Source organism: Pseudomonas tructae, from assembly GCF_004214895.1.
Taxonomy (GTDB): Bacteria; Pseudomonadota; Gammaproteobacteria; order Pseudomonadales; family Pseudomonadaceae; genus Aquipseudomonas; species Aquipseudomonas tructae.
Genome location: NZ_CP035952.1, coordinates 5,544,500 through 5,601,961, shown reverse-complemented (window position 1 = coordinate 5,601,961; position 57,462 = coordinate 5,544,500). Strand labels below are relative to the sequence as shown.

Here is a 57,462-nt window from a genome sequence, read left to right as displayed (position 1 = left end):
AGCCACTGCGGGTGGCCAACCGCTTTCGCGGTGAGCTGTACCGCTGGCAGGTGCTGAGTATGGATGGCGGTGCGGTGCAAGCCAGCAATGGCATGTCGGTCAATGCCGACGCTGCGCTACAGCCCCTGGGCAAGGGCGTGACGTTATTGGTGGTTGCGGGTTTCGAGCCGCTGCGCAGCTTCGGCCCGGCCCTGCAGCACTGGCTGCGCAAGCTCGATCATGAGGGGGTGGTGTTGGGCGGTATCGATACCGGCACTGTGGTGCTGGCCGAAGCCGGCCTGCTCGAGGGTCACCGGGTGACACTGCACTGGGAGGCGCTGGAAGCCTTCAAGGAAAATTACCCGCACTTGCAGGCGACTCAGGAACTGTTCGAAGTCGATCGCCGACGTATCACTTCGGCGGGCGGCACCGCCTCGATTGACCTGATGCTCGACCTGATTGCCCAGGCCCATGGCCCGGACCTGGCTATCCAGGTGTCGGAGCAGTTCGTGCTCGGGCGCATCCGCCCGCGCCAGGATCACCAGCGCATGCAGATCGCCTCACGCTACGGGATCAGCAACAAGAAACTGGTGCAGGTAATCGGCGAAATGGAGCGCAACACCGAACAGCCGCTCAACACCCTGGTGCTGGCGCAGGCGGTGCAGGTGACCCGACGCCAGCTGGAGCGGCTGTTCCGCCTGTACCTGCACGACACCCCCAGCGGCTTCTACCTGCGCCTGCGCCTGGACAAGGCCCGGCAACTGTTGCGCCAGACCGACCTGAGCGTATTGGAGGTGAGCATCGCCTGCGGTTTCGAGTCCTCGTCCTATTTCACCCGCTGCTACCGCGCGCGCTTTGCACGTTGCCCGCGAGAAGACCGCAAGGTCGCTGTCAGCGGCGGCTGAGCAGTAGGGCGCAGGCGGTTTTGTAGGCTTCGTGCTGGTACTTGTTCAACGAAGCAGGCAGCTCAAGGTTGTGCTTTTTGGCCTGGGCGCTGACGGTCTGTGGTGAAACCAGCTCCACCGTGCAATTGTCCAGCAACTGCAATACACCTTCGATCTTGAAGGTGGTCGGGCCGCCAGCGAAGTCGCCTTTCTTGCTGCGTTTCTTGATTGCCAGGTGGCTGATGCCATGCTCAGCGACAAATTGTCGGGCCTGGTTGGCAAAGGCTTTGACGTTGTCCGCCTGCTCGTCATCGTCCAGACCGAGTTTTTTCAGGGGCAGGGCCAGATGCACAGAGCTGGCACCGTCAAGCGTGGCAACGGCGAGCAGCGCTTCGCTGCCTTTGATTTCAATTCCGCAGATTTTCATGGGGGCAGTTGCTCTCCAGAAGTGGGTCTAGGCGGACCTGGCATTTTTGCCAGTATCGGCGCTAAACAATTGCGATCTATGGTGAGGCTCCTGTTCGAATAGGGCAAATTTCAAGGGAGCAATTTTCATGGCTACGCGGATCAGAAAGGAAATTCGGCAGCTTACCCCTGTTGAAGTAACCGGTTTAACCAGCGCTTTTCTTGAGCTGAAACGTCGAGGGGCATACGACAAGTATGTGCAGTGGCACCTTGATGCTATGGAGGCGACTTCACTGCCTGGAGAGCCCCCGTACAGCAGTTTTCGTAACCATGCCCACAGAGGGCCGGCCTTCCTGCCATGGCACCGCTGGTTTGTAAAAATGCTGGAAGATGAGCTGCGCACGGTAGGGTCGTTTAGTGACGGCACGCTACCGTATTGGGACTGGACGCTGGATAGCGCAAACCCGGAGGAGTCACCAATATGGGCTTCGAACTGGATGGGAGGTAATGGAGACCCGGAGAAGAACGACTTCATCCAGGACGGACCATTTTCCAATCCAGAAACTTGGCCGGTTGTTTTCCCACTTACTGAAGGTGCTAAGGAGCCACTGCGACGCAATTTTGGCAGACTCGCAAGCACGCTGCCCAATGCACAGGCCTTGGCAAGGGCCATGTCGCGCCCGCATTACTCTGAGCCTGGGCATTTTGGCGAGCAGTTCCAGATGGGTTTTTGCAATTACCTGGAAGGATGGGTTACCCCCAATGCCGACAGTGCCTTGACCGAGCCTGGCACCCAGTTGCACAACCGTGTGCACAACTGGATTGGCGGCAACATGGCGACGATGATGTCACCGGATGACCCGGTGTTCTTTCTTCATCACTGTTTTGTCGACAAAATCTGGGCGGACTGGCAAGCGGTCAGGGGACGGGACAACTATCAGCCCGAAGAAGGGGGCGCGTGGGGGCATAACCTCAATGACGATATGATTTATGGTCCGGGTGAGGGCGACACACGCAAGCGCTTGAGTGATGTGTTGGATATTGCGGCCTTGGGCTACGAATACTCGTCATCGGTAACCCCGCAGCCGCCAGTATCTGGATGGGAGCGTAGATTGAAGTACAACCCATATATGTAGGGTTACTGCAGGCCCAGCGATTGCAGGTATTCCGAGCGATCGTCGCTACGTTGGGCCAGGCAGGTGTTTTGCGCGGTGTCGAACGCCTTGCCGGGCTTGGCGTCGAAGGTCTCGACCTTGCAATCGGCGTCGCGCAACTGCTTCCAGATGGCCTCGGCGTCACGCAGGCGTTTGCTCAACTCGGCAACCTTGGCAGGCTGGCCGTCGTACTGCTCGCCAATGCGTTGCAGCAGGTCATCGAAAGCGGCACTGAGTTCACGTTCAGCGGTGGTGCGGCTGTACTTGGCGCATTCAAAGGTCTGCTGGTCGGTTTCGACGTTATCGCACGGGGTGCTTTCGTCGTCCTGGGCATGGGCGCCGAATGCCAGCAATACCAGGGCCAGCCCTACCATCGTTCTCATCTGCGACATCCTCCCAAAGCTTGCGCGAACATAGGCGCCGATTCTCGCTCAGCGCCGCAGCAAAGAACAGGGTAGCCGCTGCTGCGGTGCCCCTTTGTCGGCCTTTGACGCTTTCGGCAATTCCCCTGTCGTTTTTGCATCTGGGCGACATTGTCCCTAGGCATATGCTGGCCCCAAAGCGCCGGCAGACGATTCGGCGCAGGTTTCACCAATAAAGGGGACAGCCTGATGAGCCCAGCCGAATTACACGCCGACAGCATCGTTATCGACGGGCTGATCATTGCCAAATGGAACCGCGAACTGTTCGAGGACATGCGCAAGGGCGGCCTGACTGCGGCCAACTGCACGGTGTCGGTCTGGGAAGGCTTCCAGGCTACGGTCAACAACATTGCAGCCAGCCAGAAGCTGATCCGCGAGAACAGCGACCTGGTGATGCCGGTGCGCACCACTGCCGACATTCGCAAGGCCAAGGAGCTGGGCAAGACCGGCATCCTCTTCGGCTTCCAGAATGCCCATGCATATGAAGACCAGATCGGTTACGTCGAGGTGTTCAAGCAGCTGGGCGTGGGCATCGTGCAGATGTGCTACAACACCCAGAACCTGGTCGGCACCGGCTGTTACGAGCGTGATGGCGGTCTGTCGGGCTTCGGCAGGGAAATCGTCGCGGAAATGAACCGCGTCGGGGTCATGTGCGACCTGTCCCATGTCGGTTCGAAAACCAGCGAAGAAGTCATCCTCGAATCGAAAAAGCCGGTGTGCTACTCCCACTGCCTGCCCTCCGGGCTCAAAGAGCACCCGCGCAACAAATCCGACGAAGAGCTCAAGTTCATTGCCGATCACGGCGGTTTCGTCGGCGTGACCATGTTCGCGCCATTTCTGGCCAAGGGCATCGACTCGACCATCGATGACTATGCCGAGGCCATCGAATACACCATGAACATCGTTGGTGAAGACGCCATCGGTATCGGTACCGACTTCACCCAGGGCCATGGCCAGGACTTCTTCGAATACCTGACCCATGACAAGGGCTACGCCCGGCGCCTGACCAGCTTCGGCAAGATCATCAACCCGCTGGGCATCCGCACTGTGGGCGAGTTCCCCAACCTCACCCAGACCCTGCTAAAGCGCGGCCACAGCGAACGCGTGGTGCGCAAGATCATGGGTGAAAACTGGGTGAACGTCCTTAAAGACGTTTGGGGCGAGTAAGCCGCCAGCCACCGTCTTCCGACCCCTGCCAGCGGCGCAGGGGCAGCCAACCAAATTTTCTGGAGTTGAGTTTCCATGGCCAAGATCGCCCCGCAATTGCCTATCGAAGTCGACAGCGAAACCGGTGTCTGGACCAGCGATGCCCTGCCGATGCTGTACGTACCGCGGCATTTCTTCGTCAACAACCACATGGGTATCGAGGAAGTGCTGGGCGCCGACGCCTATGCCGAAATCCTCTACAAGGCTGGCTACAAGTCTGCCTGGCACTGGTGCGAGAAAGAAGCCGAATGCCACGGCCTGGAAGGCGTGGCGGTGTTCGAACATTACATGAAGCGCCTGTCCCAGCGCGGCTGGGGGCTGTTCAAGATCCAGGACATTGACCTCGACCAAGGCACCGCCAGCGTCAAGCTCGAGCATTCGGCATTCGTGTATGTGTACGGCAAGGTCGGGCGCAAGGTTGACTACATGTTCACCGGCTGGTTCGCCGGGGCCATGGACCAGATCCTGGAAGCCCGTGGCAGCAGCATTCGTACGGTCGCCGAGCAGGTCTACGGCGGTTCGCAAGAAGGCCACGACGACGGCCTGTTCATCGTCAAGCCGTTGTAAGTCGAGGAGCGCGCCATGGCTTTCGAAGCAATGTTCCAGCCGATCCAGATCGGCAAACTGACCATCCGCAACCGGGTGCTGAGCACTGCGCACGCCGAGGTCTATGCCACCGACGGCGGCATGACCACCGAGCGCTATGTGAAGTATTACGAAGAGAAAGCCAAGGGCGGCATCGGCCTGGCCATCTGCGGTGGCTCCTCAGTGGTGGCCATCGACAGCCCGCAGGAATGGTGGGCTTCGGTGAACCTGTCGACCGACCGCATCATTCCACACTTTCAGAACCTGGCCGATGCCATGCACAAGCATGGCGCCAAGATCATGATCCAGATTACCCACATGGGCCGCCGCTCGCGCTGGGACGGCTTCAACTGGCCGACCCTGATGTCGCCGTCCGGGGTACGTGAGCCGGTGCACCGTGCCACCTGCAAGACCATCGAGCCGGAAGAAATCTGGCGGGTGATCGGCAACTACGCGCAAGCCGCGCGCCGGGCCAAGGAGGGTGGTCTGGATGGTGTCGAACTGTCGGCCGTGCACCAGCACATGATCGACCAGTTCTGGAGCCCGCGGGTCAACAAGCGTACCGACGAATGGGGCGGCACCTTTGAGGGCCGCATGAAGTTCGGCCTGGAAGTGCTCAAGGCCGTGCGTGCCGAGGTGGGGCCGGACTTCTGCGTGGGCATGCGTATCTGCGGTGATGAGTTCCATCCCGATGGCCTCAGCCACGAAGACATGAAGGAAATCGCCAAGTACTACGATGCCACCGGCATGCTGGATTTCTTTGGTGTGATCGGTTCGGGTTGCGACACCCACAACACCCTGGCCAACGTTATCCCCAACATGAGCTTCCCGCCGGAGCCGTTCCTGCACCTGGCGGCCGGGATCAAGGAAGTGGTCAAGGTTCCGGTGCTGCACGCGCAGAACATCAAGGATCCCAACCAGGCCACGCGTATTCTTGAAGGTGGCTATGTCGACATGGTCGGCATGACTCGCGCGCACATCGCCGACCCGCACCTGATCGCCAAGATCAAGATGGGCCAGATCGATCAGATCAAGCAGTGCGTCGGCGCCAACTACTGCATCGACCGCCAGTACCAGGGCCTGGATGTGCTGTGCATCCAGAACGCGGCAACCTCCCGTGAATACATGGGCGTGCCGCACATCATCGAGAAAAGCACCGGGCTCAAGCGCAAGGTGGTGGTGGTCGGTGCCGGGCCTGCTGGGATGGAAGCGGCTCGGGTGGCGGCCGAACGTGGACATGACGTCACCCTGTTCGAGAAGAAGGACGCCATCGGCGGGCAGATCAGCATTGCCGCCAAGGCGCCGCAACGCGACCAGATCGCCGGTATTACCCGCTGGTACCAATTGGAGCTGGCACGCCTGAAGGTCGACCTGCGACTGGGCACTGCGGCTGACATCGACACCATCCAGGACCTGCGCCCGGATGTGATCGTGCTGGCGGTGGGCGGCCATCCGTTTATCGAGCAGAACGAACACTGGGGCGCCGCCGAAGGGCTGGTGGTCAGCAGTTGGGATGTGCTCGATGGCAAGGTGGCGCCAGGCAAGAACGTGCTGGTGTACGACACCATTTGTGAATTCACCGGCATGTCGGTGGCCGACTACATCGCCGACAAAGGCAGCCAGGTCGAGATCGTCACTGATGACATCAAGCCGGGCGTGGCCATTGGCGGTACGTCGTTCCCAACCTACTACCGCAGCATGTACCCCAAGGAAGTGATCATGACCGGCGACCTGATGCTGGAAAAGGTCTACCGCGAGGGCGACAAGCTGGTGGCGGTGCTGGAGAACGAATACACCGGTGCCAAAGAGGAACGGGTGGTCGACCAGGTGGTGATCGAGAACGGCGTGCGACCGGATGAGGCGCTGTACTACGGGCTCAAGGAAGGTTCGCGCAACAAGGGCCAGATCGATATCGAAGCGCTGTTCGCGATCAAGCCGCAGCCGATCCTCAGCCAGCCGGGCGAAGGCTACCTGCTGTATCGCATCGGTGACTGCGTGGCGCAGCGCAATACCCATGCTGCCATCTATGACGCCTTGCGCCTGTGCAAGGATTTCTGATCAGACTGCGGACTGCTGTGGGAGCGGGCTTGCCCCGCGATAGGATGTGACAGACACAACGCTATCGCGGGGCAAGCCCGCTCCCACAGGTTCACTCCGTGCCGATTGCAATTCGTGTGGGAGTTTCCCATGTTGAACACCCTTATCCCCATCCTCCTGTTCGCCGCCCTGGGCCTTGCCGCCTTTGGCGCGCTGCGGCGCGTGCGGATGTGGCGCCAGGGCCGGCCGTCGAAGGTCGACCTGCTCGGCGGTCTGCTGGCCATGCCACGGCGCTACATGGTCGACCTGCACCACGTGGTCGCCCGCGACAAGTACATGGCCAATACCCACGTGGCCACGGCTGGCGGATTCGTGCTGGCGGCGGTGCTGGCGATCCTGGTGCATGGTTTTGGCCTGCATAACAGGATCCTTGGGTTTGCCTTGCTGTTCGCCACCGTGCTGATGTTTGCCGGTGCACTGTTCGTCTATAAACGCCGCCTCAATCCGCCGTCGCGGCTGTCAAAAGGCCCGTGGATGCGCCTGCCGAAAAGCCTGCTGGTGTTTGCCGCAAGTTTCTTCATTGCCACCTTGCCGGTGGCCGGGATTCTGCCCGAGGGCTTCGGTGGCTGGCTGCTGGTCGCGTTGCTGGGGGTTGGTGTGCTGTGGGGCGTGTCCGAGCTGTTCTTCGGCATGACCTGGGGCGGGCCGATGAAGCACGCCTTCGCCGGTGCCCTGCACCTGGCCTGGCACCGGCGTGCCGAGCGCTTCGGCGGTGGCCGTTCGACCGGGCTCAAACCGATCGATCTGGAAGACCCGCAAGCGCTGCTGGGCGTGGAAAAACCGAAGGATTTTACCTGGAACCAGTTGCTCGGTTTTGATGCCTGCGTGCAGTGCGGCAAGTGCGAGGCTGCCTGTCCGGCCTTTGCCGCCGGCCAGCCGCTGAACCCGAAAAAACTCATCCAGGACATGGTCGTCGGCCTGGCCGGCGGCACCGATGCCAAGTTTGCCGGTAGCCCGTACCCTGGTAAGCCGATTGGTGAACACGGCGGCAACCCGCACCAGCCGATCGTCAACGGCCTGGTGGATGCCGAGACGCTGTGGTCGTGCACCACTTGCCGTGCTTGTGTCGAGGAATGCCCGATGATGATCGAGCACGTCGATGCCATCGTCGACATGCGCAGGCACCTGACCCTGGAAAAAGGCGCGACGCCGAACAAGGGCGCCGAGGTCCTGGACAACCTGATCGCCACCGACAACCCCGGCGGCTTTGCCCCGGGCGGGCGGATGAACTGGGCGGCGGACCTCAACCTCAATCTGCTCGGCGACATCAAGAGCGCCGAGGTGCTGTTCTGGGTCGGTGATGGTGCCTTCGACATGCGTAACCAACGCACCCTGCGCGCTTTCGTCAAAGTGCTCAAAGCCGCACAGGTGGATTTTGCCGTGCTCGGCCTGGAAGAGCGCGACAGCGGCGATGTGGCCCGGCGCCTGGGTGATGAGGCGACCTTCCAGCAACTGGCCAGGCGCAACATCCAGACCCTGGCCAAGTACAGCTTCAAGCGCATCGTCACCTGCGATCCGCACAGCTTCCACGTGCTCAAGAACGAATACGGCGCCTTCGGCGGCGACTACCTGGTGCAGCACCACAGCACATACATCGCCGAGCTGATTGGCGCAGGTGCGCTCAACCTGGGCCAGCACAAGGGCGGCAGCGTGACCTATCACGACCCCTGCTACCTGGGCCGCTACAACGGTGAGTACGAGGCGCCGCGCGAGGTGTTGCGCGCGCTTGGTATCGAGGTCAGGGAGATGCAACGCTCGGGCTTTCGCTCGCGCTGCTGTGGCGGCGGTGGCGGTGCGCCGATTACCGACATTCCCGGCAAGCAACGTATCCCCGACATGCGCATGGACGACATTCGCGAAACCGCCGCCGAACTGGTGGCCGTGGGTTGTCCACAGTGCACGGCGATGCTCGAAGGCGTGGTCGAGCCGCGTCCATTGATCAAGGACCTGGCAGAGCTGGTTGCCGACGCCATTCTCGAAGAACCGGCTCCGGCGAGCAAACCCGCCCCGGCAAAGCGTGAACCTGCGGAGGTGCACTGATGAGCGACATTATTCGCCGTGATCCGCGCGCCGAGTGGATCGCCCGCAACCGCCTGCATCCATTGCATGCGGCCATGCAGCAGGGCCAGCAACACAGCTGGATGGGGCCCAACGGCATCATTCGCAAGAACCCCCACGGGGTTGGCTTCATCGGCCCCAACGGGATCAAGCGCATCGATCGCAGTGGTGCCCAGCAAGGCGGTAGCAGCAAGCGCACGGCAGCGGCAGCAGTGCAGTTGCCGCTGCACCAGGTGGCGCAGCCGGCGTTCTACATTGCGGTGGTCCCGGATATGGTCGGCGGCCGCCTGGGCAGTCATGACCGCGACCTGCTGGGCCTGGCCCGAGGCCTTGCCGGCAGCGACGGTGCGGTGCTGGCGGTGGTGTTTGGCGAACACAAGGAGAGCAACTTTTCCACCGCTGGCGTCGATCGCCTGCTGGTGATAGAAGGCGATGAGTTCGCAGGGTATGCACCCGAGCAACTGGTGCAGGGCCTGCGCGCTGTGGATAACCAATACAACCCACGTCACTGGCTGCTTCCAGACAGCCGTACGGGGGGCGGTGAGCTGGGCCGGCGCTTTGCTGCAGCCATTGGCGAACGCCCGGCGACCAGGGTCTGGCAGGTCAAGGATGGGCAATGCAGCGGCCGTGCCGGCGCTGGCCAGCAGGACCTGATCCGCGGCCTGCCTCGGTTGATTCTGGCGGCTGCCGAATGTGCAGAGCCGGTCAGCGAAACCCGCCACGAAGCCTTGCCGGTGCAGTTATCCACAAGCGCAGCACGTAGCTTGTCGCGCATTGAAGACCTTGGCCCGGTGGCTGTCGACCCGGCAGCCATCGCCATGGCCGAGGCCGAATTCATCGTCTCGGGCGGCAATGGGGTCAAGGACTGGGCGCTGTTCCACCGCGCCACCGTCGCCCTGGGCGCTACCGAAGGCGCCTCGCGGGTGGCGGTGGACGACGGCTTCATGCCGCGCAACCGCCAGGTTGGCGCTACCGGCACCTGGGTGACCGCACGGGTTTACCTGGCTGTGGGTATCTCCGGGGCGATCCAGCACCTGCAGGGCATCGGTGCCTGCGACAAGGTAGTGGCGATCAACATGGACCCGGGCTGCGACATGATCAAGCGTGCTGACCTGTCGGTGATTGGCGACAGTGCGGCGATTCTCCAGGCACTGATCGAGGCTGTGGAAAACTACCGCAACGACGCCAAGCGCGATGCGGCCTAAGGGCAGGGGATAACTATGCACACCAAGGTCATCAGTCTGGTTTCAATCGGTGCCCACCCCAGCTCCGGCCGCACCCGCCGTGCCGAGCAGGATGCCCGGGCGGTGGAACTGGGCCTGCAGCTGGCTGGGGATAACTTGCAGGTGCTGCACGCCGGCGACCCGCAGGAGCCGGCTTTGCGGGCCTACCTGGGCATGGGCCTGGAGCACATTGATGTGCTGGAACAGCCACAGGGCGCCGATGCCCTGGGTGTACTGGGCGATTATCTGCGCGACGCCGGTGCACAGCTGGTGCTCACTGGCAGCCAGGCAGAAACCGGTGAAGGTTCAGGCATGCTGCCATTCCTGCTGGCCGAGCGCCTGGGCTGGCCGCTGGTGGTGGGCCTGGCTGAAGTGGAATCTATCCACAATGGTGTGGCCCAGGTGCTGCAGGCCCTGCCCCGGGGCCAGCGGCGGCGCTTGAAGGTGCGCCTGCCGTTGCTCGCCACTGTGGATAACGCTGCGCCCAAGCCGCGCCAGAGTGCGTTCGGTCCGGCGCGGCGGGGGGTATTGGCCGCGCGTCAGGTGACAATCGTCGAAGATGAGTTGTTCACAAGTGCCGAACTGCAACCGGCCAAGCCACGGCCCAAGCGCCTCAAGGTCATCAAGGCCAAGAGCGGCGCCGACCGCATGAAAGCAGCCACCGCCAAGGCCAGCGGCGGTGGTGGCCAAGTGCTCAAGGATGTGAGCCCAGAGGACGGCGCCCAAGCCATCCTCAAACTGCTGGTGGAAGAGGGCGTGTTGCGCTGACAGTTGCTCACAAAGTCTGTTGGCCGATCTGTGGATAAAGTGTTTGTGTATGGCTGGAGGGCACGCATTGCGTGCCCTTCGGCGTTATGGTCAAAAAATGATCAAGCTAAGTTGTGGATTTTATGAGGTTTTCTTCGTTAAACAGCCACGAGGTTGCCCACAATCGCTGTTGGCGGGTCTGTGGATAATATGTTTGCCCATGGCTGAGAGGCCCGTATGGCAAGGCCTGCGCAGGGTTGATCAGAAAATAGTCAATTGACACCTTTATACCTGCTCAAGCCTGGTATTTCGCTCGCTCAAGGTGTTATCCACAGTGGGTTTTTAGCGTTTCGACTTTTGCACACAAAGTCTGTTGGCGTCTTTGTGGATAAGGTGTTCGCCTTCCGCTGTGGGCCTTGTATTTAAAGGCCTGTATAGATTTGATCAAATATTGATCAATTAATTTCACTGGGAAAAACAAAGACTTGCCCACATTAGCTGTGGGCTGTCCTGTGGATAAAGTGTTTGCTGTGTGCAGGAGCCCAGTGGGGCCGGGGGATTGCGGTGGGTGGTTAAAATTTGTACAGCATCGCGGGGCAAGCCCGCGATAGGGGCCTACTGCGCAGCCACACCCTTGAGATAAGGCGCCGGCGCTGCCCCCAGGTTGTTCAAGACCCGCTCGCTGTACCAGTCGACAAAGTTCACCACCCCAAATTCATAGGTCTTCGAGTAAGGGCCAGGCTGGTAAGCGCTGGAGTTGATCCCACGCTGGTTCTCTTCCGCCAGGCGCCGGTCCTGGTCGTTGGTGGCATCCCACACCTGGCGCATGCGCGCCGGGTCGTAGTCCACGCCTTCAACCGCATCCTTGTGCACCAGCCACTTGGTGGTGACCATGGTCTCCTGGGCGCTGATTGGCCACACAGTGAAGACGATAATGTGATCACCCATGCAGTGGTTCCACGAGTGCGGCAGGTGCAGGATGCGCATCGAGCCAAGGTCGGGGTTCTTGATCCGGCCCATGAGCTTCTGGCAGCCCTGCTTGCCGTCCAGGGTCATCGATACCGTGCCCTTGAGCAGCGGCATGCGCACAATGCGGTTGCGCAGGCCGAAGCTGGCGTGGGCGTAAGGGATCTTCTCGGCATCCCAGGCCGCGGCCGAGGCGGCGACGTGGTCCTTGAACGCCTGGTCGGCGCGCGGGTCGGTGACGTCGTCCCATTCCAGCAGGGTTTTCAGCAGTTCGGGGTGCGAGCCGCTGCAGTGGTAGCACTCGCGGTTGTTTTCCAGCACCAGCTTCCAGTTGGCCTTTTCCATCAAGGTGGTTTGCACCGCCACCTTGGTGTTCTCCATGTCGTAGGGTTCCATGTAGTGGTTCAGGGTGGCGAGGAAGTCATCGATCGCCGGCGGGTTCTCGGCCAGGCTGATGAAAATGTAGCCACCGGCGGTCTTCACATTCACAGGCTTTAGCCCGTATTGCTTCATGTCGAAGTCGGCACCCATCTCGGTACCGGCGAACAGCAGGCGACCGTCCAGTTCGTAGGTCCACTGGTGGTAATGGCAGACCAGCTTTGCGACCTTGCCCTTGTCGCTGGTGCACAGGCGCGAACCGCGATGGCGGCAGACGTTGTGGAAAGCATGCACCTGGCCCTCGGCACCGCGCACCACCAGGATCGGGTTCTTGCCGATCTGCAGGGTGATGAAGTTGCCCTTGGTCGGGATTTCACAGGTCATCCCGGCGATCAGCCATTCCTTCTGGAAGATTTCCTCCATGTCGATCTGGAACAGGCGCTCGTCGCAGTAGAACGGCTGCGGCAGCGAGAAGGTCCGCTCGCGGCTCTGCAGCATCTCGGCGGTGGCCTTGCGTGCAGGTTCCAGTGGATCGCCCAGACTCAAAGTTGCGGTGACGTCCATCGTGTAGGTCCTCATGGCCAGTGCTTGTGGCCGGTGAAAGTGGCTAATCGTTGTTATGGCGACGCAAGGCTCAAGTACAGCAGGATCATTTGCGTTGGAGTGTGCGTTCGAAGTGCGCGTGAACCATATCCATGGACGACATGATCAGATCCGTTTCCGACGCCCCAGCCCCGGTAGCCGGGGGCTGGTCGCGATAAGCACGCCAATGTCGCGGATAGGTAAGTGTCGCCTGCGCGCCTTGCGCAGAATCGCAGCCATCAGGCCGCAGTCGGCCGTGGAGACGAGCATGTCCAACAGCTTCCTCAATCCGGTCAGCACCCAGACCTGGGCCAACGGCCGCCACATCGTCCGCTGCGTCAAGGTGATCCAGGAAACCTGGGATGTGCGCACCTTCTGTTTCATGGCCGACCAGCCGATCATGTTCTTCTTCAAGCCCGGCCAATTCGTCACCCTGGAGCTGGAAATCGATGGCGAGCCGATCATGCGCTCCTACACCATCTCCAGTTCACCCTCGGTGCCCTACAGCTTCTCGGTAACGATCAAGCGCGTGCCCGGCGGCAAGGTCTCCAACTGGCTGCACGACACCCTGCACGAGGGCCAGGAACTGGCGGTGCATGGGCCGGTCGGGCTGTTCAACGCCATGGATTTTCCCAGCCCCAAGGTGTTGTACCTGAGCGGCGGCGTCGGCATCACCCCGGTGATGTCCATGGCCCGCTGGTTCTATGACACCAACGGCAATGTCGACATGGTCTTCGTCCACAGTGCGCGCTCGCCCAAAGACATCATCTATCACCGCGAGCTTGAGCACATGGCCTCGCGGATCGACAACTTCAGCCTGCACATCATTTGCGAGAAGCATGGCCTGGGCGAGCCCTGGGCGGGCTACCGAGGCTACCTGAACCAGAAGCTGATGGAGTTGATCGCCCCGGACTACCTGGAGCGGGAGATCTTTTGCTGTGGCCCGACGCCGTACATGAACGCGGTCAAGCGCCTGCTCGAAAGCAGTGGCTACGACATGAGCCGCTACCATGAAGAGTCGTTCGGTGCGACGCCCGCCGAGGTCAAGGCCGATGCCGTCGAGCACGCCGAACAGGCTGCCGAAGCTGCCGAGCTCGATGCCAGCGACCTGCACCAGGTGGAATTCACCGCCACCGGCAAGAGCATCCGCGTGGCCCCGGGCGAGACCGTGCACGCGGCAGCGGCCAAGCTCGGTCTGATGATCCCCAAGGCCTGCGGCATGGGCATCTGCGGTACCTGCAAGGTGCTCAAGCTGGGCGGCGAGGTGGAGATGGAGCACAACGGCGGCATCACCGATGAAGATGTGGCGGAGGGTTACATTCTGTCTTGTTGCAGTGTGCCGAAAGGGGATGTGCGGATCGAGTACTAGTGCTGCACAGGCCGCCGTAGAGCTCTGGGCGGCGATCTTCGTGCACATGGTTATGCTCGCTGATCCATTTGTTGTCGGCCTCGGCCAGATCGATATCGGTGATCAGCAGTTGATCTTCGGGATTGCTGCTGGCGCCGGCCAGGGGGTACCCGTCGGCGTCGACGATGGTTGAGCCGCCCACCCAGTCCACGCCCCGCTCGTGGCCGTGACGATCACAACTGGCGATGAACATGCGGTTGACTGCAGCCGCTGCTTGCACGCGGACGATCTCGGCCGGCCGCTCGCCTGCCGGGCGCCCCAGGTCCGGCCAGTTGACCGGGGCACAAAGCAGTTGGGCACCGCCGAGGGCCGCCAGACGAACCCATTCAGGCAGTTCCAGGTCGTAGCAGATCATCAGGCCGATCCGGCCTTTGGCAGTGCGCACGATGGGAGGCGGTTGATTGCCGGGGGTGAAGATGAGTTTTTCCTGATCCCACAGATGGGCTTTGCGATAGAGGGAAATCAAGCCGCGGGGGTCGATCAACACGGCGCTGTTGGCGACTTCGTAAGGCGACAGGTATTCGCAGAACCCGCCAACGACGATGATGTCGAGCGCACGGGCACGCTCGTACCAGCCGAGCAATGTTTCGCCGTACAGACCCTCGGCAACACTCAAGGCCTCTTCGCGGTCATGGAACACGTAGCCGCTTTGCATCAGCTCTGGCAGCACCACCAGTTCGGCGTCCGCGTCCGCAGCTGCCTGGATAGCGGCATTGGAGATATTTCGGTTGTGCGTCACATCAGCAACTTTTGGTGCAACTTGGGCACAAGCGATTCGTAAAGGTAGTGATGAGTCGCGCATGTCTGCTCTCCTGAAAGTCATGATATGTGGGAATAATAAAATTTGCGTCAACTGGTATTTCTGCTAGTTCAAAAACCTGCTATTTGATTACCAAACGCTCTAATTAGCTGTGTTCTATGATTCTATGCTGTGGCTCTTGGATACTTGTTCATCTGGAGCCTTGTATGTCCGCAATCCCTTCACGCATCTTATCCGCCCAACGTGTCCTGGATAATCAGGTACGCGCCCTGATTCCCGACTTTCCTTTCGACTATGGTCAATACCTGATGGATAAGGGGCAGGCGCCACTTGGCCGTATTCAACCGCAATACCATGGCCGGCAGGTGCTGGTGGTTGGCGCGGGAGTGGCCGGCCTGGTTGCTGCCTACGAGGCGATGCGCATGGGCCTGCACCCGGTGGTGGTGGATGCCAGCGGGCGAGTTGGCGGGCGTTTGTTTTCCAGCCCGGTTGACGGTGGTGTGCCGTTCGAGCGAGGCGCCATGCGCTTTCCTTTGTCTGGACAAGCGCTTATGCATTACTTCGGCAAAGTTGGCATGCTCGAAAATAGCGAGGACTTCCCCAATCCCGGAAGTGCTGCTGCCGTGAGTACGGTGGTTGATTATGCCGATGAGAAGTTTTACTACGAGGTGGGTAACAATAACTTTCCCAGGCCGCCGGCGTTTGAAAACATCGAAATCAAATTTTTCGAGGAGTTTCTGGAACAGGCACCTATCCATTTTTTGGAAATGGAACAGGCAATGTCTGCGGGCACAATCGATCAGGCCAAGATCAAACGCTTATGGAATACCATTTTGACGGAAGGCTGGGACAACCTCAGCTTTCATGCCGCGATGGTCGAGCAGGCGCGTTGGTCCGACGAGGACATCAACCTGTTCGGTCAGATCGGTTTTGGCACCGGTGGCTGGAACACCGACTTCCCCAATTGCTTCCTGGAAGTGCTGCGTGTTTTGTATACAGGGCTCGACATCAACCATCTGTTGATGCGCGATGGTGCCGATCAACTGCCGCAACGGCTGTGGGAACGGACAGCAAGGAGCTTTGGTGACGAGCAAGCGGGCGACTGGGCTGAGGAGCCAACGGTTGAGAAACTGAGCATAGCCGCCCTGGGTGGTAAAAACCCTCTGCGTCAGGAAGTGCGACAGATTCAGCGAGTTACTAATAACCAGTTTGAGGTGCTGATCCATGACCTGGATAGCGGTGTTGATCATCGCCAGTTGTTTTCTGCTGTGGTCTACACCCCCCATGTACGAGTCCTCGACAAGTTCCGCTACATGAATGGCGCCGAAGGGCTAGAGGCAAGCCGCTCGCTACTGACCCAGCCCCAGTGGGAAGCAGTGATGTATACCCACTACATGCAGTCGGCCAAGGTCTTCGCCGCAACTGATGAGCCGTTCTGGACTAGGCGCGGGGAGGATGGCAGGCAGTTGATGAGCATTACCCTGTCTGACCGACTGACCCGCGGCACTTATCTGGTCGACTACAGCCGCAGCACTGGGGCGTACAAAGGCAGTGGGATCTTCCTGTCGTACACCTGGAATGACGACAGCCTGAAGTTTCTTGGCGATCGCCAAGGCCGCCTGCCGCAACATGGTGAGCTGTGTACGGCCTTGCTTGATCAGGTGTATCCCGGTCTGGACCTGACCTCGCATTTTGCGGTGGCTGACCCCTTTGTAGAGATCAACTGGGAAGACGAGCCTTTCTACCTTGGGGCTTTCAAGATGAACCTGCCGGGACAATACGAGTATCAGCGGTTGCTGTTCAGCCAGTTCAAGGAGGGCAGTGACGGCACGGCAGTGGATGGCTTCATCCTGGCTGGAGACGATGTCTCCTGGACCGGCGGCTGGGCGGAGGGGGCTGTAACCACGGCCTTGAATGCAGTGGACAAATTGGTCATGCGTTACAACAACGGTTTCTACCAGACAGGTGGCCCCATCGAGCAATGGGACCACCTCAAGCCGGCCGTACTGGCCGATCTGCCGCTTAAACGCTGAAACGCGCCACCAGGCTGCTCAGGTCCACCGCCAGGCGCGACAGCTCGGCGCTGGCCGCGCTGGTCTGGTGGGCGCCGGTGGCCGACTGCACCGACAGGTCGTTGATGTTGACCAGGTTGCGGTCCACTTCCCGGGCAACCTGCGCCTGCTCTTCGGCGGCGCTGGCGATTACCAGGTTGCGCTCGTTGATTTCGGCCACCGCGCCGGTGATGGTTTCCAGCGCCAGGCCCGCACCACGGGCGATGTTCAGGGTCGACTCGGCGCGTTCGGTGCTGTTGCGCATGGAGTTGACCGCCTGCTCGGTACCGCCCTGGATGCTGCCGATCATCCGTTCGATTTCGCTGGTCGACTGCTGGGTGCGGTGGGCCAGGGCGCGGACTTCATCAGCCACCACGGCAAAGCCACGACCGGCTTCACCGGCGCGGGCCGCTTCGATGGCAGCGTTGAGCGCCAGCAGGTTGGTCTGGTCGGCCAGGCCGCGAATTACGTCGAGCACCTTGCCGATGTCCCGCGATTCTTCGGCCAGGTTGCCGATCAGTTCGGCGGTGCCCTGTACATCAGTGCTCATGCGCTCGATGGCGCTGACGGTTTCCAGCACCAGGTCACGGCCATCGCCGGCCGAACGGGTGGCTTCTTTCGAGGCTTCGGAAGTGCTTACGGCGTTACGTGCGACTTCTTCCACGGCGCTGGTCATCTCGGTGACGGCGGTGGCGGCCTGTTCGATTTCGTTGTTCTGCTGCTGCAGGCCACGGGCGCTTTCGTCGGTGACGCTGTTGAGCTCTTCAGCCGCCGAGGCCAGTTGGGTGGCGGAGCCGGAAATCTGCTGCAGGGTGTCGCGCAGCTTGTTCTGCATCTTGGCCATGGCCTTGAGCAGGCGTGCGGCTTCGTCCTGGCCTTCGGCCTGGATGCTGCGGGTCAGGTCGCCTTCAGCGATGCGTTCGGCAGCCTGCAGGGCTTCCTCGATCGGCTTGACGATACTGCGGGTCAGCAGTAGGGCACAGATCAGGGTCAGGGCGGTGGCGGCCAGTAGCAGGCCGATGACCAGAGCGACAGCGTTGCCATACTGCTCGGCGGCGGTACGGTTGATCTCGCTGGTTTGCGTGGTGTTGATGCCGATCAGTTGCTCCATGACGCTGTTGATCTGCTCGGAGCTGTCGAGCATGTCGCGGTTGATCAGGTTGCGCAGCGTCTCCAGGTCATTGCTCTGCGACGCCAGGCGCATGCGGTTTTCCAGCTGACGGTACTGCCCCAGCAACTGTACGTACTGGTTGTAGGCTGCGCGTTCCTGGTTACCGGTGATTACTGTCTCATAGGTCCGGCGCGCGTCGTCGATCTGCTGGTTGCGCTGGTCGATCAGCGTGAGGGTAGCCTGCAGGGTGCCGGCTTCACGGTTGAGCAGCAGACGATAGGACAGGGTGCGCAGGCGCAGGGTCAACTGGGTCAACTGGTCAAGGTTGGTGATGCTTGGCACCGTTGAGTTTTCGATGGTTTCGCCGGCCTGGCGAATCTTGCTCATCTGGTTCAGGGCGAACAAACCCAGGGCCAGCATCAGTGCACCGATCAGGGCAAACCCCAGGAGTGCACGCGGAGCGATGTTCATGTTGCGTAGGGACATGGTGGTATCCAGGAAGGGGAAAGGGCACGTGATCCGTGCGACTGATTCAGGTCTGCCATGCCTATCGGTCGGCCGCGTGAAGACTTGAGAGGGCAAAGATGAAATTGCGAGATAGCGCTCTTTTTTCCTGACCGATGGCACCCACCACGGGGAACCGGACCCTGATTCCTGGGTCAATCTGCACCAGGCCGACGCGTCTAAACCCGATATCCCTGGCGAGCACGCGGACTTTTCTTTATCGTGTCCGCCCCCTGAAACACCCCGAGAAGGCAATCATGATGGAAACTTCCCTTAGTCAACTGGAGCAACTGGTCAGCGACCTGGTGCAGAAGAATCAGGAACTGACCGAGCGCAACGCGCAGATCAGCGCGGAACTGGCCCAGGCCAAAGATGAAAACGACAGCCTGCAATTGAGCCTGCTGGAGCAGGAAGAAAAGCAGGGCGCCACCGCTGCACGCATCCAGGCCCTGGTTGAACGTGCCAGCGCCGGTGCCGTGAACGCATGAGAACCTCAGCGCAGCCGATCAGTGTCGTGTCGATCCTGGGCAGCGACTATTCGATCAAGGCCCCCGAAGGCCAGGAGCAGGCGCTGGCGCAAGCGGTGCAGATGCTCAATGCCTCATTGGCCGACACCAAGCGTAAATACCCCACCCTGATCGGTGACAAGCTGCTGGTACTGGCAGCCCTCAACCTGTGCTCGCAGCAGATCGATCTGCAACAGCAGCACCAGCAGGCCCTCGACCGTTACCAAGAGCAAGTCAACGCCACGGTCGATGTGATTGCCCGGACCATCAGCAACAGCTGATCGCTTCCAACCCTCGTCATACCTTTTGCCAGCTCACTACCTTCGGGAGGGTGGGCCGGCATTGCTGTGGATCACTGTAATTATTGTATTTTCTGTTGTATACAATTGGCCTGTCTCTTGCACTACAGAGCTTATTTACCCAGGGGAAATACATGCAGTTCTGGCGGCGCAGTATCCAGTGGCAATTGATCGCAAGCATGGGCGCAGCGCTGTTGCTGAGCATTCTGATCGTGGTCGGCATCTACAGTGTGGCGGTCAATCGCCTGACCGAGCGTTACCTGGTCGACACCGCCTTGCCGGCGAGTATTGAGGCGATTCGTAACGACATCGAACGTATGCTTGGCCGTCCGCTGACGGCGGCGGCCGATATCGCCAACAACACCTTGCTGCGTGATTGGCTGGCAGCGGGTGAAGACAGTGCCCAGGCGCCGCAATTCATCGAGTACCTGGAAGCCTTGCGCCAACAGAACCATGCCTTTACCGCACTGTTTGCCGCCACGGCGAGCAACCACTACTACAACGAGAAGGGCCTGGATCGCACCCTCAGCCGCAGCAATCCGGCGGACAAGTGGTTCTTTGGCTTTATCGACAGTGGCAACCCGCGCTTGCTGAACATCGACACCGATGGCAGCACGGGCGAGCTGGCGTTGTTCATCGACTACCGGGTGGAGAAGGCCGGGCAATTGGTGGGTATCGCCGGCCTTGGCCTGCGCATGACCGAACTGTCCGAACTGATCCACAACTTCAGTTTTGGTGAGCGCGGGCGGGTGATGCTGGTGCGTGGCGATGGTTTGATCCAGGTGCATCCGCAAGCCGAATTCAGTGGCAAGCGCCAGTTGGCCGAGCAGATTGGCAGCGAGGCTGCCAAGCTGGTCCTGAGCCGGGAGCAGGGCCTGCACAGCAGCCGCTTCGAGCGTGATGGCGAGAGTTACCTGGCCCTCAGCCTGCCGTTGCGTGACCTGAACTGGACGCTGGTCGCCGAGGTGCCAGAAGCCCAGATCTACGCCCAGGTGCGCGAGACCGTCTGGCTGACCAGCCTGATTGGTGCGGCGGTCGCGCTGGTGTCGCTGTTGCTGGTGGTGCTGCTGGCACGCGGCATCGTGCGGCCGATCCGGCGTGTGACCGAGGCTTTGATGATGATTGGCAATGGCGGTGGCGACCTGACCCAGCGCCTGGATGAACACCGTGCTGATGAGTTGGGCGACCTCGCCCGTGGTTTCAACCGCTTTCTTGACAGTCAGCGTGACCTGATAGGTGACGTGCTTAACACTAGCGAATGCCTGCGTGCGTCGGTGGCGCAAGTGTCACAAGTGGTGGATAACACCGCCGAACGTTCCGGCCGTCAGCAGGAAATGACCGAAATGGTCGCCACAGCCGTGCATGAGATGGGCCTGACCGTACAGGACATCGCCCAGAATGCTGGCAATGCCGCAGTTGCATCGCAGACCGCGCGCAGCGAAGCGCTACAAGCCCGGGAGGTTGTGCGTCGCTCGATTAGCCATATCGAGGGCATGTCTGCCGAGATTGGCCAGGCGGCCAGCGCGGTGGGCGAGCTGGCCACGGAAGTGGCATCGATTGATGAAGTGCTTGCAGTGATCCGCAGCATTTCCGAGCAAACCAACCTCTTGGCACTTAACGCGGCCATCGAGGCGGCGCGAGCAGGGGAGATGGGTCGCGGATTTGCGGTGGTTGCCGATGAAGTCCGGACCCTGGCGCGGCGCACCCAGGTGTCCACCGATCAAGTGCAGCAGATGATCCTGCGCCTCAAGCAGGGCGCCGGCAGTGCGGTGGCGTCGATGCAGGCCGGGCAGGCGGCGACGGGGACGGGGGTGGCGTCGACCCAGCAGACAGGTGCATCGCTGGGCACCATTACCGATCAGGTCGAGCACATCAGTGACATGAACCATCAAGTGGCGACGGCGACGGAAGAGCAGTCGGCGGTTACCGAGGAGATCAACCGTACAGTGCAGGGTATTTCCGATCTGGCGCGGGAGACGGCGGCAGATGTGCAAGGCTGTCGCCAGGAGTGTCAGGCATTGCGCGGGTTGGCCGATGATCTGGCGCGGCAGATGGGAGGGTTTCGCCTTTGAATTTATCGCGGGGCAAGCCCGCTCCCACATCGCCGGTGGGAGCGGGCTTGCCCCGCGATAGGGCCCTCAAGCCCCCATTACAGCGCGGATATCCGCTGCCAGCTCACGCACCCGCGCCTCTTCGGTATCCCACGAGCACATGAACCGCGCGCCGCCGCTGCCGATGAAGGTGTAAAAACGCCAGCCCTTGTTACGCAAGGCTTCCAGCGCCGGTTCCGACATCTGCAGGAACACCCCGTTGGCTTGCACCGGGAACATCAGCTCGACCCCTGGCACATGGCTTACCAGCTCGCTGAGCAGTTGTGCGCAGCGGTTGGCATGTTTGGCGTGGCGCAGCCAGGCGCCGTCTTCGAGCAGGCCGACCCAGGGGGCCGAGAGGAAGCGCATCTTCGAGGCCAGTTGCCCGGCCTGTTTGCAGCGGTAGTCGAAGTCTTCCGCCAGCTCGCGGTTGAAGAACAGGATCGCCTCGCCCACCGCCATGCCGTTCTTGGTACCGCCAAAGCACAGCACATCGACCCCGGACTTCCAGGTCAGCTCGGCCGGCGTGCAGCCCAGAAAGGCGCAGGCATTGCTGAAGCGCGCGCCGTCCATGTGCAGGTTCAGGCCCAGCTCCTTGCAGGTGGCGCTGATCGCCTTGAGCTCGTCGGGGCGATAGACGCTGCCCACTTCGGTGGCCTGGGTGATGGTGACTACGCGGGGTTTGGGGTAGTGGATATCCTGGCGCTTGAGCGCCACTTCACGGATCGACTCGGGGGTCAGCTTGCCGGCTTCGCTGCGTGCGGTAAGCAATTTGGAGCCGTTGGAGAAGAACTCCGGCGCGCCGCACTCGTCGGTCTCGACGTGGGCGGTCTCCGAGCAGATCACGCTGTGATAGCTCTGGCACAGGGACGACAACGCCAACGAGTTGGCCGCAGTGCCGTTGAAGGCGAAGAACACTTCGCAGTCGGTTTCGAACAGTTTGCGGAAGTATTCCGAAGCGCGTGCCGTCCATTGGTCGTCGCCGTAGGCGCGCTCATGACCCTGGTTGGCCTTTTCCATGGCGGCCCAGGCTTCTGGGCAGATACCTGAGTAGTTGTCGCTGGCGAATTGCTGGCTTTGATCTGTCATGACACTGTCCTGTGAACGACGCAGGTGAGCACTGTAAACAAGATTTCTGAAGTCGCCTATACCAAGCATCGCGGGGTAAGTCCGTTCCTACAGAACCTTATAGGAGCGGGCTTACCCCGCGATGAGGCTGCATGTCGTAAACGCACCTTTGCAAGGCGTGCGTAGGCATCTGGGCTGTCTGTGCCAGTCATACCATCGCTCAAAAGGGCAATTGCCTGACAAGACCGATGCCGCTGCCGGGAGAGACTGCGATGTTCAGCAAGCAAGACCAGATCCAGGGTTACGACGATGCACTGCTGGCGGCAATCAATGCCGAAGAGCAACGTCAGGAAGATCACATCGAGCTGATCGCCTCGGAAAACTACACCAGCAAGCGTGTCATGCAGGCCCAGGGCAGCGGTCTGACCAACAAATACGCCGAAGGTTACCCGGGCAAGCGCTACTACGGTGGTTGCGAGCATGTGGATAAAGTCGAGCAACTGGCTATCGATCGCGCCAAGCAGCTGTTCGGTGCCGACTACGCCAACGTCCAGCCGCACTCCGGCTCCTCGGCCAACAGCGCGGTGTACCTGGCCCTGCTGCAGGCTGGCGACACTATCCTGGGGATGAGCCTGGCCCACGGCGGCCACCTGACCCACGGTGCCAAGGTGTCGTCCTCGGGCAAGCTGTACAACGCCGTGCAGTACGGTATCGACACCAAAACCGGTCTGATCGACTACGACGAGGTCGAGCGCCTGGCGGTTGAGAGCAAGCCGAAGATGATCGTTGCCGGGTTTTCGGCCTACTCGAAAACCCTTGATTTCCCACGCTTTCGTCAGATTGCCGACAAGGTCGGCGCCTACCTGTTCGTCGACATGGCCCACGTTGCCGGCCTGGTCGCCGCTGGCCTGTACCCGAATCCGCTGCCGTACGCCGACGTGGTCACCACCACCACGCACAAGACCCTGCGCGGCCCGCGCGGCGGCCTGATCCTGGCGCGCGGCAACGAAGAGATCGAGAAGAAGCTCAACGCAGCGGTGTTCCCCGGCGCCCAGGGCGGCCCGCTGATGCATGTGATCGCGGCCAAGGCCGTGTGCTTCAAGGAAGCGCTGGAGCCGGGCTTCAAGACTTATCAACAGCAGGTGATCGACAACGCCCAGGCCATGGCCAAAGTGTTCATCGAGCGTGGCTACGACGTGGTTTCCGGCGGCACCGACAACCACCTGTTCCTGGTCAGCCTGATCCGCCAGGGCCTGACCGGCAAAGACGCCGACGCCGCCCTGGGCCGCGCCCACATCACCGTCAACAAGAACGCCGTGCCCAACGATCCGCAGTCGCCGTTCGTCACCTCCGGCCTGCGCATCGGCACCCCGGCGGTCACCAGCCGCGGCTTCAAGGTCAGCCAGTGCGTGGAGCTGGCCGGCTGGATCTGCGACATCCTCGACAACCTCGGCGATGCCGATGTCGAGGCCGATGTGGCGAAGAACGTGTCGGCACTCTGTGCAGATTTTCCGGTTTACCGCTGAGTGGTCCAGGAGTAAAGACTATGCAACGTTACTCAGGCTTCGGCCTCTTCAAGCACTCGCTCAGCCACCACGAAAACTGGCAGCGCATGTGGCGCACGCCGACCCCGAAAAAAGTCTATGACGTGGTCATCGTCGGCGGTGGCGGCCATGGCCTGGCCACCGCCTACTACCTGGCCAAGGAGCACGGCATCACCAACGTGGCCGTGGTCGAGAAGGGCTGGCTGGGTGGCGGCAACACCGCGCGCAACACCACCATCGTGCGCTCCAACTACCTGTGGGACGAGTCGGCGCACCTGTACGAGCACGCCATGAAGCTCTGGGAAGGGCTGTCTCAAGACATCAACTACAACGTGATGTTCTCCCAGCGCGGTGTCTACAACCTCTGCCACACCCTGCAGGACATTCGCGATTCTGAGCGTCGGGTCAGCGCCAACCGCCTCAATGGCGTGGATGGTGAGTTGCTCAATGCCCAGCAGGTAGCAGATGAAATCCCCTACCTGGACTGCTCGAAAAACACCCGCTACCCCATCCTCGGTGCCACCGTGCAACGGCGTGGCGGTGTTGCCCGTCACGACGCCGTGGCCTGGGGCTTTGCCCGCGCTGCCGACGCCCTGGGCGTGGACCTGATCCAGCAGACCGAAGTGATCGGCTTTCGCAAGGAAAACGGCGTGGTCATCGGCGTCGAGACCAACAAGGGCTTTATCGGCGCCAAGCGCGTGGGCGTGGTCACCGCCGGCAACTCCGGGCACATGGCCAAGCTCGCCGGTTTCCGCCTGCCGATCGAATCGCATCCGCTGCAGGCGTTGGTGTCCGAGCCGCTCAAGCCGATCATCGACAGCGTGATTATGTCCAACGCCGTGCACGGCTATATCAGCCAGTCGGACAAGGGCGATCTGGTCATTGGTGCCGGTATCGATGGCTGGGTCGGCTACGGCCAGCGCGGCTCGTATCCGGTCATCGAGCATACCCTGCAGGCCATCGTCGAAATGTTCCCGATCCTCTCCAGGGTGCGCATGAACCGCCAGTGGGGCGGGATCGTCGACACCACGCCAGACGCCTGCCCGATCATCTCCAAGACCCCGGTGAAGAACATGTTCTTCAACTGCGGCTGGGGCACCGGCGGCTTCAAGGCCACCCCCGGCTCGGGCAACGTCTTCGCCGCAAGCCTGGCCAAGGGCGAAATGCACCCGCTGGCCAAACCCTTTTCCATCGACCGTTTCCACAACGGTGCACTGATCGACGAACACGGCGCTGCCGCTGTCGCCCACTAACAGGAGAAATCCCCATGTTGCATATCTTCTGTCCCCACTGCGGCGAGCTGCGCTCCGAAGAGGAGTTCCACGCTGCAGGCCAGGCGCACATTCCCCGGCCGCTGGACCCCAACGCCTGCACTGACGAGGAGTGGGGCGACTACATGTTCTTTCGCGATAACCCCCGTGGCCTGCACCACGAATTGTGGATTCACGCCGCCGGCTGTCGCCAGTACTTCAACGCCACGCGTGACACGCTGACCTACGAGATTCTGGAAACCTATCCGATCGGCGCCAAGCCGCAGGTCACCGGCAAAAGCACCAGCCCGCAGTTGGCAGTCAGTGGTCAGGGAGAAAAGGTATGAGCCAGGTCTATCGCCTGTCCAACGGTGGTCGTATCGACCGCAGCAAAGTCTTGAACTTCACGTTCAACGGCCAGACCTACCAGGGTTTTGCCGGTGACACCCTGGCCGCCGCGCTGCTGGCCAACGGCGTGGATATCGTCGGGCGCAGCTTCAAGTACTCGCGCCCGCGCGGGATCATCGCCGCAGGCGCCGAAGAGCCCAATGCGATCTTGCAGATCGGTGCCACCGAAGCCACCCAGGTGCCCAACGTGCGCGCCACCCAGCAGGCGCTGTACGCCGGCCTGGTCGCTACCAGCACCAACGGCTGGCCGAACGTGAACAACGATGTCATGGGGATTCTTGGCCGGGTCGGCGGCAAGCTGATGCCGCCGGGCTTCTACTACAAGACCTTCATGTACCCGCAGTCGTTCTGGATGACCTACGAGAAGTACATCCGCAAAGCCGCAGGCCTGGGCCGTGCGCCGCTGCAGAACGATCCGGACAGCTACGACTACATGAGCCACCACTGCGATGTGCTGGTGGTGGGCGCCGGCCCCGCCGGCCTGGCTGCCGCGCTGGCGGCGGGCCGCAGTGGTGCACGGGTAATCCTTGCCGATGAGCAGGAAGAGTTTGGCGGCAGCCTGCTCGACAGCCGCGAAACCCTCGACGGCAAGCCTGCCGCCGACTGGGTCGCAGCAGTGGTGGCCGAGCTTGAAGCACTGCCGGAAGTCACCCTGCTGCCACGGGCGACGGTCAACGGCTACCACGACCATAACTTCCTCACCATTCACGAGCGCCTGACCGACCACTTGGGCGATCGCGCGCCGATCGGCCAGGTGCGCCAACGCATGCACCGGGTACGCGCCAAGCGCGTGGTGTTGGCCACCGGTGCCCATGAACGGCCACTGGTGTACGGCAACAACGATGTGCCGGGCAACATGCTCGCCGGCGCGGTGTCGACCTACGTGCGCCGTTACGGGGTCGCGCCGGGCCGCAAACTGGTGCTTTCGACCAACAACGATCATGCCTACCGCGTGGCGCTGGACTGGCACGACGCCGGCCTCAAAGTGGTCGCCGTCGCCGACGCCCGCCACAACCCTCGCGGCTCGCTGGTGGAAGAGGCGCGGGCCAAGGGCATCCGTATCCTCACCTCCAGCGCGGTGATCGAGAGCCGTGGCAGCAAGCACGTCAGCGCCGCCCGGGTCGCCGCGATCGACGTTGGTGCGCATAAAATCAGCAGCCCTGGCGAGTGGCTGGACTGCGACCTGGTGGCCACGTCCGGCGGCTACAGCCCGGTGGTGCACCTGGCTTCGCACCTGGGCGGAAAACCGATCTGGCGTGAAGACATTCTGGGGTTTGTCCCGGGTGAAGCGCCGCAAAAGCGCGTGTGCGTCGGTGGCATCAACGGTGTGTTCGCCCTCGGTGACACCCTCGCCGATGGTTTCGAAGGCGGCGTGCGTGCTGCCACCGAAGCCGGCTTCAAGGCCGTGCTGGGGGTGATCCCGAAAGTCCTGGCGCGCCAGGAAGAACCGACCGTGGCGCTGTTCCAGGTGCCCCACGACAAGAACACCGCACGGGCGCCGAAGCAATTCGTCGACCAGCAGAACGACGTCACCGCCGCAGCCATCGAACTGGCCACCCGCGAAGGCTTCGAGTCGGTCGAGCACGTCAAGCGCTACACCGCCCTGGGCTTTGGTACCGACCAGGGCAAGCTCGGCAACATCAACGGCCTGGCGATTGCCGCCCGCTCCATGGGCATCACCATCCCGGAAATGGGCACCACCATGTTCCGTCCCAACTACACGCCGGTCACCTTCGGCGCGGTGGCGGGCCGGCACTGCGGTCATTTGTTCGAGCCGGTGCGCTTTACCGCCCTGCATGCCTGGCACGTGAAGAACGGTGCCGAGTTCGAAGACGTCGGCCAGTGGAAACGCCCTTGGTACTTCCCACGCAACGGTGAAGACATTCACGCCGCCGTCGCCCGTGAGTGCAAGGCGGTGCGTGACAGCGTCGGCCTGCTCGATGCCTCGACCCTGGGCAAGATCGACATCCAGGGCCCGGATGCGCGCGAGTTCCTCAACCGTATCTACACCAACGCCTGGACTAAGCTCGACGTCGGCAAGGCGCGCTATGGCCTGATGTGCAAGGAAGACGGCATGGTCTTCGACGATGGCGTGACCGCTTGCGTCGGCGATAACCACTTCATCATGACCACCACCACCGGTGGCGCGGCGCGGGTGTTGCAGTGGCTGGAGATCTACCAGCAGACCGAATGGCCTGATTTGAAGGTGTACTTCACCTCGGTCACCGACCACTGGGCAACCCTGACCCTGTCGGGCCCCAACAGCCGCAAGCTGCTCAGCGAAGTGACCGATATCGACCTGGACAAGGACGCCTTTGCGTTCATGACCTGGAAGGAAGGTCTGGTGGGCGGTGTGCCGGCGCGGGTGTTCCGCATCTCGTTCACCGGTGAGCTGTCGTATGAGGTCAACGTCCAGGCCAACTACGCCATGGGCGTGCTGGAGAAGATCGTTGCCGCCGGCAAACAGTACAACCTGACCCCGTACGGCACTGAAACAATGCACGTACTGCGGGCCGAGAAGGGCTTCATCATCGTCGGCCAGGACACCGACGGCTCGATGACTCCGGACGACCTCAACATGGGCTGGTGTGTCGGTCGCACCAAACCGTTCTCGTGGATCGGCTGGCGCGGCATGAACCGCGAAGACTGCGTGCGCGAGAACCGCAAGCAACTGGTGGGGCTCAAACCGGTGGACCCGAACCAATGGCTGCCTGAAGGTGCGCAACTGGTGTTCGACCCCAAACAAGCGATCCCGATGGACATGGTTGGCCACGTCACTTCCAGCTACGCCAGCAACTCCTTGGGTTATTCGTTTGCCATGGGTGTGGTCAAGGGCGGGCTCAAGCGTATCGGTGATCGGGTCTACTCGCCCCAGGCCGATGGCAGCGTGATCGAGGCGCAGATCTGTTCTTCGGTGTTCTTCGATCCGAAGGGCGAGCAGCAGAACGTGTAGGAGCGGGCTCCCACAAGGTAATCGCCCTACAGAATACGAATTCAAGGCAGGTGTGTAATGAGCACGATCAACGTCTACCAGCAATGCCCTGGCAATGACGCCAAGGCTGAAACACCACTGCACCACGCCGACCTGGCCAGCCTGGTCGGCAAGGGCCGCAAGAACGCCGGGGTGACCCTGCGCGAGAAAAAGCTCCTCGGCCACCTGACCCTGCGTGGCGATGGCAAAGACCCGGCCTTTGCCGGCGGTGTGTTCAAGGCCCTGGGCCTGGAACTGCCGGTGGCCCTGACGGTGGTTGCCAATGGCGAGATGTCGCTGCAATGGCTGGGCCCGGATGAGTGGCTGCTGATTGTCCCGGGTGGCGAGGAGTTTGCCAGCGAGCAGAAACTGCGCGACGCCCTCGACGGCCTGCACATACAAATCGTCAACGTCAGCGGTGGGCAAACCCTGCTGGAACTGAGCGGCCCCAACGTGCGTGACGTGCTGATGAAATCCACCAGCTACGATGTACACCCAAACAACTTCCCGGTGGGCAAGGCAGTCGGTACGGTGTTCGCCAAGTCGCAACTGGTGATCCGCCGCACCGGTGAAGAAACCTGGGAGCTGTTGATCCGCCGCAGCTTCTCCGACTACTGGTGGCTGTGGTTGCAGGACGCCTCCGCCGAATATGGCCTGAGCATTCAGGTTTAAGGAGCAATGCCATGAGTCGCGCACCGGACACCTGGATTCTCACCGCCGACTGCCCGAGCCTGCTCGGTACAGTCGATGTGGTGACGCGTTACCTGTTCGAGCAGCACTGCTACGTCACCGAGCACCATTCGTTCGATGACCGGCTGTCCGGGCGCTTCTTCATTCGTGTGGAGTTCCGCCAGCCGGATGACTTCGACGAAGAGAGCTTTCGTGCAGGCCTGGCCGAACGGGGCGGGGTGTTCGGCATGCTGTTCGAGCTGACCGCGCCCAAGCACCGGCCGAAAGTGGTGATCATGGTCTCCAAGGCCGATCACTGCCTCAACGACCTGCTGTATCGCCAGCGTATCGGCCAGTTGAGCATGGATGTGGTGGCGGTGATATCCAACCACCCGGACCTTGAGCCCCTGGCCCACTGGCACCGTGTTCCCTATTACCACTTTGCCCTCGATCCGCATGACAAACCGGCCCAGGAGCGCAAGGTGCTGCAAGTGATCGAGGAGTCTGGCGCGGAGTTGGTGATCCTTGCCCGTTACATGCAGGTGCTGTCGCCGGAGCTGTGCCGCAAGCTCGACGGTTGGGCGATCAATATCCATCACTCGCTGCTGCCGGGTTTCAAGGGCGCCAAGCCTTATCACCAGGCCTACAACAAGGGCGTGAAGCTGGTGGGCGCCACCGCGCACTACATCAACAACGACCTCGACGAAGGGCCGATCATCGCCCAGGGTGTCGAGGCGGTGGATCACAGCCATTACCCCGAAGACCTGATTGCCAAGGGCCGCGATATCGAGTGCCTGACATTGGCGCGGGCGGTGGGGTATCACATCGAGCGGCGTGTGTTCCTCAATGCCAACAGAACAGTAGTGCTCTGACGGGCCTCATCGCGGGGCAAGCCCGCTCCCACACAGGTAGGAGCGGGCTTCAAGGCAAAAACAGATTCCAGTAACACAGCGCAGCCCCGAGGCTGCGCACTTTGCACCGCTACATAACAACAAACTTTAGCGAGGTGAAAGCATGTCTGGTAATCGTGGTGTGGTGTATCTGGGCGGCGGCAAGGTCGAGGTGCAGAAGATTGACTACCCGAAAATGCAGGACCCGCGCGGTCGCAAGATCGAGCACGGGGTGATCCTGCGGGTGGTCTCCACCAACATCTGTGGCTCCGACCAACACATGGTTCGCGGCCGTACCACTGCCCAGGTTGGCCTGGTGCTGGGCCATGAAATCACCGGCGAAGTCATCGAAAAGGGCAGGGATGTCGAGAACCTGCAGATTGGTGACCTGGTGTCGGTGCCCTTTAACGTCGCCTGTGGCCGTTGCCGTTCGTGTAAAGAGCAACACACCGGCGTCTGCCTCACCGTCAACCCGGCGCGCGCCGGTGGCGCCTATGGCTATGTCGACATGGGCGACTGGACCGGTGGCCAGGCCGAGTACGTGCTGGTGCCCTATGCCGACTTCAACCTGCTGAAGCTGCCGAACCGCGACAAGGCCATGGAGAAGATCCGCGACCTGACCTGCTTGTCGGACATTCTACCTACCGGTTACCACGGCGCGGTCACCGCAGGCGTTGGCCCGGGCAGTTCGGTCTACATTGCCGGTGCCGGTCCGGTGGGCCTGGCAGCCGCTGCCTCGGCGCGTTTGCTGGGGGCTGCGGTGGTGATTGTCGGTGACGTCAATCCGGTACGCCTGGCCCACGCCAAGGCCCAGGGTTTCGAAATCGCCGACCTGTCCCAGGACACCCCGCTGCATGAGCAGATCGCCAACTTGCTGGGCGAGCCGGAAGTCGACTGCGCGGTCGATGCGGTGGGCTTCGAAGCCCGTGGCCATGGCCATGCCGGCGCCAAGCACGAAGCCCCGGCCACCGTGCTGAACTCGTTGATGGGCGTGGTGCGGGTAGCGGGCAAGATCGGTATCCCCGGCCTGTACGTCACTGAAGACCCAGGCGCGGTGGATGCCGCGGCGAAGATCGGCAGCCTGAGCATCCGCTTTGGCTTGGGCTGGGCCAAGTCGCACAGCTTCCACACCGGGCAAACGCCGGTGATGAAGTACAACCGCCAACTGATGCAGGCGATCATGTGGGACCGGATCAACATCGCCGAGGTGGTGGGCGTGCAGGTCATCAGCCTGGATCAGGCGCCGGAAGGTTATGGCGAGTTCGATGCCGGTGTGCCGAAGAAATTCGTGATCGATCCGCACAAGCTGTTTAGCGCGGCCTAAAACATCGCGGGGCAAGCCCGCTCCCACAGACTTTGTGGGAGCGGGCTTGCCCCGCGATAGGGTTCACAACCAAACCGCATCCCAGTGCGGATAATCCCCAAGCTTCTTCACCAACCCGGCCCGCAGCGGGTTGGCCACCACATAGCGCGCTACTGCACATACATTCTCTTCCCGGCGTAACGCATGGTCATGGTACCCAGGCTGCCACACCCTGCCTTGCAGGGTGCCGAGCTTGTACAGCGCACAACGGCTGCGTGATTTGAAGCGGCGCATCAGGCAGGCCAGTGAACCCTGTTGCAATTCGAACAACCAATGCACGTGATCCGGCATCACTACCCAGGCCAAGGTACGAGCGGCGCCTTCAAGCTGTGCCTGGCGGAACTGCCTGGGGATGCAACGTGCGGCGTGGAAATTATCGAATATGGGTACTCGGTCGCGGGTAATGCTGGTCAGCAGGTACAGGCGGCCGGGTTCGGAGAAACGACCGCGGCGCAGGCGATGTGAGGCGGGACTGTCCATGTCTTGGCTCCTTGGGTGGTGAGTATTCAAGGTAGGTGCCGGACAGTAAGGACACAGCGGTGGATTGGGTCTTGATGTTGCCAACGCGAAGCAATGGACACTCGGTGGGAGCGGGCTTGCCCCGCGATAGCGGTCTGTCAGTCACGTCGCTTCGCGGGGCAAGCCCGCTCCCACCTGGGTAAGTGGTGGTGTTGCTTCTGGATGTTTCCAGGCTGGTTAATTTTTGTCCTAGGAAATAACCTACGCAGTCTGTCGATGCCATTCTGATTGCTCTTGGAAACTCGGCCTTCTAGGCTCACCGGGTCGCTGTAGGTTCAGCGATCGGGTGTGGAAACCTGAGCAGTTCGAATGGGTTGTCTTTATGGCAGCTGTGCGCGGGAGGCCGTTTGGCCTGCCGGGCTTACCTATTCGCTCGGTTTTCCACCCTGCGTGCAGCTGCCACCCTTAGTGTGGAAACGACAGGGTGCGGCCTAGGTGCAGATGGCCAGGGGCAATGTAGGAGCGGGCTTGCCCCGCGATAGCGGTCTGTCAGTCACATCGCTTCGCGGGGCAAGCCCGCTCCCACAGAGATCGCGCAAGCTTTTTAGATTTTCATCAAGACAGTTGCTCCCACCAGGTGGACAGCGGAACAATCCCCGGCCATCAGGGTCCAAACCTCGTTTTCCCTGCCTTAACGGCTGACGAGGTATTTCGATGAAACGTTTCGCACTGGTCACCCTGATGACCCTGGCCGCCACCCCGGTGTTCGCAGGCTTCAACCTCAATGATGCGGCCAACGTCTACAATGCCGCCAAGGGCAACAGCGGCGATGCCTCGGTGCAGGCCCCAGCCGCGTCGGCCAATTTGCTCAATACCCTCGGCACCGAACTCAAAGTGACCCCCGAACAAGCCATCGGCGGCACCGGCGCTCTGCTGGGCCTGGCCAGGAACCAGCTCAGCAGTGGCGATTACGAGCAACTGAGCAAAGCTGTCCCCGGCCTCGACCTGCTCTCCGGCGAGAAGGCCCTGGGCGGTTTGAGCGGCTTGGGCGCGCTGCTGGGCAAGAGCGATCAGTCTTCGGCCCTGAGCAATGCCCTGGGTAATGTCAAAGACAGCAACGACCTGAACAACGCCTTTAGTGCGCTGGGCATGGACACCGGCATGATCGGCCAGTTCGCCCCGTTGATCTTGCAGTATCTGGGCCAGCAAGGCGTTGGCGGCTCACTGCTGCAGAGCCTGGGCAGCCTGTGGGGCACCGGCACTGGCGTGCCTTCGGTTTAAGGCAGGTATTTGCGTGGGCGGGGTGGTGTGCTATATGTCCCGCCCCGTTTTACAAGGAAGTGTGATTCGCCATGTTCATGGATGCCCTGAAGATGTCTTTGCCTGCCGACGCCGTGCTCGGCTTCGTGGTCTACATGCTCGGCGCCGCCGTGCTGTTCGCCCTCTACGCATTCATCTACACCCGCCTGACCCCTTACAACGAATTGCGCCTGATCCGCGAAGGCAACAATGCCGCGGCCATTGCCTTGGCCGGTGCGCTGATCGGTTTTGCGATTCCGGTGGCCAGCGCCATTTCCCATTCGATTTCCCTGCTCGACTTCCTGCTCTGGGCGCTGATTGCGGCTGTGGTGCAGTTGCTGGCGTTCGTGGTGGTCAATCGCTGCGTCAAAGGTATGGCTGAGCGGGTTGCCCGTCAGGAGACCGCCTCGGCCATTCTGCTGGCCGCTGTGTCCATTGGCATTGGCCTGCTCAACGCCGCCTGCATGACCCCCGCCGCCTGATCAGGGACGATCGACAATGAAACGCAGCAAAACCATTCGCCTGGTCGCCCTGGGCAGCCTGCCCCTGGTGCTGTCCGCCTGTGGCGACCGGCCGACCAAGATCATCAGTGAAACCAAGCGCTATCAGGACGTCGACTACTGCGTCATGGACGGCAAACCACGCCAGGTCTGCCAGCAGGCCTGGGTCGCTGCGCAAAACCACCATGCCGCCAACGTCCCGCGCTTTTTGACTGCCGAGGCCTGCGAAGCGGTCTATTCCAAGTGCGACTTCCGGCGCTACGCCAACAACTACATCCCGCCGATGGAAGGCTTTGCCCTGATCACCGAACGCCAGGTGTACGCCGACGATGAGCAAGACAGCAGCTCGTCTACCAACAGTTCGTCGTCCAGTGGAGGCTCCGGCGGCGGGCGTGGCTACTACGAGTACACCGATACCGACCCGCGCTATTCCTCCGAGGCGATCTACCACGAGCGTGACGGGCGCAATGCGTTCAAGGTCAGCACCCTGACCGAGCAGGTGGCGCAACACAATTACTACAACGGCCTGGATACCTCGCATCCGGCTTCTCAGCCGTTCATTGAGGCCGCGCAACGGGCGGCGATGAGTGGCGGCGGTAGCACAGGCGCCAGCAGCGACCCGGCGCACGTGAGCAGCGCTCATCCAACGATCATCCCGGCGATTCACCCGAGCAGCATGATCAGTTCGGCGCGCCCATTTGCAGTCGGCACCCACAACGGCTTTGTCTCGCGCGCCTCGGGGCGTGGCGGCTTTGCGTCCTGAGGCTTGCCGATGAAGCGGATTTCCATTGCCCCACGCCCAGACTGGCGCACCACTGCCGAGCACTTTGGCTTCAACTTCCACACCTTTGGCGATGAGCCCTACTGGGACGAGTCGGCCTATTACCAGTTCAGCCTGCGGCAGATCGAAGACGACCTCGAAGAGCCGACCCGTGAACTGCACGAGTTGTGCATGGCACTGGTGGCCGAGGTGGTCGACAGTGAAGAACTGCTCGAGCGCCTGGCGATTCCGGCACCGTACTTCGACCTGATCCGCCGCTCGTGGCGTGACGGCCATCCGCATTTCTATGGGCGCATGGACCTGTGCTACGACGGCAAGGGCCCGGCCAAGTTGTTGGAGGCCAACTACGACACGCCAACGTCATTGTACGAGGCCAGTTTTTTCCAGTACCTGTGGCTGGAGCAGCAGATGCAGCGTGGTGGGCTGCCGGCTGATGCCGACCAGTTCAACAGCCTTGAAGACAAACTCACCCAGGTGATGGGCGCCAATACCTTCGCCACGCCGTTTTACTTTTCCTCGGTAAAGGACTCGATCGAAGACCGCGGCACTGTCGAATACCTGCGCGATATCGCCTTGGGCGCCGGCCTGGATGCACGCCTGGTGGACATGGAAGACATCGGCCTGAGCCGCGGCGGGCGTTTTGTCGATGGCGTCGGCGCACCCATCCCCAGTTTGTTCAAACTCTACCCCTGGGAAGACATTTTCCACGATCCCTACGGCCCGGCGATTGCCAACAGCGGCACCTTGTTCGTCGAGCCACCGTGGAAGGCGATCCTCTCCAACAAGGGCATGCTGGCGCTGCTGTGGGAGCGTCACCCGGGCCACCCGAACCTGCTGCCGGCGTTCATCGAGCAAACGCCGGGAGCCAGCCTGGACAAGGGCTGGGTGCGCAAGCCGTTCTTCTCGCGCGAAGGCGCCAACATCGAGATCCACACCGGCAGCGGCCAGCATGTGGTTGAAGACGGCCCCTATGCCGGCGGGCCGAGCATCATCCAGCAGTTCCAGGCGCTGCCGCGCTTTGGCGACAGCTACACGGTGATCGGCAGTTGGGTGGTCGGTGACCTGCCAGCGGGCATCGGCATTCGTGAAGACAACTCGCTGATCACCAAGGACAGCAGCCGCTTCCTGCCCCACGCGATCATCGGCTGATCAGCGCAGCTCGGCGCGCAGGGCCTCGATACGGGTGTCCTTGGCGTGCCAGAGCTGGTTGACCCAGTCCTGCACGGTCTGGCGCAACCTCGGGTCGTTCTCGTAGTCGCCACTCCACAGCGCCGGGTCCAGTTCATGCACCTGGATATCGATGATCACCCTCGGCAAGTTTCCACTGAGCAGGTCCCAGAAACCCGGGGCCTTGTCGCCGGGGTAGACGATGGTGACGTCGAGCAGGGCGTCGAGCTGTTCGCCCAGCGCCGCCAGCACGAAGGCCACGCCACCGGCCTTGGGCTTGAGCAGGTGCTTGAACGGTGAGTGCTGGGCGGTTCGCTTGGCTTCGGTGAAGCGCGTGCCTTCCAAATAGTTGACCACGGTCACCGGCTGGCGCTTGAACAGCTCGCAGGCGGCCTTGGTGATCTCCAGGTCCTGGCCCTTGAGCTCGGGGTGCTTGTCGAGGAAGGCCTTGCTGTAGCGTTTCATGAACGGGTAGTCCAGCGCCCACCAGGCCAGGCCCAGCAAGGGTACCCAGATCAGCTCCTTTTTCAGGAAAAACTTGAAGAACGGAATGCGCCGGTTGAGCACCTGGATCAACGCCGGAATATCCACCCAGCTCTGGTGGTTGCTGACGGCGAGATAGGATGTGTCGGTCCTCAGGTCGGCGGCGCCGCGCACGTCCCAGATCGTCGGGATGCACAGGCGGAAGATCAGTTTGTCGATCTCGGCCCAGGTTTCGGCGATCCACATTACCGCCAATGAGGCGTAGTCGCGGTAGCGGCCAGGAGCAATCAGTTTGAGCAGGGCAAAGACCATCAGCGGGCCGATCAGGACCAGGGTGTTGAGCAGCAACAGCAAGGTCACAAGAATGCCCGTCAGTAAGCGGCGCATAAGAAAGCTCTTATATTCAAGTAAACGGTCGGCAATGATAAGCACCCTGCCGGCATACGCCAAATGCTCCGGCCAGCTGCACCGGGACAAATGTTTCACATTGTGTTGAATAAGCTATCGGCGCGAACCTATCCTGCCTGCGCAGTCTAAACACTGTCTTATCTCAAGGAAGCGGATCCTGTGAAATCTGTACTTGCCCTGTTGTCGCTGTTGGCCCTGCCGGTCATGGCCGCTGAGCCGACCCTGTATGGCCGCTATGAATACATCAAATTGCCCGAAGTCGGTGGCCAGACCTTCAAGGCCAAGATGGACACCGGCGCGCTGACCGCGTCGCTGTCGGCCAAGGACATCGAGCGTTTCACCCGTGATGGTGAGGACTGGGTGCGCTTTCGTGTCGCCACCAAGGACGCCGACGGCAAGGTCTATGAACACAAGCTGGCGCGCATCAGCAAGATCAAGAACCGCGCCGATGAAGACGAAGACGGCGAGGGCGCCGAGATCAGCAAGCGGCCGGTGGTTGACCTGGAGCTGTGCCTGGGTGACGTCAAGCGTACCGTTGAGGTCAACCTGACCGACCGCAGCAGCTTCAACTACCCGTTGCTCATTGGCGCCAAGGCGTTGCGCGAGTTCAAGGCGGCGGTGAACCCGGCGCGCAGGTTTACTGCAGACAAGCCTGACTGCTGATCACGGGTAGGAGCGGGCTTGCCCCGCGATGAGGCCTTGCCAGGCGCCGCATAATCTCCTACAAGTGCAGCATTTCCACCGCCAGGCCCGGATGCCATGCCGCACATACTGATTGTCGAAGACGAAGCGGCCATCGCCGATACGCTGATTTTCGCCCTGCAGGGCGACGGCCACAGCACCGAATGGGTAACCCTGGGCAGCGCCGCGCTTGAGCAGCAACGCCAGCGCCCGGCCGACCTGATCATCCTCGACATTGGCCTGCCGGATATCAGCGGCTTTGAAACCTGCCGCCAACTACGGCGTTTCAGCGAGGTGCCGGTGATGTTCCTCAGCGCCCGCGACGGTGAAATCGACCGGGTGGTGGGCCTGGAAATCGGTGCCGACGATTATGTGGTCAAACCCTTCAGCCCGCGCGAAGTGGCAGCCCGGGTACGTGCGATCCTCAAGCGCATGGCGCCACGTGCCGAGCCGCTTGCCCCTGCCCCGGAGCTGTTCGAGGTCGATACCCTGCGCATGCAGATCCACTATCGCGGCCAGGCCCTGAGCCTGACCCGCCACGAATTCCGCTTGCTGCAAAGCCTGCTGGAGCAACCCGAGCGGGTGTTCAGCCGCGAGCAATTGCTCGATGCCGTCGGCGTAGCCGCTGATGCCGGCTACGAGCGCAGCATCGACAGCCACATCAAAAGCCTGCGGGCCAAGCTGCGTGGCGTGGCGGCAGACGCTGAACCAATCCAGACCCATCGTGGCCTGGGCTACAGCTACAGCCCGAGCCACAGCTGATGCGCCTGGGAATCCGGATTTTCCTGGTGTACTTCCTGTTTGTCGGGCTGACCGGCTATTTCATCCTGAGCACCGTGCGCGAGCAGATTCGCCCGGGGGTGCGCCAGTCCAGCGAAGAGACCCTGGTCGATACCGCCAACCTGCTGGCGGAAATCCTCCATGACGATGTCAAGGCCGGCACCCTGGGCCAGAGCCGCCTGCCGGTGCTGCTGCGCGCTTACGGCCAGCGTCAGCCCAAGGCCGATATCTGGGGCTTGTCGAAGAATCAGGTCAACCACCGTATCTATGTCACCGATGCTCAAGGCAAGGTCCTGCTCGATTCCGCCGGCGTGGCGGTGGGCGAGGACTATTCGCGCTGGAACGACGTCTACCTGACCCTGCGTGGCCAGTACGGCGCACGCTCGACCCGCAGCAACCCGGAGGACCCGGAGTCGTCGGTGATGCACGTGGCGGCGCCGATCCTCGACGACGGCAAGATCATTGGCGTGATAACCGTGGCCAAGCCGAACAAGTCGCTGCAGCCTTACATCGACCGTTCCGAACGGCACCTGCTGTACCTCGGCCTGGGCCTGATCGGCCTGGGTTTGCTGGTGGGGGCGGCGCTGTCCTGGTGGCTGGCACGTTCGCTGCGCCGGCTGACCCGTTACGCCCAGGCGGTCAGCGAAGGCGAGCGCACGGCACTGCCGCATTACCGCGGCGGTGAGCTGTGGCAACTGGCGGCGGCGGTGGAGCGCATGCGTACCCAGCTCGAAGGCAAGGACTACGTCGAACGGTATGTGCACACCCTGACCCACGAGCTGAAAAGCCCGCTGGCGGCAATCCGTGGCGCCTCCGAGCTGCTCCAGGGGCCGATGAGCGACGAGCAGCGCCAGCGCTTTGCCGGCAACATCGAAAGTGAAAGTGCACGCATGCAGCAGTTGATCGAGCGCCTGCTCAACCTGGCCCAGGTTGAGCAAATGCAGGAACTGGAAGAACAGCAGCAGGTATCGCTGGCCGCCTTGGTCGACGAGTTGCTGCTGGCCCAGGGCGCGCGGATCGAAAACGCAGCGTTGCAGGTGCGCCAGCGCGTGCCCGCTGCCACGCGACTGCTGTGTGACCCATTCTTGATGCGCCAGGCCATCGCCAACCTGCTGGACAACGCCCTGGACTTCACCCCGCCGGGCGGTCTGTTGGTGTTCGAGCTGGAGCACGGTGATGGCCGCGTGGCCTTGAGTCTGTTCAACCAGGGCGAGGCGATCCCCGACTACGCCCTGGGCCGGCTCAGTGAGCGCTTCTACTCGCTGCCGCGACCGTTCAGCGGGCGCAAGAGCACCGGGCTGGGGCTGAACTTCGTCGAAGAGGTGATGCAGTTGCATGGCGGTGCGCTGGAGGTGGCCAACGTCGAAGATGGCGTGCGCGTGCGGTTGTGGCTGCCGACCAAGCGCCTGGGCTGAAACTTCACAGAGTCTGCACACAGGCTCCACATAAGTCCCCAAGGGCTCCATTTGGTTTGCGCAGACTCTGCTCATCGAAACCGGAGCCCCATCCATGAATCGCAAACTGAGTTACAAACTGGCCGTGATCGGCTTTTTGATTGTCCTGCTGCTGGTCCCGTTGTTCATGATCGGTGGCCTGATCCAGGACCGTCAGTACCAGCGAGATAGCGTGGTCCGCGACATCGCCCAAAGCTCAAGTTTTGCTCAGCAGATCACCGGGCCGATGCTGGTGGTGCCGTACCGCAAGATCGAGCGGCGCTGGAAGACCGAAGAGGGCAAGAGCTTCCAGGAAATCAGCCAGGTCAACGGCCACCTGTATTTCCTCCCGGAAACCTTCGATCTTAATGCCAACATCGACACCGAGCTGCGTTCACGCGGTATCTATGAGGCACGCCTGTTTCACGCCAATAGCCACATCAATGGCCATTTCGAGATCCCGGCCAACTGGGGCATTACTGAGGACTTCGAGGATTATCGCTTCGAACCCGCGTTTCTGGTGGTGGGTATCAGTGACATCCGTGGCATCGAAAAAGGCCTGCAACTGCAGCTCAACGATCAGCGTCTGGACTTTGCCGCCGGCACCAAGCTGGGCTGGATGAGCGGTGGCGTGCATGCGCTGTTGCCGGGTGTCGATGGCAAGGTCAAGAGCGTGCTCAACTATGCCTTCGACCTCAGCCTGCAAGGCACCGAACAGCTGCAGGTGTTGCCAGTGGGGCGTACTACCAGCGTGGCGATGGCTGCCAACTGGCCGCATCCGAGCTTTGACGGCAACTACCTGCCTGTCAGCCGCAAGATCGATGCCGGTGGTTTCTCGGCGCGCTGGCAGACCTCGTTCTTCTCCACCAACCTCGAAGACGCCCTGACCCAATGCGTGGTCAATGACAAGTGCAACATGTTCAATGGCCGCGCTTTTGGTGTCAGCTTCATCGACCCGGTGGACCAGTACCTCAAGAGCGAGCGGGCGATCAAATACGCGCTGCTGTTCATCGCCCTGACCTTTGCCGGCTTCTTCCTCTTCGAAGTGCTCAAGGGCCTGAGCGTGCACCCGATCCAGTACGGCCTGGTGGGCGTGGCCCTGGCGTTCTTCTACCTGCTGTTGCTGTCGTTGTCCGAACACTTGGGTTTTGCCATGGCGTATGGCTTGTCAGCGATGGGTTGTGTGTTGTTGATTGGCTTCTACCTGTGCCACGTGCTGCACAGCGCGTTTCGCGGCATGGGCTTTGCACTGGGCCTGGCGATGCTCTACGGCATGCTCTACGGCCTGCTGACGGCCGAGGATTACGCGCTGCTGATGGGCTCGCTGCTGCTGTTCGCGCTGTTGGGTGTGTTCATGGTCCTGACCCGTCGCCTGGACTGGTATGGGGTTGGCCAGGTGCGCTTGCCATGAGTGGCTTGCGCGAGGAGCGGCGCTGGGCGGCCAGCCTGAAGTTGCATATGGCGTTTGTGTGGTGCCTGTATCGCGGGGCAAGCCCGCTCCCACAGTGTGAGTGGGCTTGTCCTGCGATTAGGCCGGTTCAGGCGAGCGTAGGATCAGTCGCCCGCATCGACTCACGCTGACTCACCTGCGCATACCACCCCGCCAACTGCGGCTGTTGCTCACGCCAGCCGAAATCGGGGAAGCGCAGGTCCAGGTAACCCAGGGCGCAGGCCACGCCGATGGCGGCGATGTCGAACACCGAGGCCAGTTCGGCGAAGTGCTCGTGCTCAAGATTGCTCAGGCCACGACGGATCTTGTCCTGTTGCGCTGCGATCCAGGTGTCCCATTGCTTGTCCGCGGGCCGCAGGAAGGTCTCGTAACGGGTCAGCACCGCGGCATCCATGATCGCATCGGCCAGCGACGCCAGGGTCAGGCGATGCCAGCGTGGCATACCCTCGCGGGGGATCAGCGGGGTACCCACATGCTGCAGGTCGAGGTACTCGCAGATCACCCGGCTGTCGTGCAGCACGGAGCCGTTGGCCAGGCGCAGGGCCGGGATCTTGCCCGCCGGGTTGCCCTGGTTGAGCTCGGCAACCGGGCTGACCGGCGACAAGTTGATGGTCTGCAACGCCACTCGCTCGGTTTGCCCGGTTTCGTGCAGCAGCACCAGCACCTTGCGCACGAACGGCGAGGCCGGCGAATGGAACAGGGTCATGCTCGGTGCGGACATGTCGATCCCTCAGTTGCCTTGCAGGCTCGGTGGCAGGCAGACACCGGTACCACCGATGCCGCAGTAGCCTTCGGGGTTCTTGGCCAGGTACTGCTGGTGGTAGGCCTCGGCGAAGTACACGGTCGGCGCCTGGTCGATTTCGGTGGTGATTTCGCCGAAACCGGCCTTGCTCAGTTCGGCCTGATAGGCCGCTTTGCTTGCCTGGGCCTGTTGCAGTTGCTCGGGGCTGGTGCAGTAGATCACCGAGCGGTACTGGGTACCGATGTCGTTGCCCTGGCGCATACCCTGGGTCGGGTTATGCAGTTCCCAGAACATCGCCAGCAGCTCGTTGTAGCTGACCTTGTCCTTGTCGAACACCACCAGCACCACTTCGGTGTGGCCGGTCAGGCCCGAGCAGACTTCTTCGTAGGTCGGGTTGGGAGTAAAGCCGCCGGCGTAGCCGACCACGGTGCTGACCACGCCTTCACGTTGCCAGAAGCGCCGCTCGGCACCCCAGAAGCAGCCCAGGCCGAAGATGGCGAAGTCGACGTTTTCGAAGAATGGGCCGAGCAGCGGGGTTTCATTGAAGACGAAGTGCTTCTCAGGCAGGGTCATTGGGGTTTCACGGCCAGGCAATGCCTGTTCCGCGGTAGGCAGGACGTTTTTGTTCACCAGGATCTCCGAGCGCAGGACCATGATCGTTCCTCTGCTGATTGGGGTAGGCAAGGCTGGCCCCATCGTGGGTCTGTGGGAGCGGGCTTGCCCCGCGATGGCGGCCGAATGAGCCTATATTGCCCGAGAGAAACGCCGCTGTCAGGCGATAGGGCCACGCGGATAGCGTTTGAGCTTGTCGATCAGCTCACTGCCCGGAATCGGTCGATCGAACAGGTAGCCCTGGCCGACATCACAGCGGTGACGACGCAAGAACGCCAGTTGCTCGGCGGTCTCGATGCCTTCGGCAACCACCTTGAGCTTGAGGTTGTGGGCCATGGCCACCACCGCCGAGGTGATTTCCATGTCGTCCTGGTTGTCGGGGATTTCATGAATGAAACTGCGATCGATCTTGATGATGTCGATCGGGAATTTCTTCAGGTAGCTCAGCGACGAGTAGCCGGTGCCGAAGTCGTCCATGGCCAGGGTCAGGCCCAGTTGCTTGAGCTGGTCGAGCTGGCGGTGGGTGTCTTCGGTGGCTTCGAGCAGCAGGCCCTCGGTCAGCTCCAGCTCCAGCAGGTGCGGAGGCAGGGCCTCTTCCTTGAGGATATTGGCGATCGAGGCAACCAGGTCCGGGTCGGAAAACTGCTTGGGCGAAAGGTTGATCGCCACTTGCAGGTTGCCCAGGCCTTCGGTGCGCAACTTCTGGCTCATGCGGCAGGCCTGGCGGGCGATCCATTTGCCGATGGGGATGATCAACCCGGTCTCTTCAGCGACGCTGATGAACTGGTCGGGGCGGATCATGCCCTTTTCCGGGTGGTTCCAGCGCAACAGTGCTTCCAGGCCCAGCAGGCGGCCGCTGCGCAGGCACAGCTTGGGCTGGTAGAACACGTCCAGCTCGTTCTGGGTCAGGGCGCGGCGCAGGTTGTTCTCGACGAACAGCTTGTAGCTGGCCTCGGCGTTCAGCGCCTCGGTGAATACCTGGACCTGGTGCTTGCCATTGGCTTTGGCCTTGTGCAAGGCCAGGCCTGCGTTCTTCATCAGGGTCTGCGGGTCGCGGCCATGCAACGGCGCGCAGGCCAGGCCCACGGAGCCAGTGACGTTGATCAACTGATTGTCGACGAACATCGGCTTGTCGAGGGTGCGCAGCAGTTGTTGGGCAACCTGCTGGCCGTTTTCCAGGTCGGTGTCTTCAAGCAGTACGGCAAATTCATTACTGGCAAAGCGCGCCAGGCTACCCCCGGGGCTCAGGCTGTTGCGCAGGCGCCGGGCCAGGCTGATCAGCAGCTTGTCACCGGTCTGGTGGCCGAGGCTGTCGTTGATCCGCTTGAAGTTGTCGATGTCCACCAGCAGCAGGCTGATCGGGCTGTCGCTGTCGCGGGCGAAGCGCTCGTCGAGGTTGCGGATGAACGCCGGGCGGTTGCCCAGGCTGGTCAGGTTGTCGGTGTAGGCCAGGCGCTCGATGCGCTGCTGGGCCAGCTTGGTCTGGGTGATGTCTTCGTAGATGCCGATGTAGTGGGTCAGTTCGCGGTTGTCGCCGAACACCTTGGAAATCGACAGCTGGCCCCAGTAGGGCTCGAGGTTCTTGCGCCGGCTCTTGAACTCGCCTTGCCAGCTGTTACCCATGGCCAGGCTCGACGGCGCGTCGAACAGCAGCTCGCTGAGATTCTCCAGCGCCGGCAGTTCCGACAGGCGGTGGCCATGGACTTCATCGGTGCTGTACTGGGTGATCGCGGTGAAACTTGGGTTGACGTACTCGACCACACCGTCGCGGTTGACCAGCAAGAAGGCGTTGGCGCTTTGTTCCACGGCGCGCTGGAACAGGTGCAGGGCGTTGGTCGCGGTGCGCCGGTTGTGGTTGTTGATGACCTGGGCGAACTGGTCGGCCAGCTCGCCGGCAAAGGCGATCTCATCGGTTTGCCAGGCGCGTGCCGAGCCGGTCTGCTCCAGGCACAACACGCCGACCACCTGGCCATCGATGCGGATACTGGCATCGAGCATGGCATTGATATCGCGCGGGCGCAGGCTTTCGGCCATGTCCCGGGTGCGCGGATCGTGGGTGGCGTTATGGGCGTCGATGGCGCGACTGGTATGCAGGGCTTCGAGGTAATCGGGAAAGCGGCTGGCGTCAATCGGCGCGGGCAGACGGTATTCCCGGGTATCGCGGTAAAACGCCGAGATGGGCTGCAGTTGCTGGTCTTCCAGGTACCAGATACTTGCGCAATCGATCTTGTAGATCTCGCAGGCACTGCGGGTGATCAGCTCGGCGGCTTCAAGCAGCGAGTTGCTGGCACTGTAACGATGGCGGGCCAGGTGCAGGATCAGTTCCTGCTGGGCACGCACGCGCTCCAGGTGTTCAAGCTGCTCCTGTTGGGCGCGCTGGTTGAGCTGCAAGGCGATCTGCAGACGACTGTTGCGGGTTTCAAGGTCGGCGGCCGACAGATCGCCCGTGTCACCTGGCTGGTTGTCGATGACCATCAGGTAACCGCGCAGCAACTGACGGTTGTGCTGCTTGTAGGCCTCACCCAGTTCCAGCAGGTGCAGGGGCCCCTGGGCGGTGTGCAGGGTGTAGCGCACCAGGTAATGCGGGCGCTGGGCCAACTGCAGTTGGATGATGTCGTGGAGTTTGTAGCGGGCCTCGGGTTCCATCAGGCTGGCGTAGGGCGAGCCGACCAGGGCGCAGAGTTCGACGGCGGCCAGGCCGAATTGACGTTCGCAGCCGGGGTCGAGATAGAGCAATGCCCAGCTGGCCTCGTTCAGCCGCTCGAAGCGCAGCATCCCGAGCCGCGAGGGCACGGGCAACTGCGTCACGACCTCGGCCACCATACGGCTGGCGGCATCAGGTTGGCTTTTCATCGAGAGCTCGCTTCAAGAAGGCTGTTCGCGCAAATAGAGCAATCTGCTACTACGCGTGTCGGCAAGGTTGCATCATGCGCTTGAGGCTGACAAGCGATACAGAGACCTCCGTACCAACTGTGTCGGCACTGGCGCAGGAATCTTAAGTCAGACGCACCGCATCGCGGGGCAAGCCCGCCCCTACAAAAAAAAAGCCCCGCCAAAATGACGGGGTTGAGGTACGAGCGTGGCAGCTCGAAAAGGGAGCCTGTCTCCCCGGCAGGGGAGACAGGAAACAGCAATTACAACAGCATGGTGCGGATGTCGGTCAGCAGGTCGCCCAGACGCTTGGTGAAGCGCGCGGCAGCTGCACCGTTGATCACGCGGTGATCGTAGGACAGCGACAGCGGCAGCATCAGCTTGGGCTGGAAGGCTTTACCGTCCCAGACTGGCTGGATGGTCGCCTTGGAGACACCGAGGATCGCCACTTCCGGCGCGTTGACGATCGGCGTGAAGCCGGTGCCGCCAATGTGGCCGAGGCTGGAGATGGTGAAGCAAGCGCCTTGCATGTCGTCGGCCGAAAGCTTCTTGGTCCGGGCTTTTTCTGCCAGGGCCGCAGCTTCGCCAGCCAGTTGCAGCAGGCTCTTCTGGTCGACGTTCTTGATCACAGGGACCAGCAGGCCGTCCGGGGTATCAACCGCGAAGCCGATGTTGACGTACTTCTTGCGGATGATCGCCTTGCCGCTGGGTGCCAGCGAACTGTTGAAGTCCGGCAGTTCCTTGAGCAGGTGGGCGCAGGCCTTGAGCAGCAGTGGCAGCACGGTCAGCTTGACGCCAGCCTTCTCGGCCACGGCCTTCTGGGCCACGCGGAAAGCTTCGAGCTCGGTGATGTCGGCGCTGTCGAACTGGGTCACGTGTGGCACGTTCAGCCAGCTGCGGTGCAGGTTGGTGGCACCAACTTGCATCAGACGGGTCATCGGCACTTCTTCGATTTCGCCGAAACGGCTGAAATCGACTTCCGGGATCGGCGGGATGCCGGCACCACCGGTTGCACCGGCGGCTGGCGCTTGCTTGGCCTTCTGCATCATGGCTTTGACGTAAACCTGTACGTCTTCCTTGAGCACACGACCATGCGGGCCGCTGGCAGCAACGGCGCTCAGCTCGACGCCGAACTCGCGGGCCAGCTGACGCACGGCAGGGCCTGCATGAACCTTGGCACCGTTTGCCGCAGGAGCGGCAGGCGCTGGCGCAACTTCGGCTTTGGCAGCCGGAGCAGGTGCGGCAGCAGCAGGTGCGGCTTCAGCCTTGGCAGCGGGCGCTGCAGCGGCAGGTGCAGGTGCCGGGGCGGCGGCGCCCTGGACCTTGAGCTTGAGGATGAAGTCGCCAGTGCCGACTTCGTCTTCGAGCTTGACGCCGATGCTTTCCACAACGCCTGCAGCCGGCGACGGGATTTCCATCGAGGCTTTGTCCGATTCCAGGGTGATCAGCGACTGGTCGGCTTCGACGCTGTCGCCAACCTTGACCAGCAGTTCGATGATCTTGGCCTTGCCCGAGGAGCCGATGTCCGGAACATGAATGTCCTGGACAGTGGCAGCCGCCGGTGCAGCGGCCGCTGCCGCTGGGGCCTCGGCAACCGCAGCAGGCTTCTGGGCAGCAGCAGGCGCTGCGGCAGGCGCGGCAGCCGCAGGGGCCGCAGCAGCGGCGCCCTCGACTTCCAGCTCCAGCAGTTCGTCGCCTTCTTTCAGGCGGTCGCCCAGCTTGACCTTCAGGCTCTTGACCACACCGGCCTTGGGAGCAGGGATTTCCATGCTCGCCTTGTCCGATTCCAGGGTCAGGATGCTCTGGTCGGCTTCGATACGGTCGCCAACTTTGACGAACAGCTCGATGACTTCACCTTCACCGCTGCCGATGTCAGGTACGCGAATGAGTTCGCTCACTTAAAAATACTCCTCAGCAGTCCAGTGGGTTGCGTTTGTCCGGGTCGATGCCGAACTTGGTGATGGCTTCAGCCACAACCTTGGGTTCGATATCGCCACGGTCAGCCAAGGCTTCCAGGGCAGCCAGCACGACGAAGTGACGGTCGACTTCGAAGAAGTGACGCAGCTTCTTGCGGCTGTCGCTGCGACCGAAGCCATCGGTACCCAGGACTTTGAACTCTTTGCTCGGTACCCACTGGCGAATCTGTTCGGCGAACAGCTTCATGTAGTCGGTAGAGGCGATGACCGGGCCTTTACGGCCAGCCAGGCACTCTTCGACGTAGGTAACCTGAGGTTTCTGACCCGGCTTGAGGCGGTTGCTGCGCTCTACAGCCAGGCCGTCACGACGCAGTTCGTTGAAGCTGGTAACGCTCCAGACGTCGGCGCCAACGTTGAACTCTTCACGCAGGATCTTCGCCGCTTCGCGGACTTCACGCAGGATGGTGCCGGAGCCCATCAGCTGAACGTGGTGCGCCGCTTCGCGGTTGTCTTCCTCGAGCAGGTACATGCCCTTGATGATGCCTTCTTCCACGCCGGCCGGCATGGCTGGCTGCTGGTAGGACTCGTTCATCACAGTGATGTAGTAGAAGACGTCCTGTTGCTCTTCGGTCATCTTCTTCATGCCGTCCTGGATGATCACCGCCAGCTCGTAGCCGTAGGTCGGATCATAGGTGCGGCAGTTCGGGATGGTGCCGGCCAGCATGTGACTGTGACCGTCTTCGTGCTGCAGGCCTTCACCGTTGAGGGTGGTACGGCCGGCGGTGCCGCCGATCAGGAAGCCACGGGTACGGCTGTCGCCAGCGGCCCAGGCCAGGTCGCCGATACGCTGGAAGCCGAACATCGAGTAGAAGATGTAGAACGGCAGCATCGGCTGGTTGTGGTTCGAGTACGAAGTACCGGCAGCGATGAAGGAGGACATGGCGCCTGCTTCGTTGATGCCTTCTTCGAGGATCTGGCCCTTCTTGTCTTCGCGGTAGAACATCACCTGGTCTTTATCGACTGGCTCGTAGAGCTGGCCGACGGACGAGTAGATGCCCAACTGGCGGAACATGCCTTCCATACCGAAGGTACGGGCTTCGTCCGGGATGATCGGGACGATGCGCTGGCCGATTTCCTTGTCCTTGACCAGTTGCGCGAGGATCCGCACGAAGGCCATGGTGGTGGAGATTTCACGGTCGCCCGAGCCGTCGAGGATCGCCTTCAGGGTTTCCAGTGGCGGGGTCGGGATGCTGAAGCTCTTCGCGCGGCGCTGTGGCACGAAGCCACCCAGGGCGTTGCGGCGCTCGGCCAGGTAACGGGCCTCGGCGCTGCCTTCTTCAGGCTTGAAGAATGGCAGGTTTTCCAGCTCTTCGTCCTTGACCGGGATGTCGAAACGATCGCGGAAGTGACGCAGGCTGTCGACGTCGACCTTCTTGGTGTTGTGCGCGGTGTTCTTGGCTTCGCCAGCACCGGTGCCGTAACCCTTGATGGTCTTGGCCAGGATGACGGTTGGCTGGTCTTTGTGGTTGACCGCCTGGTGGTAGGCCGCATAGACCTTGTACGGGTCGTGACCGCCACGGTTGAGCTTCCAGATCTCGTCGTCGGACAGGTCGGCGACCATGGCCTTGAGCTCTGGGGTGTTGAAGAAGTGCTCACGGACGAACGCGCCGTCCTTGGCCTTGTAGTTCTGGTACTCGCCGTCGATGACTTCGTCCATGCGACGCTGCAGGATGCCGTCGACGTCTTTGGCCAGCAGTGGGTCCCAGAAACGGCCCCAGACCACTTTGTTGACGTTCCAGCCACCGCCACGGAACACGCCTTCGAGTTCCTGGATGATCTTGCCGTTGCCGCGAACCGGGCCGTCGAGGCGCTGCAGGTTGCAGTTGATGACGAAGATCAGGTTGTCCAGCTTCTCGCGGCCAGCCAGCGAGATCGCGCCCAGGGATTCCGGCTCGTCGCACTCGCCGTCGCCCATGAAGCACCAGATCTTCTGCTTGCCTGCAGGGATGTAACCGCGGCTTTCCATGTACTTCATGAAACGCGCCTGGTAGATCGCCTGGATCGGACCCAGACCCATGGATACGGTCGGGAACTGCCAGAAATCAGGCATCAGCCATGGGTGCGGGTACGAAGACAGACCCTTGCCATCGACTTCCTGACGGAAGTTGTTCATCTGGTCTTCGCTGATGCGACCTTCCATGAAGGCGCGGGCGTAGACGCCTGGCGAGGCGTGGCCCTGGAAGTAGATCAGGTCGCCGCCGTGCTCTTCGGTCGGGGCCTGGAAGAAGTAGTTGAAGCCGATGTCGTACAGGGTGGCGCTGGAGGCGAAGCTCGAAATGTGGCCGCCCAGGTCCGAGTCTTTCAGGTTGGTGCGCATCACCATGGCCAGCGCGTTCCAACGCACCAACGAGCGAATGCGGCGTTCCATGAACAGGTCGCCAGGCATGCGTGCTTCGTGGGTTACCGGGATGGTGTTGCGGTACGGCGTGGTGATGGCATATGGCAGCTGGGAGCCACTACGGGTGGCCAGCTCGCCCATACGGGTCATCAGGTAGTGAGCGCGGTCTTCGCCTTCTTTGTCGAGAACCGACTCCAGGGCGTCCAGCCATTCCTGGGTTTCGACGGGATCGAGGTCTTGCATGGCTTGCTCCAGGGCGGAAAGGCTTCCAGAATCGGTTGCCTGAGTTTGCGACTGGCCTTTTGGGCAGACGACATGAAATTCTTGGATTACCGGAGAGTGTACCGGCGCTGTGTAGTTTTACTACAAATGAATCACCATTTCATGCTTTTGAAGTGATTTGACAGTAGTAAAACTACACAAATAAGGCTCGTGGCCGCTGTTCGGGTTGTGGGAAAAATCGATACCGGTGGTTAAAAACAAGTTAATAAAAGGTTTGCTGCGATGTTTTATGCCAGAAAATCAGATATTTCAGCTATTTCTAACTTTTGTACGACAGTCCAACCGTACCGCTCCCACTGCTGCCAACCCAATCTCGCCGATCAAGGATAGACCATGAGCCTGCCTTTGCTGGCCGAACTGCCGGCCACCCTCACCGCGTTGGCCAACCGTAACGAGCAATCGTTTCGTGCAGCGGTTGCCCAACAACTTGAATTGAGCGTTGATGACTGGAGCGCCGAACGCTGGGCACAGTTCGCCCGGGTGACCGCCGCCAGTGATTTCGTCCTTGAGCAGGTCGTGCGTGACCCCGCGATGCTGGTCGAGCTTGCCGCCAGCGGCGAACTGGACCGCGCCTTTGCCCCGGGCGAGCTGTGTGCCCAGGTTGCGTCCGCCAGCCAGGCTGCGCAGAGCGAAGACGACCTGGCGCGCAACCTGCGCCGCCAGCGCAGCCGCCAGCAGGTGCGGATCATCTGGCGTGACCTGAGCCGCCTGGCCGACCTGGTGCAGACCTGCCGCGATCTTTCCGATCTTGCCGACGCGTCTATCGACCAGGCCTACCACTGGTTGTACCCGCGCCACTGCCAGCAGTTCGGCACGCCGATCGGCCACCGCAGCGGTCAGCCCCAGCATATGGTGGTGCTGGGCATGGGCAAGCTGGGTGCGGTGGAACTGAACCTGTCGTCGGACATCGACCTGATCTTCGCCTTCCCCGAGGGCGGCGAGACCGAAGGGGTCAAGCGTTCGCTGGACAACCAGGAGTTCTTCACCCGCCTGGGACAACGCTTGATCAAGGCTCTGGACCCGATCACCGTCGACGGTTTTGTCTTCCGTGTCGACATGCGCCTGCGCCCCTACGGCTCGGCCGGCGCCCTGGTACTGAGCTTCAATGCCCTGGAGCAGTACTACCAGGATCAGGGGCGTGACTGGGAACGCTACGCGATGATCAAGGCCCGGGTGGTGGCCGGTGACCAGGTCGCCGGCGCGCAGTTGCTGGATATGCTGCGGCCCTTCGTTTACCGGCGCTACCTGGACTTCTCGGCCATCGAAGCGCTGCGCACCATGAAGCAGTTGATCCAGCAGGAAGTACGGCGCAAGGGCATGGCCGAGAACATCAAGCTGGGCGCCGGCGGCATTCGCGAAGTCGAGTTCATTGCCCAGGCTTTCCAATTGATCCACGGCGGGCGCGACCTGAGCCTGCAGCAGCGGCCCTTGCTCAAGGTGCTCTCGACCCTTGAAGGCCAGGGCTACCTGCCGCCGGCAGTGATTGCCGAGTTGCGCGAAGGCTATGAGTTCCTGCGCTATACCGAACACGCGATCCAGGCCATAGCCGACCGCCAGACCCAGATGCTCCCGGACGATGAGCTGGACCGCGCGCGCATTGCCTTCATGCTCGGTTTTTCCGACTGGCAGGGCTTCCACGCACAACTGATGCACTGGCGCGGGCGTATCGACTGGCACTTCCGGCAGGTGATTGCCGACCCGGACGAAGACGAGAATGAAGAAGGCGAAGTGATCGTCGGCGGCGAATGGCTACCGTTGTGGGAAGAAGCCCAAAACGAAGAGGCCGCTTGCCGTCAGTTGCAGGACGCCGGTTTCGCCGACCCACAAAAAGCCCTCAAGCAACTCGCCGGCCTGCGTGCCAGCCCGCAGTTGCGGGCCATGCAGCGCCTGGGTCGGGAGCGGCTGGATGCCTTTATTCCGCGCTTGCTGGCCCAGGCGGTGGAGCATGCCGATCCGGACCTGGTGCTGGAGCGGGTGTTGCCGCTGGTCGAAGCCGTCGCCCGGCGCTCGGCCTATCTGGTGCTGCTCACCGAAAACCCTGGTGCACTGCGCCGCCTGCTGACCCTGTGCGCCGCCAGTCCGTGGATCGCCGAACAGATCACCCGCTTCCCGCTGCTGCTCGACGAGTTGCTCAACGAAGGCCGGCTGTTCAGCCCGCCGCAGGCCCCGGAGCTGGCTGCCGAGCTGCGTGAGCGGCTGACGCGCATTCCCGAAGACGACCTCGAGCAACAGATGGAAGCCCTGCGCCATTTCAAACTGGCCCACAGCCTGCGCGTGGCGGCTTCGGAAATCGCCGGCAACCTGCCGTTGATGAAGGTCAGCGACTACCTGACCTGGCTGGCCGAAGCCATCCTCAACCAGGTGCTGGCCCTGGCCTGGCGCCAGACCGTCAGCCGTCATGGCCAGCCCAAACGCAGTGACGGCAGCCTGTGCGACCCCGGGTTCATTATTGTCGGCTATGGCAAGGTGGGCGGTATCGAGCTGGGCCACGGTTCGGACCTGGACCTGGTGTTCATTCACGACGGTGATCCGCAGGCCGAAACCGACGGTGCCAAGCCGATCGACAGCGCGCAGTTCTTTACCCGCCTGGGCCAGCGCATCATTCACCTGTTGACCACCCAAACCAACTCCGGGCAGCTCTACGACGTGGATATGCGCCTGCGGCCTTCGGGTGCTTCAGGGTTGTTGGTCAGCTCCCTGGGCGCCTTCGAACGTTACCAGCAGAACGAAGCCTGGACCTGGGAGCATCAGGCCCTGGTCCGCGCCCGGGTGCTGGTCGGTTGTCCGCAAGTGGGTTCGGCGTTCGAGGGTGTACGTTCGCGTATCCTCGGCCAGGCCCGTGACCTGCCCAAGCTGCAGGCCGAAGTCAGCGATATGCGCGCCAAGATGCGCGACAACCTCGGTACCAGGCTCAGCGCTGCCGGGACGGCGGCCAATGCATTCGATGCCGGGGTACCCTTCGACATCAAGCAGGATGCCGGTGGTATCGTCGATATCGAATTTATGGTGCAATACGCAGCTTTGGCCTGGTCTCACGACCATCCGGCACTGCTGCGCTGGACCGACAACATCCGCATCCTCGAAGAGCTCGAGCAGGCCGGGCTGATGCCCGCCAGCGATGCCGTGCTGCTGCGCGAGGTATACAAGGCGTTCCGTTCCGCCGCGCACCGCCAGGCCCTGCAGAAGCAGGCCGGGGTGATCGGCGCCGATCAGTTCGTTCAGGAGCGCCAGGAGGTGCGGCGGATCTGGTCGCAGCTAGGCTTGAGGTGATGCATCGACCAGGCGGTTCAGGCACCAGGACGCCTGCCACGACCACAGTACAGCCCGAGTGGCGTACACTGGTCGACATATAGCCTGAATATAAAGAGGGGAGGCCAGGCTGTTCACGGACAGTTTGCAGCCTCCCTGATCGTTTCTGGATAAAGCATGAGAATTTTGATCATTGGCCCCAGCTGGGTGGGCGACATGGTGATGGCGCAGACCCTGTTCCAGTGCCTCAAGCAACGTCACCCGGAATGTGTGATCGACGTGCTGGCGCCCGAGTGGAGCCGGCCGATCCTCGAACGCATGCCACAAGTGCGCCAGGCCTTGAGCTTCCCGCTCGGCCACGGCGCGCTGGAGCTTGCCACGCGCCGGCGTATCGGCAAGTCCCTGGCCGGCCAGTACGACCAGGCGATCCTGCTGCCCAACTCGCTCAAATCGGCACTGGTGCCGTTCTTTGCCGGCATCCCCAAGCGTACTGGCTGGCGCGGCGAACTGCGCTTTGGCCTGCTCAACGATGTGCGCAAACTCGACAAGGCCAAGTATCCGCTGATGATCGAGCGTTTCATGGCCCTGGCCTACCCGGCCGGCACTGAGCTTACGCAGCCGTATCCACGGCCGAGCCTGCAGATTCAGGCACAGAGCCGCGACGCTGCCCTGGCCAAGTTCGGCCTGAGCCTGGACCGCCCGGTATTGGCATTGTGCCCTGGTGCCGAGTTCGGTGAAGCCAAACGCTGGCCGTCGGAGCATTACGCCAAGGTCGCCGAGAGCAAGATCCGCGAAGGCTGGCAAGTCTGGCTGTTCGGCTCGAAGAACGACCACGCTGTCGGCGAAGCCATTCGCGCCCGCTTGATCCCTGGCCTGCGCGAAGAAGCGGTCAACCTCAGTGGCGAGACCTCGTTGGCCGAAGCTATCGACCTGCTGTCGTGCAGCGACGCGGTGGTGTCCAACGATTCCGGCCTGATGCACGTGGCTGCGGCGCTGAACCGCCCGCTGGTGGCAATCTACGGCTCGACTTCGCCAGGCTTTACCCCGCCCCTGGCCGATCAGGTCGAGGTGGTGCGCCTGGGCCTGGACTGCAGCCCCTGTTTCGACCGTACCTGCCGTTTCGGCCACTACAACTGCCTGCGTCAGCTTGAGCCACAAGCCGTGGAAGCGGCGCTGCAGCGTCTGAACGGCCCAAGCCTGATCGATGTCATGGCCGAGGTCGACTAAGTGCGGGTATTGCTGATCAAGACCTCGTCCCTGGGCGATGTGATCCATGCGCTACCGGCGCTGACCGACGCTGCCCGGGCCATTCCCGGTATCCGTTTCGACTGGGTGGTGGAAGAAGGCTTCGCCGAGATCCCCGGCTGGCACCCAGCGGTGGACAAGGTCATCCCGGTGGCCATCCGCCGCTGGCGCAAGAACCTCTGGCAGACCTTCAAAAGCGGCGAATGGCGCCAGTTCAAGCAGCGTCTGCGCGAGAGCAAGTACGACCTGGTGATTGACGCCCAGGGCCTGGTCAAGTCGGCCTGGCTGACCCGTTACGTCAAGGCGCCGGTGGCCGGCATGGACCGCTACTCGGCCCGTGAAGGGTTGTCCAGCCGCTTCTATGACCGGCGTTTGTCGGTGGAGCGCGGCCAGCATGCGGTGGAGCGGGTGCGCCAGCTGTTCGCCCTGGCCCTGGGTTACAACCTGCCGGCGGGCCTTGGCGATTACGGCCTGGACCTGAACCGCCTGCAGCTGCCGCCAGCGGCGCCGTTCGTGGTGTTTCTGCATGGCACCACCTGGGCGACCAAGCACTGGCCCGAAGCCTACTGGCGCCAGTTGGCCGAGCGTCTGGGTCAGCAAGGCCTGCAAGTACGCCTGCCGTGGGGCAACCCGGCCGAACAGGCGCGTGCCGAGCGCATCGCCAAGGGCCTGAACAACTGCCAGGTGTTGCCCAAACTCAATCTGGTGGGCGTGGCCCGGGTGTTGGCCGCAGCCAAGGCCTGTGTTGCCGTGGATACCGGCCTCGGTCACCTGGCGGCGGCACTGGATGTGCCGACCCTGTCGCTGTTTGGGCCGACCAACCCGGGGCTTACCGGGGCCTATGGCAAGTCCCAGGTGCATATCGCCAGCGACTTTGCCTGTGCGCCGTGCCTGCAGAAAAAATGTACCTATAAACCGAGCGCTGACGATCAGCGCCGGTTCGATCTCAAACGCGAGTGGCCGCTGTGCTTCACTCGCCTGAATCCCGAGCGTGTGGCGAGCCAATTGCGCGCGTTGCTGCTGGCTGAGGATGTTCGTTGATGCAACTGGCTTTTGTTCTGTACAAGTATTTCCCTTTCGGTGGCTTGCAGCGCGACTTCATGCGCATTGCCCTGGAGTGCCAGCGTCGCGGTCACCAGATCCGCGTCTACACGCTGATCTGGGAAGGTGATGTGCCCGAGGGTTTTGAAGTGCTGGTGGCGCCGGTCAAGGCGCTGTTCAACCACCGGCGCAACGAGAAACTCAGCGCCTGGATGGAAGCGGACCTGGCCAAGCGCCCGGTCGACCGCCTGATCGGTTTCAACAAGATGCCCGGGCTGGACGTTTATTACGCCGCCGACGGCTGCTTCGAGGACAAGGCGCAGAACCTGCGCAATTCGCTGTACCGGCGCTGGGGCCGCTACCGGCACTTTGCCGAGTACGAGCGGGCGGTGTTCGCCAAGGAGGCCAAGACCCAGATCCTGATGATCTCCGAAGTCCAGCAGCCGCTGTTCATCAAGCACTACGACACGCCGATTGAGCGTTTCCACCTGCTGCCGCCGGGCATCAGCCAGGATCGTCGCGCGCCGGCCAATGCCGCCGAGATTCGCGCCGAGTTTCGTCGCGAATTCGACCTCAAAGACGATCAGTTGCTGCTGGTGCAGATCGGCTCGGGCTTCAAGACCAAGGGCGTCGACCGTAGCCTCAAGGCCCTGGCCGCCTTGCCGTCGGCCCTGCGCAAGCGCACGCGCTTGATGGTCATCGGCCAGGACGACCCCAAGGTATTTCAGCTGCAAAGTGCGACCCTGGGCTTGACCGACCAGGTGCAATTTCTCAAGGGCCGCAGCGATATCCCGCGTTTTCTGCTTGGTGCCGATTTGCTGATTCACCCGGCCTACAACGAGAACACCGGCACCGTGCTGCTCGAAGCGCTGGTTGCCGGGTTGCCGGTGCTGGTCTCGGCGGTGTGCGGCTATGCCCATTACATTGCCGAAGCCGACAGCGGCCTGGTACTCGACGAGCCGTTCGAGCAGGAGCAGCTCAACCGCTACCTGCAGCGTATGCTCGACGACGGCAATGCCCGTGCCGAGTGGGCGTGCAACGGCCTGGCGTTCGCCGACAGCGCCGACCTCTACAGCATGCCCGAGCATGCCGCCGACGTGATCCTGGCGCAGGAGCGCGCATGAAACTGATACTGGCTGAGCCGTTCAAGCGCCTGTGGGCCGGGCGCGATGCCTTCGAGGCCGTCGAGGCCCTGCAAGGCGAGGTGTACCGCGAGCTGGAAGGCCGCCGTACCCTGCGCACCGAAGTCGAAGGCCGTGGCTACTTCGTCAAGATCCACCGTGGCATCGGCTGGGGCGAGATCTTCAAGAACCTGTTCACCGCCAAGCTGCCGGTACTCGGTGCCGGCCAGGAGTGGCAGGCCATCCAGCGCCTGCACGAAGTCGGCGTGCCGACCATGACGGCGGTCGCCTATGGCGAGCGTGGTGACAACCCGGCGACCCAGCATTCGTTCATCGTCACCCAAGAGCTGGCGCCGACCGTCAGCCTGGAAGATTTCAGCATCGACTGGCTCAAGCAGCCGCCAGAGCCGCGCCTCAAGCGTGCGCTGATCGCTGAAGTGGCGCGCATGACCGGGATGATGCACCGTGCAGGCGTCAACCACCGCGACTGCTATATCTGCCATTTCCTGCTGCACACCGATCGGCCGGTGACGGCCGATGATTTCAAACTGTCGGTCATCGACCTGCACCGCGCCCAGACCCGAGCGAAAATCTCTCGCCGCTGGCGCGACAAGGACCTGGCTGCGCTGTACTTTTCGGCGCTGGACATCGGCTTGACCCGACGCGACAAGTTGCGCTTCCTGCGTGGCTACTTCCAACAGCCGCTACGACAGGTCCTCGCCGAGGAAGCCGGGCTGCTGGCCTGGCTGGAAGGCAAGGCGCAGAAGCTCTATGAGCGTAAACAACGGTACGGAGACGCGCTCTGATGGCGGGTTGGAAACTGGAGCCTGCCTATCAGGCCCTGGCGCCGGATTTTGGCAGTATCGATGCAGTGTTCGCCCTCAAGGGCGAGCGTTTGACGCGTGACCCGCTGAGCGAAGTGATCCGGGTCGAGCGTGATGGGGTCAATTACTACGTCAAACGCTA

At 61.9% G+C, this 57,462-nt stretch carries 47 protein-coding genes and 1 pseudogene (2 of these 48 only partly in view); 35 read left to right on the top strand and 13 right to left on the bottom strand.

What is annotated here, in order from left to right; genetic code table 11:
- On the top strand, nt 1-884 hold the 3' portion of the coding sequence (locus EXN22_RS25750) for a GlxA family transcriptional regulator (protein WP_130266671.1). It extends 67 nt beyond the left edge of the window; the window shows 884 of its 951 coding nt (coding positions 68-951); its start codon lies off the left edge, out of view; it ends in the stop codon at nt 882-884.
- On the opposite strand, the gene EXN22_RS25745 is transcribed toward EXN22_RS25750, so the two are convergent.
- Nucleotides 871-1,290, bottom strand: coding sequence for a DUF3010 family protein (locus EXN22_RS25745; protein WP_130266670.1), 420 nt, complete (start codon nt 1,288-1,290; stop codon nt 871-873). The genes EXN22_RS25750 and EXN22_RS25745 overlap by 14 nt on opposite strands.
- A 127-nt stretch (nt 1,291-1,417) precedes the next feature.
- Between EXN22_RS25745 and EXN22_RS25740 the strand changes: the two genes are divergently transcribed.
- Nucleotides 1,418-2,404 carry a tyrosinase family protein gene (locus EXN22_RS25740; protein ID WP_130266669.1) on the top strand — a complete coding sequence of 329 codons (987 nt, stop codon included), beginning with the start codon at nt 1,418-1,420 and terminating at the stop codon, nt 2,402-2,404.
- A 2-nt stretch (nt 2,405-2,406) separates the two neighbouring features.
- Here the strand turns inward: EXN22_RS25740 and EXN22_RS25735 are convergent, their stop codons facing one another.
- Nucleotides 2,407-2,805, bottom strand: coding sequence for a lysozyme inhibitor LprI family protein (locus EXN22_RS25735; protein WP_130266668.1), 399 nt, complete (start codon nt 2,803-2,805; stop codon nt 2,407-2,409).
- A gap of 228 nt (nt 2,806-3,033) precedes the next feature.
- Between EXN22_RS25735 and EXN22_RS25730 the strand changes: the two genes are divergently transcribed.
- From EXN22_RS25730 to etfB, 6 genes are all read left to right on the top strand, one after another.
- Nucleotides 3,034-4,011, top strand: a complete 978-nt coding sequence (locus EXN22_RS25730) for a dipeptidase (protein WP_130266667.1) — start codon at nt 3,034-3,036, stop codon at nt 4,009-4,011.
- A gap of 75 nt (nt 4,012-4,086) precedes the next feature.
- Complete coding sequence (locus EXN22_RS25725; protein ID WP_130266666.1) at nt 4,087-4,617, top strand: 4-vinyl reductase; 531 nt, start codon at nt 4,087-4,089, stop codon at nt 4,615-4,617.
- Nucleotides 4,618-4,632: 15 nt separating this feature from the next.
- Nucleotides 4,633-6,693: a dimethylglycine demethylation protein DgcA gene (gene dgcA, locus EXN22_RS25720; RefSeq protein ID WP_130266665.1), complete on the top strand. Its 2,061-nt coding sequence runs from the start codon at nt 4,633-4,635 to the stop codon at nt 6,691-6,693.
- Between the two features lie 129 nt (nt 6,694-6,822).
- Nucleotides 6,823-8,772 (top strand): dimethylglycine demethylation protein DgcB, encoded by a 1,950-nt coding sequence (dgcB, locus tag EXN22_RS25715; protein ID WP_130266664.1) that lies wholly within the window; start codon nt 6,823-6,825, stop codon nt 8,770-8,772.
- Nucleotides 8,772-9,995: an electron transfer flavoprotein subunit alpha gene (gene etfA / locus EXN22_RS25710; protein WP_130266663.1), complete on the top strand. Its 1,224-nt coding sequence runs from the start codon at nt 8,772-8,774 to the stop codon at nt 9,993-9,995. Before dgcB ends, etfA begins: the two co-directional genes overlap by 1 nt.
- 15 nt (nt 9,996-10,010) lie before the next feature.
- A complete protein-coding gene (etfB, locus tag EXN22_RS25705) occupies nt 10,011-10,781 on the top strand; it encodes an electron transfer flavoprotein subunit beta (RefSeq protein WP_130266662.1) in 771 nt (256 codons plus the stop codon).
- A 594-nt stretch (nt 10,782-11,375) separates the two neighbouring features.
- Here etfB and gbcA read toward each other — a convergent pair.
- Nucleotides 11,376-12,668 (bottom strand): glycine-betaine demethylase subunit GbcA, encoded by a 1,293-nt coding sequence (gene gbcA / locus EXN22_RS25700; protein WP_130266661.1) that lies wholly within the window; start codon nt 12,666-12,668, stop codon nt 11,376-11,378.
- Nucleotides 12,669-12,954: 286 nt separating this feature from the next.
- On the opposite strand from gbcA, the gene gbcB reads away from it, so the two are divergent.
- Complete coding sequence (gene gbcB, locus EXN22_RS25690) at nt 12,955-14,055, top strand: glycine-betaine demethylase subunit GbcB (protein ID WP_130266660.1); 1,101 nt, start codon at nt 12,955-12,957, stop codon at nt 14,053-14,055.
- Here gbcB and EXN22_RS25685 read toward each other — a convergent pair.
- Nucleotides 13,976-14,896: a nitrilase-related carbon-nitrogen hydrolase gene (locus EXN22_RS25685; RefSeq protein WP_130266659.1), complete on the bottom strand. Its 921-nt coding sequence runs from the start codon at nt 14,894-14,896 to the stop codon at nt 13,976-13,978. The two genes, gbcB and EXN22_RS25685, sit on opposite strands and share 80 nt — an antisense overlap.
- A 164-nt stretch (nt 14,897-15,060) precedes the next feature.
- On the opposite strand from EXN22_RS25685, the gene EXN22_RS25680 reads away from it, so the two are divergent.
- The gene (locus EXN22_RS25680) at nt 15,061-16,887 is read left to right on the top strand and encodes a flavin monoamine oxidase family protein (protein WP_130266658.1); all 1,827 of its coding nucleotides are present in this window, start codon (nt 15,061-15,063) and stop codon (nt 16,885-16,887) included.
- On the opposite strand, the gene EXN22_RS25675 is transcribed toward EXN22_RS25680, so the two are convergent.
- On the bottom strand, nt 16,877-18,502 hold the full coding sequence (locus tag EXN22_RS25675) for a methyl-accepting chemotaxis protein (protein ID WP_130266657.1): 1,626 nt from the start codon (nt 18,500-18,502) through the stop codon (nt 16,877-16,879). The two genes, EXN22_RS25680 and EXN22_RS25675, sit on opposite strands and share 11 nt — an antisense overlap.
- Before the next feature lie 275 nt (nt 18,503-18,777).
- Between EXN22_RS25675 and EXN22_RS25670 the strand changes: the two genes are divergently transcribed.
- From EXN22_RS25670 to EXN22_RS26780, 4 genes and pseudogenes are all read left to right on the top strand, one after another.
- Nucleotides 18,778-19,008 (top strand): hypothetical protein, encoded by a 231-nt coding sequence (locus EXN22_RS25670; protein ID WP_130266656.1) that lies wholly within the window; start codon nt 18,778-18,780, stop codon nt 19,006-19,008.
- The gene (locus tag EXN22_RS25665; RefSeq protein ID WP_130266655.1) at nt 19,005-19,307 is read left to right on the top strand and encodes a cell division protein ZapA; all 303 of its coding nucleotides are present in this window, start codon (nt 19,005-19,007) and stop codon (nt 19,305-19,307) included. Before EXN22_RS25670 ends, EXN22_RS25665 begins: the two co-directional genes overlap by 4 nt.
- A gap of 152 nt (nt 19,308-19,459) precedes the next feature.
- Nucleotides 19,460-20,488: pseudogene (locus EXN22_RS26785) on the top strand (PDC sensor domain-containing protein); the annotation flags it as partial.
- A gap of 171 nt (nt 20,489-20,659) precedes the next feature.
- Nucleotides 20,660-21,397, top strand: coding sequence for a methyl-accepting chemotaxis protein (locus tag EXN22_RS26780; RefSeq protein WP_407691986.1), 738 nt, complete (start codon nt 20,660-20,662; stop codon nt 21,395-21,397).
- 66 nt (nt 21,398-21,463) lie between these two features.
- Here EXN22_RS26780 and EXN22_RS25655 read toward each other — a convergent pair whose 3' ends face one another.
- On the bottom strand, nt 21,464-22,504 hold the full coding sequence (locus EXN22_RS25655) for a threonine aldolase family protein (RefSeq protein WP_130266653.1): 1,041 nt from the start codon (nt 22,502-22,504) through the stop codon (nt 21,464-21,466).
- A 251-nt stretch (nt 22,505-22,755) separates the two neighbouring features.
- Here EXN22_RS25655 and glyA point away from each other — a divergent pair, with 251 nt between their 5' ends.
- From glyA to fdhA, 7 genes are all read left to right on the top strand, one after another.
- Nucleotides 22,756-24,009: a serine hydroxymethyltransferase gene (gene glyA / locus EXN22_RS25650; RefSeq protein ID WP_130266652.1), complete on the top strand. Its 1,254-nt coding sequence runs from the start codon at nt 22,756-22,758 to the stop codon at nt 24,007-24,009.
- Between the two features lie 20 nt (nt 24,010-24,029).
- Nucleotides 24,030-25,280, top strand: coding sequence for a sarcosine oxidase subunit beta family protein (locus tag EXN22_RS25645; protein WP_130266651.1), 1,251 nt, complete (start codon nt 24,030-24,032; stop codon nt 25,278-25,280).
- 14 nt (nt 25,281-25,294) lie between these two features.
- Nucleotides 25,295-25,624, top strand: a complete 330-nt coding sequence (locus EXN22_RS25640) for a sarcosine oxidase subunit delta (RefSeq protein WP_130266650.1) — start codon at nt 25,295-25,297, stop codon at nt 25,622-25,624.
- Nucleotides 25,621-28,638: a sarcosine oxidase subunit alpha gene (locus tag EXN22_RS25635; protein ID WP_130266649.1), complete on the top strand. Its 3,018-nt coding sequence runs from the start codon at nt 25,621-25,623 to the stop codon at nt 28,636-28,638. Before EXN22_RS25640 ends, EXN22_RS25635 begins: the two co-directional genes overlap by 4 nt.
- Before the next feature lie 57 nt (nt 28,639-28,695).
- Nucleotides 28,696-29,328, top strand: coding sequence for a sarcosine oxidase subunit gamma (locus EXN22_RS25630; RefSeq protein ID WP_130266648.1), 633 nt, complete (start codon nt 28,696-28,698; stop codon nt 29,326-29,328).
- 11 nt (nt 29,329-29,339) lie between these two features.
- Complete coding sequence (gene purU, locus EXN22_RS25625) at nt 29,340-30,197, top strand: formyltetrahydrofolate deformylase (protein ID WP_130266647.1); 858 nt, start codon at nt 29,340-29,342, stop codon at nt 30,195-30,197.
- A 142-nt stretch (nt 30,198-30,339) separates the two neighbouring features.
- Nucleotides 30,340-31,539 carry a formaldehyde dehydrogenase, glutathione-independent gene (gene fdhA, locus EXN22_RS25620; RefSeq protein WP_038998331.1) on the top strand — a complete coding sequence of 400 codons (1,200 nt, stop codon included), beginning with the start codon at nt 30,340-30,342 and terminating at the stop codon, nt 31,537-31,539.
- A gap of 63 nt (nt 31,540-31,602) precedes the next feature.
- On the opposite strand, the gene EXN22_RS25615 is transcribed toward fdhA, so the two are convergent.
- Nucleotides 31,603-32,058, bottom strand: coding sequence for an REP-associated tyrosine transposase (locus EXN22_RS25615; protein WP_130266646.1), 456 nt, complete (start codon nt 32,056-32,058; stop codon nt 31,603-31,605).
- A 693-nt stretch (nt 32,059-32,751) separates the two neighbouring features.
- Here EXN22_RS25615 and EXN22_RS25610 point away from each other — a divergent pair.
- From EXN22_RS25610 to EXN22_RS25595, 4 genes are all read left to right on the top strand, one after another.
- Complete coding sequence (locus EXN22_RS25610; RefSeq protein ID WP_130266645.1) at nt 32,752-33,318, top strand: DUF2780 domain-containing protein; 567 nt, start codon at nt 32,752-32,754, stop codon at nt 33,316-33,318.
- 71 nt (nt 33,319-33,389) lie between these two features.
- Nucleotides 33,390-33,818, top strand: coding sequence for a DUF350 domain-containing protein (locus EXN22_RS25605; protein WP_130266644.1), 429 nt, complete (start codon nt 33,390-33,392; stop codon nt 33,816-33,818).
- A gap of 16 nt (nt 33,819-33,834) precedes the next feature.
- Entirely contained in the window at nt 33,835-34,599 is a 765-nt protein-coding gene (locus EXN22_RS25600; RefSeq protein WP_130266643.1) for a DUF1190 domain-containing protein, read from the top strand.
- A gap of 9 nt (nt 34,600-34,608) precedes the next feature.
- Nucleotides 34,609-35,766 carry a glutathionylspermidine synthase family protein gene (locus tag EXN22_RS25595; protein WP_130266642.1) on the top strand — a complete coding sequence of 386 codons (1,158 nt, stop codon included), beginning with the start codon at nt 34,609-34,611 and terminating at the stop codon, nt 35,764-35,766.
- Here EXN22_RS25595 and EXN22_RS25590 read toward each other — a convergent pair whose 3' ends face one another.
- Nucleotides 35,767-36,654: an acyltransferase gene (locus EXN22_RS25590; protein ID WP_130266641.1), complete on the bottom strand. Its 888-nt coding sequence runs from the start codon at nt 36,652-36,654 to the stop codon at nt 35,767-35,769.
- Between the two features lie 180 nt (nt 36,655-36,834).
- Between EXN22_RS25590 and rloA2 the strand changes: the two genes are divergently transcribed.
- From rloA2 to creD, 4 genes are all read left to right on the top strand, one after another.
- Nucleotides 36,835-37,338 (top strand): retropepsin-like aspartic peptidase RloA2, encoded by a 504-nt coding sequence (rloA2, locus tag EXN22_RS25585; protein ID WP_115084949.1) that lies wholly within the window; start codon nt 36,835-36,837, stop codon nt 37,336-37,338.
- A gap of 96 nt (nt 37,339-37,434) precedes the next feature.
- Nucleotides 37,435-38,118: a two-component system response regulator CreB gene (gene creB / locus EXN22_RS25580; RefSeq protein WP_130266640.1), complete on the top strand. Its 684-nt coding sequence runs from the start codon at nt 37,435-37,437 to the stop codon at nt 38,116-38,118.
- Nucleotides 38,118-39,551: a two-component system sensor histidine kinase CreC gene (gene creC / locus EXN22_RS25575; protein ID WP_130266639.1), complete on the top strand. Its 1,434-nt coding sequence runs from the start codon at nt 38,118-38,120 to the stop codon at nt 39,549-39,551. The genes creB and creC overlap by 1 nt, the downstream gene beginning before the upstream one ends.
- Nucleotides 39,552-39,645: 94 nt before the next feature.
- Nucleotides 39,646-40,980 carry a cell envelope integrity protein CreD gene (gene creD / locus EXN22_RS25570; RefSeq protein ID WP_130266638.1) on the top strand — a complete coding sequence of 445 codons (1,335 nt, stop codon included), beginning with the start codon at nt 39,646-39,648 and terminating at the stop codon, nt 40,978-40,980.
- A 127-nt stretch (nt 40,981-41,107) separates the two neighbouring features.
- Here the strand turns inward: creD and EXN22_RS25565 are convergent, their stop codons facing one another.
- From EXN22_RS25565 to aceE, 5 genes are all read right to left on the bottom strand, one after another.
- Entirely contained in the window at nt 41,108-41,740 is a 633-nt protein-coding gene (locus EXN22_RS25565) for a glutathione S-transferase (RefSeq protein ID WP_130266637.1), read from the bottom strand.
- Nucleotides 41,741-41,749: 9 nt separating this feature from the next.
- On the bottom strand, nt 41,750-42,415 hold the full coding sequence (gene msrA / locus EXN22_RS25560; protein ID WP_130266636.1) for a peptide-methionine (S)-S-oxide reductase MsrA: 666 nt from the start codon (nt 42,413-42,415) through the stop codon (nt 41,750-41,752).
- 117 nt (nt 42,416-42,532) lie between these two features.
- Nucleotides 42,533-45,226 carry a putative bifunctional diguanylate cyclase/phosphodiesterase gene (locus tag EXN22_RS25555; RefSeq protein WP_130266635.1) on the bottom strand — a complete coding sequence of 898 codons (2,694 nt, stop codon included), beginning with the start codon at nt 45,224-45,226 and terminating at the stop codon, nt 42,533-42,535.
- Nucleotides 45,227-45,507: 281 nt separating this feature from the next.
- Nucleotides 45,508-47,142: a dihydrolipoyllysine-residue acetyltransferase gene (gene aceF, locus EXN22_RS25550; RefSeq protein ID WP_130266634.1), complete on the bottom strand. Its 1,635-nt coding sequence runs from the start codon at nt 47,140-47,142 to the stop codon at nt 45,508-45,510.
- Nucleotides 47,143-47,155: 13 nt separating this feature from the next.
- The gene (aceE, locus tag EXN22_RS25545) at nt 47,156-49,801 is read right to left on the bottom strand and encodes a pyruvate dehydrogenase (acetyl-transferring), homodimeric type (protein ID WP_130266633.1); all 2,646 of its coding nucleotides are present in this window, start codon (nt 49,799-49,801) and stop codon (nt 47,156-47,158) included.
- Between the two features lie 372 nt (nt 49,802-50,173).
- Here aceE and glnE point away from each other — a divergent pair, with 372 nt between their 5' ends.
- The 6 genes from glnE to EXN22_RS25515 all read left to right on the top strand — a co-directional run.
- Entirely contained in the window at nt 50,174-53,110 is a 2,937-nt protein-coding gene (gene glnE, locus EXN22_RS25540) for a bifunctional [glutamate--ammonia ligase]-adenylyl-L-tyrosine phosphorylase/[glutamate--ammonia-ligase] adenylyltransferase (RefSeq protein ID WP_130266632.1), read from the top strand.
- 156 nt (nt 53,111-53,266) lie between these two features.
- Nucleotides 53,267-54,316: a lipopolysaccharide heptosyltransferase II gene (waaF, locus tag EXN22_RS25535; protein ID WP_130266631.1), complete on the top strand. Its 1,050-nt coding sequence runs from the start codon at nt 53,267-53,269 to the stop codon at nt 54,314-54,316.
- The gene (gene waaC / locus EXN22_RS25530) at nt 54,317-55,375 is read left to right on the top strand and encodes a lipopolysaccharide heptosyltransferase I (RefSeq protein WP_130266630.1); all 1,059 of its coding nucleotides are present in this window, start codon (nt 54,317-54,319) and stop codon (nt 55,373-55,375) included. It abuts the gene before it with no gap.
- Entirely contained in the window at nt 55,375-56,499 is a 1,125-nt protein-coding gene (locus EXN22_RS25525) for a glycosyltransferase family 4 protein (RefSeq protein WP_130266629.1), read from the top strand. The genes waaC and EXN22_RS25525 overlap by 1 nt, the downstream gene beginning before the upstream one ends.
- Nucleotides 56,496-57,302, top strand: a complete 807-nt coding sequence (gene rfaP / locus EXN22_RS25520; protein WP_130266628.1) for a lipopolysaccharide core heptose(I) kinase RfaP — start codon at nt 56,496-56,498, stop codon at nt 57,300-57,302. Before EXN22_RS25525 ends, rfaP begins: the two co-directional genes overlap by 4 nt.
- A protein-coding gene (locus tag EXN22_RS25515; protein ID WP_130266627.1) for a lipopolysaccharide kinase InaA family protein crosses the window boundary here: on the top strand, nt 57,302-57,462 show its beginning. The gene runs 574 nt beyond the window's last position; the window shows 161 of its 735 coding nt (coding positions 1-161); the start codon lies at nt 57,302-57,304; the stop codon falls past the right edge of the window. The genes rfaP and EXN22_RS25515 overlap by 1 nt, the downstream gene beginning before the upstream one ends.

Excerpts from the sequence above, each read along its gene's own strand:
- EXN22_RS25745 (WP_130266670.1), bottom strand. The coding sequence starts at position 1,290 with ATGAAAATCTGCGGAATTGAAATCAAAGGCAGCGAAGCGCTGCTCGCC.
- EXN22_RS25740 (WP_130266669.1), top strand. The coding sequence starts at position 1,418 with ATGGCTACGCGGATCAGAAAGGAAATTCGGCAGCTTACCCCTGTTGAA.
- EXN22_RS25735 (WP_130266668.1), bottom strand. The coding sequence starts at position 2,805 with ATGAGAACGATGGTAGGGCTGGCCCTGGTATTGCTGGCATTCGGCGCC.
- EXN22_RS25730 (WP_130266667.1), top strand. The coding sequence starts at position 3,034 with ATGAGCCCAGCCGAATTACACGCCGACAGCATCGTTATCGACGGGCTG.
- EXN22_RS25725 (WP_130266666.1), top strand. The coding sequence starts at position 4,087 with ATGGCCAAGATCGCCCCGCAATTGCCTATCGAAGTCGACAGCGAAACC.
- dgcA (WP_130266665.1), top strand. The coding sequence starts at position 4,633 with ATGGCTTTCGAAGCAATGTTCCAGCCGATCCAGATCGGCAAACTGACC.
- dgcB (WP_130266664.1), top strand. The coding sequence starts at position 6,823 with ATGTTGAACACCCTTATCCCCATCCTCCTGTTCGCCGCCCTGGGCCTT.
- etfA (WP_130266663.1), top strand. The coding sequence starts at position 8,772 with ATGAGCGACATTATTCGCCGTGATCCGCGCGCCGAGTGGATCGCCCGC.
- etfB (WP_130266662.1), top strand. The coding sequence starts at position 10,011 with ATGCACACCAAGGTCATCAGTCTGGTTTCAATCGGTGCCCACCCCAGC.
- gbcA (WP_130266661.1), bottom strand. The coding sequence starts at position 12,668 with ATGGACGTCACCGCAACTTTGAGTCTGGGCGATCCACTGGAACCTGCA.
- gbcB (WP_130266660.1), top strand. The coding sequence starts at position 12,955 with ATGTCCAACAGCTTCCTCAATCCGGTCAGCACCCAGACCTGGGCCAAC.
- EXN22_RS25685 (WP_130266659.1), bottom strand. The coding sequence starts at position 14,896 with ATGCGCGACTCATCACTACCTTTACGAATCGCTTGTGCCCAAGTTGCA.
- EXN22_RS25680 (WP_130266658.1), top strand. The coding sequence starts at position 15,061 with ATGTCCGCAATCCCTTCACGCATCTTATCCGCCCAACGTGTCCTGGAT.
- EXN22_RS25675 (WP_130266657.1), bottom strand. The coding sequence starts at position 18,502 with ATGTCCCTACGCAACATGAACATCGCTCCGCGTGCACTCCTGGGGTTT.
- EXN22_RS25670 (WP_130266656.1), top strand. The coding sequence starts at position 18,778 with ATGATGGAAACTTCCCTTAGTCAACTGGAGCAACTGGTCAGCGACCTG.
- EXN22_RS25665 (WP_130266655.1), top strand. The coding sequence starts at position 19,005 with ATGAGAACCTCAGCGCAGCCGATCAGTGTCGTGTCGATCCTGGGCAGC.
- EXN22_RS26780 (WP_407691986.1), top strand. The coding sequence starts at position 20,660 with ATGACCGAAATGGTCGCCACAGCCGTGCATGAGATGGGCCTGACCGTA.
- EXN22_RS25655 (WP_130266653.1), bottom strand. The coding sequence starts at position 22,504 with ATGACAGATCAAAGCCAGCAATTCGCCAGCGACAACTACTCAGGTATC.
- glyA (WP_130266652.1), top strand. The coding sequence starts at position 22,756 with ATGTTCAGCAAGCAAGACCAGATCCAGGGTTACGACGATGCACTGCTG.
- EXN22_RS25645 (WP_130266651.1), top strand. The coding sequence starts at position 24,030 with ATGCAACGTTACTCAGGCTTCGGCCTCTTCAAGCACTCGCTCAGCCAC.
- EXN22_RS25640 (WP_130266650.1), top strand. The coding sequence starts at position 25,295 with ATGTTGCATATCTTCTGTCCCCACTGCGGCGAGCTGCGCTCCGAAGAG.
- EXN22_RS25635 (WP_130266649.1), top strand. The coding sequence starts at position 25,621 with ATGAGCCAGGTCTATCGCCTGTCCAACGGTGGTCGTATCGACCGCAGC.
- EXN22_RS25630 (WP_130266648.1), top strand. The coding sequence starts at position 28,696 with ATGAGCACGATCAACGTCTACCAGCAATGCCCTGGCAATGACGCCAAG.
- purU (WP_130266647.1), top strand. The coding sequence starts at position 29,340 with ATGAGTCGCGCACCGGACACCTGGATTCTCACCGCCGACTGCCCGAGC.
- fdhA (WP_038998331.1), top strand. The coding sequence starts at position 30,340 with ATGTCTGGTAATCGTGGTGTGGTGTATCTGGGCGGCGGCAAGGTCGAG.
- EXN22_RS25615 (WP_130266646.1), bottom strand. The coding sequence starts at position 32,058 with ATGGACAGTCCCGCCTCACATCGCCTGCGCCGCGGTCGTTTCTCCGAA.
- EXN22_RS25610 (WP_130266645.1), top strand. The coding sequence starts at position 32,752 with ATGAAACGTTTCGCACTGGTCACCCTGATGACCCTGGCCGCCACCCCG.
- EXN22_RS25605 (WP_130266644.1), top strand. The coding sequence starts at position 33,390 with ATGTTCATGGATGCCCTGAAGATGTCTTTGCCTGCCGACGCCGTGCTC.
- EXN22_RS25600 (WP_130266643.1), top strand. The coding sequence starts at position 33,835 with ATGAAACGCAGCAAAACCATTCGCCTGGTCGCCCTGGGCAGCCTGCCC.
- EXN22_RS25595 (WP_130266642.1), top strand. The coding sequence starts at position 34,609 with ATGAAGCGGATTTCCATTGCCCCACGCCCAGACTGGCGCACCACTGCC.
- EXN22_RS25590 (WP_130266641.1), bottom strand. The coding sequence starts at position 36,654 with ATGCGCCGCTTACTGACGGGCATTCTTGTGACCTTGCTGTTGCTGCTC.
- creB (WP_130266640.1), top strand. The coding sequence starts at position 37,435 with ATGCCGCACATACTGATTGTCGAAGACGAAGCGGCCATCGCCGATACG.
- creC (WP_130266639.1), top strand. The coding sequence starts at position 38,118 with ATGCGCCTGGGAATCCGGATTTTCCTGGTGTACTTCCTGTTTGTCGGG.
- creD (WP_130266638.1), top strand. The coding sequence starts at position 39,646 with ATGAATCGCAAACTGAGTTACAAACTGGCCGTGATCGGCTTTTTGATT.
- EXN22_RS25565 (WP_130266637.1), bottom strand. The coding sequence starts at position 41,740 with ATGTCCGCACCGAGCATGACCCTGTTCCATTCGCCGGCCTCGCCGTTC.
- msrA (WP_130266636.1), bottom strand. The coding sequence starts at position 42,415 with ATGGTCCTGCGCTCGGAGATCCTGGTGAACAAAAACGTCCTGCCTACC.
- EXN22_RS25555 (WP_130266635.1), bottom strand. The coding sequence starts at position 45,226 with ATGAAAAGCCAACCTGATGCCGCCAGCCGTATGGTGGCCGAGGTCGTG.
- aceE (WP_130266633.1), bottom strand. The coding sequence starts at position 49,801 with ATGCAAGACCTCGATCCCGTCGAAACCCAGGAATGGCTGGACGCCCTG.
- glnE (WP_130266632.1), top strand. The coding sequence starts at position 50,174 with ATGAGCCTGCCTTTGCTGGCCGAACTGCCGGCCACCCTCACCGCGTTG.
- waaF (WP_130266631.1), top strand. The coding sequence starts at position 53,267 with ATGAGAATTTTGATCATTGGCCCCAGCTGGGTGGGCGACATGGTGATG.
- EXN22_RS25525 (WP_130266629.1), top strand. The coding sequence starts at position 55,375 with ATGCAACTGGCTTTTGTTCTGTACAAGTATTTCCCTTTCGGTGGCTTG.
- rfaP (WP_130266628.1), top strand. The coding sequence starts at position 56,496 with ATGAAACTGATACTGGCTGAGCCGTTCAAGCGCCTGTGGGCCGGGCGC.